Genomic DNA, 43,066 nt, shown 5'->3' with positions numbered 1-43,066 from the left:
TGCCCCGCGTTGGGCTGCGAAGCAGCCCCACTAAGATCACCGCGCTGTTTCAGATGGGCCGTGGCCTGAGGTTTTTGGGGCTGCTTCGCAGCCCAACGCGGGGCAAGCCCGCTCGCCACAGCAAGCCCGCTCATACATTAAGCCGTCTCACCACATCAAGCCGTCGCACCAAAGCACTACAGCGTTATTCCATGTCCTTGAGCCATTCGGAGCTCTTGAACCACTTGTCATGGATGCGATCGTAGGTGCCGTCGTTCTTGATCTGGTGCAGGAAGTTGTTGATGAAGTTGATGCTGTCGTAGTCGCCCTTCTTCAGACCGAACGCCAGCGGTTCGAAGGTGAAGGGTTCTTCCAGGAACACCAGCTTGCCGTTGCCGACTTTTTTCTCGGCAACGACGTTGTACGGGGCGTCATACACGAAGGCATCGGCCTTGCCATTGACGACGTCCAGCACACCTTCCTGCTCGTTGTCATAGCCGTGGTACTTGGCCTTGGAGATCAGCTTCTTGGCAACCATCTCGCCGGTGGTGCCGAGCTTGGAGGTCAGGCGGTATTTCTCGTCATTCAAGTCTTTGTAGGACTTGATGGTGCCTTCCAGCTCCTTGCGAATCAGCAGGGTCTGGCCCACCACGATGAAGGGTTCGCTGAAGTTCAGGCGCAGGTTGCGTTCCTGGGTCAGGGTCATGCCGCTGCCGATCATGTCGAACTTGCCGGTCAGGAACGCCGGGATGATGCCGTCGTAGCCGGTGGACACCAGCTCCAGCTTGACGCCCATGGACTTGGCCATGGCCTTGAGAATGTCGACTTCGAAACCAATGATTTCACCGCGCTTGTCGGTCATTTCGAACGGCATGTAGGTCGGGTCCATGCCGACTTTCAACGTGCCGCGCTTGACCGCATCATCGATCGCGCCGGCCTGGGCCGCATTGGCCGCGACCAGCGCGGTGACGCCGAGCAGCAGCATCGAAAGATACTTTTTCATCATCAAGTCCCCTGAACCATTCTTATGAGGTCGGCGCGCAAAAGGGCTGCACCATTTCGGGGTGCGATCCTAACCCACTCGATGCCTGTCACAAAGGTTTCACCGGGATTTGTTGTCGGGGTATGTCAGAAACGCCCTACAACGGTGCAGCAAAGCGCAGAGGCAGACACTTCGCCACCCGGCAATAGCCATTGATTGATGTGTAAGCAGTTATGACTTCAGTAGACTTCCGCCATCCAGGCGGTGTCCTTGAACCACTTGTCATACAGACGATCGTAGGTCCCGTCCTGGGCCACCTGGTTCAGGAAATGGTTGATCCAATTGAGGCTGTCGTAATCGCCTTTTTTCAGGCCGAACGCCAGTGGCTCATAGGTGAAAGGCTGCTCCAGGGCCAACAGCGAGCTGTTTTCGGGCTTGGCGATGGCGATCAGGTTGTAAGGCGCATCGTGGATAAAAGCGTCGGCCTTGCCCTCTACCACCTGACGCACGCCTTCTTCCGGCGTCGGGAACGTACGTAACCGCGCCGCTCCAAGGAATCGCCTGGCGGCCAACTCACCGGTCGTCCCCTCGATGGCGACGACTCGATAACCGGCATCATCCAGGTCTTCGATACTGCTGACCTTGCCGGCAAGGTCGGGATGCAGCAACACGGTCTGGCCGACAATGATGAAAGAGTCGCTGAAGTTCAATTTCAGGTTGCGCTGCTGGGTCACCGTCATGCCGCTGCCGATCAGGTCGTATTGCTTTTGCATCAGCCCCGGCAGCAGCTCGGTATAGGGCACCGGCACCATCTCCAGCTCGACATCCAGGGCCTTGCTCATGGCTTGGAGCAAGTCGATTTCGAAGCCGACGATCTGCCCACGCTTATCGGTCATTTCGAAGGGCACGTAGGTGGGCGTCGTGCCGACCCTCAATACCCCTCGTTGAACCGCGTCGTCGATGGCGCCAGCGTTGGCCGGAGCACCGTATAAGAACCCGATGACACCCAGCAACACAGCACACAAACACCTTTTGATCATGAGATACCCCCGTTCCATTGAGCACACGACAACCCGCTACAGCGCCAGTGCGCGTAAACCTGGGTGGTCGAGTCAGATTGGGGGGCGATGCTAACCCACTCGTCGCCGTGGCAATACGCCTTGGACAGGGGTCTTTTGTTTCGAAATAACAAGGGGTTGGAGCAACAGAGGGCGCTGTAGGAAGACGCCGTGAACGCCCTCAGGGTAACCCCCTGAGGGCTTCAGCATCAGGCCGGTTGAGCCTGGGACGCCACCGGTTGCAACGGTAGCAACGGGGCGTGCGGGTCGGCCTTGATCGAGTTACGCCAAGCGGCCAGCCACTCGGCGTGCCCATCGTTCCAGACCTGCTCGTGCAGGCGAGCCAGGGCAACCGGGTCGCTGAGCAGGGCCAGGCGTTCAGCGTTGTTGAGGCCGGCAGGGCCGACTTTCAACGCATGACGAACACGCTCGCCACGCAGGTACTCGATCGGCTCCGCCTCACGGTGACGCGAGGTCGCCAGGGCGCAGGCCAGGGCGTTCTGCTGCGGGTCGACCACCGAACGTATGAAGCCATCATTGAGGGCGTGCCAACGGTTTTCGTGGGTGTACTTCTCGGTCGACAGCAACGCCTGCGGCGGATTGTATTCCTCAGGGATCAGGAACAGGCTTTCGTCGCGGGACTTGAGGCCCAGATTGACCCGGCTGGAAATCACCGATACCGGGATCGACAGCATCAGCGACCCCACGATCGGCACCAGCCACCACAGGAAGCTTGGGTTCAACCACACCACCAGCAGTGCCCACAGGAAGCCGAGCAAGGTCTGGGTACCGTGGCGCTTGATCGCTTCGCCCCAGGGGGTGGAGTCGTCGTCACGCTGCGGCGAATTCCAGGTCGCGGCCCAACCGAGGAACGCGGCCAGTACGAAACGGGTGTGGAAGATCATGCGCACCGGTGCCAGCAGCATGGAGAACAGCATCTCCAGCAACATAGACAGGGTCACCTTGAACTTGCCGCCGAATTCTTTCGCGCCCTTGGCCCAGATCAGGATGATGCTCAGCAACTTTGGCAGGAACAGCAACACAATGGTGGTGGAGAACAGCGCCACCGCCTTGTCCGGATGCCATTGCGGCCACAGCGGGTACAACTGGCGCGGTGCCATGAAGTACTGTGGCTCCATCAGGGTGTTCACCGCCAGCAGGGCCGTCGACAGCACCAGGAAGAAGAACCACAACGGCGCCGACAGGTAGGACATCACACCGGTCAGGAACACGGCACGGTGTACCGGGTGCATGCCCTTGACCAGGAACAGGCGGAAGTTCATCAGGTTACCGTGGCACCAGCGACGGTCACGCTTGAGTTCGTCCAGCAGGTTCGGCGGCAGTTCTTCATAGCTGCCCGGCAGGTCGTAGGCAATCCACACACCCCAACCGGCACGACGCATCAGCGCGGCTTCGACGAAGTCGTGAGACAGGATCGCACCGGCGAACGCGCCTTTACCTGGCAACGGCGCCAGGGCGCAGTGTTCGATAAACGGCTTCATGCGGATGATTGCGTTGTGACCCCAGTAGTGGGATTCACCCAACTGCCAGAAGTGCAGGCCAGCCGTAAACAGCGGGCCATAGACGCGGGTGGCGAACTGCTGCATGCGCGCATACAGGGTGTCCATGCCCGACGCCCGTGGCGCGGTCTGGATAATCCCGGCATCCGGCGTGGCTTCCATCAGGCGCACCAGGCTGGTCAGGCATTCACCGCTCATCACGCTGTCGGCGTCGAGCACCACCATGTACTTGTATTCACCGCCCCAGCGACGACAGAAGTCGTCGAGGTTGCCGCTCTTGCGTTTGACGCGACGGCGACGGCGGCGATAGAAAATCTTGCCGAAGCCACCGGCTTCGCGGCACACGTCCAGCCAGGCTTGTTGCTCGGCGATACAGATGTCAGCGTCGTTACTGTCGCTGAGCACGAAGAAATCGAAGCGGTCCAAGTCACCCGTGGCCGCGACCGACTCGAACGTGGCGCGCAGGCCAGCGAATACCCGCGGCACGTCTTCGTTGCAGATCGGCATCACCAGCGCGGTGCGTGCATCCTTGGGAATCGGCTCGTTGCCGGCACTTTTACCGGAGATACGGTATTTATCGTGACCGGTGAGCAGTTCAAGGAAGCCCATCAACGCAGTCCAGAAACCGGCCGAAACCCAGCAGAACAGGATCCCGAACATGATCAGGATGCTGGTTTGCAGGGCGTAAGGCAGGACCTGGGTGGCGGTTTGCAACAGGGTCTGGTTGCGGATCTCGTCAAAGTCGACCAGCGACCAGCCCTGGTACGGCATGATGCCTTTCATGTACCAGCCGGCCACGATGGTCTGGCCGAGCATCAGTACCAGCAGGATGTAGCGACGGATCGACCCCACGGTGCGCCAGCGCGCCGCCGGCAGCACGCGCTCGTCTTTCGGCGGCTTCGGCGGGTTGGTTCGGCCAGTCAGGCGACGCCAGCCGCGCACCAGGATATTGGTGCGCCATGGCTCCGGTACGACCTTGGTGCGACGAATCGGCGGCGTGGCCTTGAGGCACACGCGGCCGCTGGCGTCGAGCACCAGCATTTCGGCGTCTTGCAGCTCTTCGGCCGTGCTGAGGGTCAACCGGCGGCCGACCGACGCCTGGGCGGCGTCGACGGGCGCATCGAAGGTCGAAGACGACAAACGCTCGTGCAGTTCGGTGAAGGATGTGCAGCCTGCCAGTTCGGCACGCTGCTCAGCGGTCATCGGGAGATGCGCCAGATACTCGGACAGAGTCTCTGGCTGGGCTTGAGAATTACTCATCGGCAGGCAACTGATAGCTCCAGGTTTCGGTCAGGACTTGCTCGGTCTTGATCGGCTCCGGTGTGGCTGGGGCAGCTTCTGGCTGCTTGGCGTCCTTGTCTTTCGCGTCTTTCTTGGCCTGTTTCTCGTGCTGCTTGGCCAGGACCTTGTCGGCCTTGAGCACTTGGGTCGAAACCTGCTCCGGCTCAGGCTGCACGATGTCCTGCACCAGGGACGCACGCATCTCGGTGGGCTTTCCGGGATCCTTGATCTTCATGCGCAGGGTCAGGCGCCAGCCTTTGGTGTGCTCGTTGTAGCGCACGCTGTTTTCAACCAGCTCAGCGTTGTCACCCACACTCACCTGGCTGCGCACCGGCGCGTCCGGCAGCAGTTTCTTCAGGGACGGGCCCTCGAAATCGATCAGGTACGCCACGCTGCCGTCGGGCTGACGGATCAGGTTGGATTGTTTCACATCACCGGTCGAACGCAGGGTCTGCTTGACCCAGGCGCTGTCCGGCGAATGGAACGCGGCGTCGTCCAGGGTCCAGTGCAGGCGGTAGGCAACATCCAGCGGCTTGCCGACTTCCGGCAGTTCGGCCGGGCTCCAGAACGCTACGATGTTGTCGTTGGTTTCATCGGCGGTCGGAATCTCGACCAGGTCGACGGAACCCTTGCCCCAGTCGCCTTCAGGCTCGATCCAGGCGCTTGGGCGCTTGTCGTAGTTGTCGTCCAGGTCTTCGTAGTGGCTGAAGTTGCGGCCGCGTTGCAGCAGGCCGAACCCACGCGGGTTCTCCACGGTGAAGTTGCTGACCGACAGGTGTTTAGGGTTGTTCAGCGGGCGCCAGATCCACTCGCCATTACCGGCATGGATCGACAGGCCGCTGGAATCGTGCAGTTCGCGACGGTAGTTCAGGACCTTGGATGGCTGGTTGGCGCCAAACAGGAACATGGAAGTCAACGGGGCAACCCCCAGCTTGCTGACTTTGTCGCGCAGGAACATCTGGGACTTGACGTCGACCACGGTGTCGGTGCCCGGGCGCAGGATCAGGCGGTAGGCGCCGGTGGCGCGTGGCGAATCCAGCAGGGCGAAGATCACCAGGTGCTTGTCACCCGGCTTTGGACGTTCGATCCAGAACTCGGTGAAACGCGGGAATTCTTCGCCGGACGGCAGCGCGGTATCGATCGCCATGCCACGGGCGGACAGGCCATACACCTGATCCTTGCCCACGACGCGGAAATAGCTGGCGCCGAGCATGGTCATGATTTCGTCTTGCTTGTCGCCCTTGTTGATCGGGAACAGCACACGGAAACCGGCATAACCGAGCTGTTCGGTGGCCTTGGGGTCAACCTTGACGTCGCCAAAATCGAAACGCGACGCGTCGTACTTGATTTCCTGGACGCTGTCGGCGGTGACTTCGTTGATTTTCACCGGTGTATCGAAGTGCATACCCTGGTGATAGAAGGACAGTTTGAACGGGGTGTTCTGATCGGCCCACTCGGCTTTTTCGTTGCGGAAACGAATCTTCTGGTAGTCCGCGAATTTCATTTCGCGGAATTCGTTCGGCAGATTGCTGCGCGGAGCTTCGTATTTCTGCCCGGCCAGCTCTTTTGCCTTGGCCGACACATCGTCCAGACTGAATGCCCACAGTTGACCCGCGCCGAACAGGCAAAACAGGGCGGAGCCCGTCACCAGTGCGTTTCGTAACCGTTTGGCAGACAATTTTGGTGCATTACAGGGACTAACAATCACGAGCAACCCTCGCCGAAAACAGATCAAAAAACCAACGGCCAGCTATCTATATGCCAGGTTGGCGAGCATTGTTCCGACTCCCCTGGGTCAAAATGATTCCCCTGAGGCTATCGGACAAGTCTCTACCTAAGTCAAAAATGGACCAATCAACGCTGATCCCCGTAGCGCGCGATTATCTAGTAGCCCGCGATACAACGCATCAGGGACAACGAAGTATTTGTAGCGAAACCCTGCGTTTTTAGGCATTAAAGTCGTTTTTAATACATTCATGTCTGTAGGAGGAAGGTCACAGGGCCATCATTGACCAAATGCACCTGCATATCCGCACCAAAACGCCCCGACGCCACCGTGCCATGCAATTGTTGCGCTTGTGACAACAAGTGCTCAAAAAGCGCCGCTCCCAAGGCGGGAGGCGCCGCCGTGGAGAAGCTTGGCCGCAGCCCGCTCCTGGTGTCGGCCGCCAGGGTGAACTGCGACACCAGCAGCAAACCGCCGCCGATATCCTTCAGCGAACGGTTCATCTTGCCCTCGTCGTCGCTGAATACCCGGTAGTTAAGCAGCTTGTGCAGGAGTTTGTCGGCACTCTCGCGTGTATCCGATGGCTCAACGGCCACCAGCACCAGCAAACCCTGGTCGATCGCCCCTACGATTTCGCCTGCGACTTCGACACGGGCGCCACGCACCCGCTGCAACAGGCCCTTCATGCTTCTTCTGGTGGCAGATCAAGCAGGCGTCGCGCCATTTCGCCGGTCGCGCGGACCAGAGCATCCGTAATACCGGGCTCGGACGCCGCATGGCCAGCCTCGCGGATCACCTGCAGTTCGCTGTTGGGCCACGCCTGATGCAGCTCCCAAGCGTTATCCAGAGGGCAGATCATATCGTAGCGCCCATGGATGATTACGCCAGGCAGATGGGCGATCTTATGCATGTCGCGAATCAGTTGGTTGGGCTCCAGGAAGGAATTATTGGTGAAGTAATGGCACTCGATACGCGCAATGGACAGTGCGCGTTGCGGCTCGGAGAAACGCTCCACATGCTGCGGACTCGGGCACAGGCCCAGCATGCGACCTTCCCAGCCGGACCAGGCCTTGGCGGCGTGCATCTGGGCGATCTGGTCGTTGCCGGTCAGGCGCTTGTGATAGGCCGCGATCATGTCGTGACGCTCATCGGCAGGAATCGGCGCGATGTAGTCCTGCCAGTAATCCGGGAACAGGCGGCTGGCGCCGGCCTGGTAGAACCACTCGATGTCCTGCGGGCGGGCGAGGAAAATGCCGCGCACGATCAGGCCATGCACGCGCTCGGGGTGGGTTTGCGCGTAGGCCAGGGCAAGGGTCGAGCCCCAGGAGCCGCCAAACAGCACCCATTTGTCGATGCCCAGGTGCTCGCGGATGCGCTCGAGGTCGGCGACCAGGTCCCAGGTGGTGTTGTTTTCCAGGCTGGCGCGGGGTGTTGAGCGGCCGCAGCCACGTTGGTCGAATGTGACGATGCGGTACAGGTTCGGATCGAAATAGCAGCGGCTCTGGGCGTCGCAACCTGAGCCTGGGCCACCGTGGATGAAGACCACAGGCAAGCCCTCGGGGGAGCCACTTTCATCGACATACAGCGTGTGAATGGCATCAACGGCCAGATCGTGCCGGGCGTAGGGTTTGATCTGCGGGTACCAAGTCTGCATTGCGCGCTCCATAAGGGGTCGGGTTCATCCCTGGTGGGACGTCTTTTATTTTGCCGTCTGGCACTATAAACCCGAATTGTGCAATGAGCATGTCCTTGAGTACTTAGACCGGTGTCAGCCGTTCGCCATGTAAGTACTGGAACAGACAGCGATACAACGGATCGACCTCTGCCGCCTGGCCCTGGGCCCGCAAACGAGCGTGGACCAGCCCTTTGCCGAGTACAGCACAGTGCCCACGCCCCCGAGAGCTCGCACTTCAATTACTTTGAATAACGCTGTTTCCCCCACGCTAGCAGCCCCTGCAGCAACTGCTTCAACACCACCCGCGTCGGTTCGGCCAGATCCGGGCGATAGCGGAACGGCTCGAACTCTTCCATATAGGTGCTCTGGCACAACTCCAGCTGCACGGCGTGGATATCCTGCGCCGGGTTGCCGTAATGGCGGGTGATATGGCCGCCCTTGAAGCGCCCGTTCAAGACGTGGGTGTACTGTGGATAAGTGGCACAGATGGCCTCGAGCTGGCTGGCCAGTTCCGGATCACAGGCGGCGCCGTTGAAGGTGCCCAGGTTGAAGTCCGGCAGCTTGCCGTCGAACAGGTGGGGGATTACCGAGCGGATCGAATGCGCATCGAACAGCAGCGCATAGCCGAACTCAGCCTTGAGGCGGGCCAGCTCCTCTTGCAGTGTGCGGTGGTACGGGCCCCAGACCTTTTGCAGGTAGTTGGCGCGTTCGGTCGCGCTCGGTTCCAGCCCTTCACGGAACAACGGCACGCCATCGAACAGCGTCGCCGGGTACAGGCCGGTGGTGGCGCCGGCGTACAGCGGCTTGTCGTCGGACGGCCGGTTGAGGTCGATGACAAATCGCGAGTACTGCGCCGCCAAGGTGCTGGCGCCCAGTTCCTCGGCAAAGTCATACAGGGTCGGAATGTGCCAGTCGGTGTCCGGCAGGCTTTGCGCCTCGGGGATCAAACCGGCTTCGACCGCGGGCGTGAGGCGCAACCCGGCGTGGGGCATGCTGATCAGCAGCGGCACGCGGCCTTGTTTGAAGCTCAGAACCTTATCCACAACGGTACTCCTTAAACATTGATATCGACGCCGTGGCGCACGACGCGTTTATCCAGCTCGCCGCCCAGCCAATAGGCCAGGTCGGCGGGGCGATCGATCTGCCAGGCCACAAAGTCGGCAACCTTGCCCACTTCCAGCGAGCCATGGGTATCGCCCATGCCCAGGGCGGTGGCCGCGTGTTGCGTGGCGCCGGCCAGGGCTTCTTCCGGGGTCATGCGGAACAGGGTGCAGGCCATGTTCAGCATCAACCGCACCGACAACGCCGGCGAGGTACCGGGGTTGAGGTCACTGGCGATGGCGATTTTCACGCCGTGCCTGCGCAAGGCATCCATGGGCGGCAACTGGGTTTCGCGCAGGAAGTAGAACGCCCCCGGCAGCAAGACTGCGACGGTACCGGACGCGGCCATGGCGATGGCGTCGTCTTCGGTCATGAACTCCAGGTGATCCGCCGACAGCGCCTGGTAACGCGCCGCCAGGCTCGAACCGTGCAGCGATGACAGTTGCTCGGCGTGCAGCTTGACCGGTAGGCCGAGTTGCCGGGCGACTTTAAACACGCGCTCGACTTGTTCGGGCGAAAACGCCAGGTATTCGCAGAAGGCATCCACCGCGTCCACCAGCCCTTCGGCGGCCAGCGCCGGCAGCATCTCGGTGCAGATGTGATCGATGTAGTCGTCGGCGCGGTCCTTGTACTCCGGTGGCAAGGCGTGGGCCGCCAGGCAGGTGGCGCGCACGCTGACCGGCAGCGCATCACCGAGGCGGCGAATCACCCTCAGCAACTTGCGTTCGCTGGCCAGGTCCAGGCCGTAGCCGGATTTGATCTCCACCGTGGTCACGCCATCGCGCAGCAAACTGCACAGGCGCTTGCGGCTGCTTTCGAACAATTCGTCTTCGCTGGCGGCGCGCGTGGCGCGCACGGTGCTGGCGATACCGCCGCCCTGGGCGGCGATCTCGGCATAGCTCACGCCTTCAAGGCGCTGCTCGAATTCGCCACTGCGGTTGCCGCCGAACACCGTGTGGGTGTGGCAGTCGATCAGCCCGGGAGTCACCCAGGCGCCTTGCAGGTCATGCACCTGGGCATAGTCCAGCGTGGGCACTTGGCTGCGCGGGCCGATCCACTCGATAAGCGAACCCACGGTGACCATCGCGGCATCCTCGATGATCGAGTATTTGCCTTGGGCCATGGTTGCAACGTGGCAGTGCTGCCAAAGGGTTTTCATCAACGGCTCCCGATGTGATCCCTGATCCCTGTAGGAGCGAGCTTGCTCGCGAAGGACGTCAGCGATAACGCGTGCATCCTGGATGAATGCGGTGTCCTTGAGTTTTTCGCGAGCAAGCTCGCTCCTACAGGGGTGTGTGGTGTGTTTAGAGGCTCGGCAGCAACTTGGCCGGCACCAGTTCATTCAGGCAGCGGCTGGCGAGCAGTTCGCTGGCGGCGATGATGTCCGGGGCGAAAAAGCGGTCCTTGTCGTAGAACGCCACCTTGGCGCGCAGGATGCCACGGGCCTTTTCCAGTTTCGGCGAGGTTTTCAGGCCTTCGCGCAGGTCCAGGCCCTGGCAGGCGGCCAGCCATTCAACCGCCAAGATACCGCGCACGTTCTCGGCCATTTCCCACAGGCGCTTGCCGGCCGCCGGCGCCATGGACACGTGGTCTTCCTGGTTGGCCGAGGTCGGCAGGCTGTCGACGCTATGGGGATGGGCCAGCGCCTTGTTCTCGCTGGCGAGTGCCGCGGCGGTCACCTGGGCAATCATGAAGCCGGAGTTCACCCCGCCATTGCCCACCAGGAACGGCGGCAGTTGCGACATGTGCTTGTCCATCATCAACGAGATACGGCGCTCGCTCAGGGAACCGATTTCAGCGATGGCCAGCGCCATGTTGTCAGCAGCCATGGCCACCGGTTCGGCGTGGAAGTTGCCGCCGGAGATCACGTCGCCTTCCGCGGCGAAGACCAGCGGGTTGTCTGACACGGCGTTGGCTTCGATCACCAGCACGTCGGCAGCCTGGCGGAACTGGGTCAGGCAGGCGCCCATGACCTGTGGCTGGCAGCGCAGGGAGTACGGGTCCTGCACCTTGTCGCAATTCTGGTGCGACTGCGACACCTGGCTGCTGTCGCCGAGCAGGTCGCGATAAGCCGCCGCCGAGTCGATCTGCCCACGCTGGCCACGGGCTGCGTGGATACGCGCATCGAACGGCGAACGCGAACCCAGCACCGCTTCCACGGTGAGGCCGCCACAGGCCAGGGCGCCGGCGAACAGATCTTCACCTTCGAACAGGCCGCGCAAGGCGTAGGCAGTGGACACCTGGGTGCCGTTGAGCAGCGCCAGCCCCTCCTTGGCGGCCAGGGTCAGCGGTGTGAGGCCGGCGACTTTCAGCGCGTCGGTCGCCTCCAGCCATTCGCCCTTGTGGCGCGCCTTGCCTTCGCCGAGCAGCACCAGGGACATATGGGCCAAGGGCGCCAAGTCGCCGGACGCACCGACCGAACCTTTCAGCGGAATATGCGGGTACACCTCGGCGTTGATCAGCGCGATCAGTGCGTCGATGACCTGGCGGCGAATCCCGGAAAAGCCACGGCTCAGGCTGTTGACCTTGAGCACCATGACCAGCCGCACCAGCGCATCGCTGATGGGCTCACCGACGCCTGCGGCATGGGACAGCACCAGGGAGCGCTGGAGGTTTTCCAGGTCTTCGCTGGCAATGCGGGTCGAGGCCAGCAGGCCGAAACCGGTGTTGATGCCGTAGGCAGTGCGGTTCTCGGCGAGAATCTGTTCCACGCAGGCGACACTGGCTTCAATCTGGGCCGAGGCACTGTCATCCAGGCTGAGGGTTACCGGCTGCTGGTAGATGGCCCGCAGTTGGGCGAGGCTCAGTTGGCCTGGAATCAGGTTTAGCGCAGTCACATTCGTGCTCCTTGTGAATTATTGTTCAGTGCAATTCGGGAAAAACCGGGTGCAGCAAAGCGGTGTTCTTGAGCAGCGCGGCGGCAGTCGCGATGTCCGGCGCCAGCCAGCGATCCTGCTCGTACGGTGGCACGTGTTCACGCAACAGGCGCCAGGCGCTGTCGGTGCCCGCGCCGAAGCGCTGGCCCTTGAGGAATTCGAATGCCTGGGCCGCCAGCAGGTACTCGATGGCGAGGATCTGAGTGACGTTGGCCAGCACCTGGTGCAGCTTGAGCGCGGCATTGGTGCCCATGCTCAAATGGTCTTCCTGCAGGCCCGACGTGACGAAGTTGTCGAGTACCGCCGGTTGCGCCAACTGACGGTTTTGCCCGCACAACGAAGCGGCGACGTACTGCACGATCATCATCCCGGAGTTGACCCCGGGGTTACTCACCAGAAACGCCGGCAGGCCGCTGACGTGGGGGTTGATCAGGCGGTCGAGACGGCGCTCGGCCACCGAGCCGATTTCGGCCATGGCGATGGCGAGCATATCGGCAGCCAGCGCCACGGACTGCCCGTGCGGGTTGGCCTGGGAGACTACGCGGTAGTTGTCCGGCGTACCGAGTACCAGTGGGTTGTCGGTGGCGCTGTTGAGTTCGGTCTCGATCTGGCGGGTCGCATGCTCCAACTGATCGCGCGCCGCCCCGTGGATCTGCGGGATCGAGCGGATGCTCAGGGCATCCTGGGTGCGGATGCCTTTGCTGCTGGCGATCACTTCACTGCCATCGAGCAACGCGCGCAGGTTGATACCGACCTGCTGCATGCCGGGGTGACGCTTGAGGGCAATGATTTCTTCGTCGAACGCATCGATCTGGCCACGCAGGGCCTCGAAACTCATGGCGCCGATCACATCGGCCCATTGCAGCAGGTGGTGAGCATCGGCCAGGGCCAGGCAACTCAGGCCGGTCATGCACGGCGTGCCGTTGACCAGGCACAGTCCGTCTTTGGCGCCGAGTACCACCGGCTGCAAACCTTCTTCGTCCAGGGCCTGTTGCGCCGGGACGATCTGACCGCGATAGCTCACATGACCGACACCCAGCAGCGCCACACCGACATGGGCCATATGGGTCAGATAACCCACCGAGCCCTGGGACGGTACTTGCGGCGTGATGCCGTGGTTGAGCAGCGCCAGCAGCGAATGCACCACCTGCGGATGCAGGCCGGACTTGCCGTGGCTGTAGTTGATGACGGCCGCACAGATGATCGCGCGGGTCTGCTCGTCGCTGAGTACCGGGCCGACGCCACAGGCGTGGCTCAACAGGGTATTGCGCGACAGCTGGCTCAGTTGCTCGCCTTCAAGCGACACGTTGCACAACGCGCCCAGCCCGGTGTTCACGCCGTAGGCGCGTTCGCCGCTGGTGACGATGCGCTGCACGATGGCCTGGGCATTGTCGATCCGCGCCCAGGCCTGGCCGGAGAGTTGGAGCACCGCGCCGTGACGGGCGACGGCGACCACGTCCTGCCAGCGCAGGGGGGTGTCGGCGATGATGATTTTTGCTGCCTGGGACATCTTCATACCTTCTTCAATTCTTGTGCAGCCTTACCGGCCCTATCGGGGGCAAGCCCCCTCCCAGCTTTGAAGGTGTTCACAATTCAAAATGTGGGAGGGGGCTTGCCCCCGATAGGGCCAGCAGCCTTCCCACACATCCAGGATCAGACCACCGCCGCCCGCCGCTGAACAAACCGATCCACATACTCATCCGCCGGCGAGTGCAGGATCTCCCGCGGCGTGCCGACCTGGATCAGCTTGCCGTCCTTGAGGATCGCGATGCGGTTACCGATACGCACGGCCTCGTCGAGGTCGTGGGTGATGAATACGATGGTCTTGTGCAGGGTCTTTTGCAGCTCGAGCAACTGGTCCTGCATCTCGGCGCGAATCAACGGGTCGAGGGCGCTGAAGGCTTCGTCCATCAGGATGATGTCGGTGTCGGCCGCCAGGGCGCGGGCCAGGCCCACACGTTGGCGCATACCGCCGGAGAGCTGGTGCGGGTATTTGTTTTCGTAGCCCTTGAGGCCCACGGTTTCGACCCAGTGCTGTGCGCGTTCGGTACAGACTTGCTTGGTTTCGCCGCGCACCTTGAGGCCATAGGCGACGTTGTCGAGCACGCTCTTGTGGGGCAACAGGCCGAAGCTCTGGAACACCATGCTGATCTTGTGCCGACGGAATTGGCGCAGGGCGTCCATGTCCAGTTGCAGAATGTCTTCACCGTCGACCAGGATCGCACCGCTGGTGGGGTCGATCAGGCGATTGAAGTGGCGCACCAGCGTGGATTTGCCCGAGCCCGACAGGCCCATGATCACGAAGATCTCACCGGTACCGATGCTCAGGGACAAATCGTTAACGCCGACCACGCAACCGGTCTCGGCCAGCACTTGATCCTTGGTCTTGCCCTGGCCGATCAACGACAGCGCCTCCTTGGAGCGGGCGCCGAAGATCTTGAAGACGTTTTTTACTTCGATTTTGCTGACAGTAGTCATTTGCTCGCCTCATGCCGTGGACGACCATAGGCCTGGGTAATGCGGTCGATGACCACTGCGAGAATCACGATCGCCAGCCCGGCTTCCAGGCCACGACCGACGTTGAGGGTCTGGATGCCGACGAGCACGTCTTCGCCCAGGCCACGGGCGCCGATCATCGAGGCGATCACCACCATCGACAACGCCATCATGGTGGTCTGGTTGATACCGGCCATGATGCTCGGCAGGGCCAGCGGCAGTTGCACGCCGAACAGTTGCTGCCAGCGGTTGGCACCAAAGGCGTTAATGGCTTCCATGACTTCGCCGTCGACCTGGCGAATCCCCAGGTCGGTCAGGCGAATCAGCGGCGGCGCGGCGTAGATCACCGTGGCGAAGATCGCCGGCACCTTGCCCAGGCCGAACAGCATCAGCACCGGGATCAGGTACACGAAGCTGGGCATGGTTTGCATGATATCGAGCAGCGGCATCAGCACCGAACGCAGGCGATTGCTGCGTGCCGACAAAATGCCCAGCGGAATGCCGATCAGCACCGAGATCACCGTGGCGACCATCATCAGCGCCAGGGTCTGCATCAGCTTGTCCCACAGGCCGACCGCGCCCACCAGGAACAGCAAGCCGACGATCACCGCCGTGGTCAGCACTTTGCGGGTGGCATGCCAGGCAACACCGCCGACGATGGCCAGCATCAGCCACCAGGGAGCTGCACGCAGCAACCCTTCCAGGTTGACGATGGCCCACAGCAGGGTGTCGGAGATGTGCCGGAACACATCGCCGTAATTGGTGACCAGTGAGTCCACCCAACCGTTGACCCAGTCGGCAATGGAAAACGTAAAACTCTCAGGAAACATAGCGTGCTCTCGATCCAGTGGGTTGTGGCCAGGCGCCCGGCTACCCCTCAGGGTAGCCGTGCACACTTGACCTACAAGGCCGCGTCGATTTTCTTGGCTGCGTCTTCACTCACCCAGGCGTGCCAGACTTCAGGATGTTCCTTGAGGAAAATTTTCGCCAGTTTCGGCGACTCAATTCGCTCCTTGGCCATGCGCCCCAGGTTCTGGTTCAGCAGGTCGATGGGCAGGTTGACTTTTTCCAGCACAGCCACCAGTTCCGGGGCTTGTTCGTGGAAGGTCTTGGACAGACCGACCTTGATGCTCACGCTTTTATCCACACCCGGTTTTTCTTCCAGTTTCACCAGGTCGACCTGGCCCATCAGTGGTGTCGGCGACCAGTAGTAGAACAGGATCGGTTCGCCGCGCTTGTAGCTCGACAGCACCGCGGCATCCAACGCCGGGCCGGTGCCTGGGCGGAAGTTGGTGTAGCTGCTTTCCAAACCGTAGCTCTTGAGCATTTCGCTGTTGTCCAGCTCGCAGGTCCAGCCGGCCGGGCAGTTGTAGAAACGGCCCTTGGAGGGTTCTTCCGGGTCTTTGAAGACAGAGGCGTACTTAGCCAGGTCGGCGATGTTTTTCAGGCCCGCAGCCTTGGGTTCCAGCTTGCGTTTGGCATCACCTTCGACCACATAGCGCGGCACGTACCAGCCTTCGATAGCGCCCACAATCGGCGCACCAACGCCGACGACTTTGCCGGCCTTCTCGGCCTTGTTCCAGACTTCGCTGCGGCCAACCCACTCTTCGGCAAACACTTGGATATCGTTGCTGCTCAGGGCGTTTTCCATGGTGATGGAGTTGCCGGGCAGGCTATCGGTTTTGCAGTCGTAGCCTTTTTCCAGAACGGTTTGCAGGATGTCGGTGAGCAACATGCCGCTTTCCCAGTTCAGGCCGGCGAACTTCACCGGTTTACCGGATTCACACCAACCGGCCGCCTGGGCGCCAGCAGTGGCCAGCAAGCCCGCGGAGAATACGGTGGCCAACAGGGTCTTGTGCATTTTCATTGTTGTGACGCTCCCAATCATGAAATGGATTACGGCAGTCATTAGGCATCCTGCCCTGTCCACGTCCCCTCAGGCCTGTGCAACCAGCCCGTTTGTCGTCGTTGGTACAGCGCCCTGCTCTAGCGGCAGGATCAGGTGTTCAGGCATCGATCTGGGCCATTTTTTTGCCGCCCAGTAGTACAGCGCGGCGGGAAGTACCAGGCCGATGATCCAGGAAATGTCCACATCCCCCAGGGCCGCCACCAGCGGGCCGGTGTAGAACTTGGTGGAGATGAATGGCAATTGCACCAGCACCCCGAATACGTAGACGCTGATACCGACCGGGTTCCAACGGCCGTAGCGACCGTTCGGATCGGCCAGCGCCGACACGTCATAGCGATCACGAGTGATGCAGTAGTAGTCGACCAGGTTGATCGCACTCCAAGGCGTAAAGAACGCCAGCAGGAACAGGATGAAAGACTTGAATGCACCGAGGAACGAGTGCTGGCCAAGCAAGGCGATCAGGGTCGCCGCGCCAACGATAGCCAGCACGAACACCAGACGCTGCAAGCGCGTGACCTCCAGGCGACCCCGAAAGCCGCTGATGATGGTCGCGATGCACATGAAGCTGCCGTAGGAGTTCAGCGTGGAGATGGTGACCTTGCCGAACGCGATGCTGAAGTACAGCAGCGCAGCCGAGGCCCCCGCACCACCCAGACCTACGATGTAGGCCACTTCATGACCGGCAAATTGCCCGTTGGACATGGCCGCGGCAAACACGCCGAGGATCATCGCCACCTGTGCGCCAACCACCGAACCGGCACCGGCCGCCAGAAAGGTTTTCACCGAGGACGTCGTGCTCGGCAGGTAGCGTGAATAGTCCGCCACGTAAGGGCCGAAGGCGATTTGCCAGGATGCCGCGAGCGACACCGCCAGCAGGAAGCTGCTCCAACTGAAGTGACGGATTTGCAGGAGCGCACCAACGTCGGCCTGGCTCATCAGACGGCTGAACAGGTAGACAAAGGCAATCACGCCAATGACGCTGGCAACGCGGCCGATAAAGTGGATCACCCGATAACCGAGCACCGTGACCAGCACGATGACACTGGCGAAGGCCAGGATCCCGACGCTGTCGCTGACACCGAACAATTGGCCCAGCGCCTGACCGGAAAGCACCGTGCCCGTCGCGGTGAAACCGAGGTACATCAAGCAGACCAGTACGATCGGGATCGCCGCGCCATACACACCGAATTGCACCCGGCTGGAGATCATCTGCGGCAGGCCCAGCTTGGGCCCTTGCGCCGCGTGCAACGCCATCACACCACCGCCCAGCAGTTGACCGATCAGCAGGCCGATCAACGACCAGAACACATCACCGCCCAGCACCACGGCCAGGGCCCCGGTGACGATCGCAGTGATCTGCAGGTTGGCACCCAGCCACAGGGTGAACTGGCTCAATAGACGACCGTGTCTTTCCGCTTCCGGGATGTAGTCGATCGAACGCCTTTCGATCAACGGGGTGGTGCTTGCACGCGCATCATTTGCAGCCATGGGTGTTCAACCTCTGATGGATTGTTTTGGGTTCGCCGCCGATCACATGTGGGTGGGGGCTTGCTGCCGATGGCAGTGGGTCAGTCGCCAGACCTATTGGCTGATACACCACCATCGGGAGCAAGCGCCCTCCCACATCGGTTACTTGATCATCGGCAGGTTCAGCCCCTGCTCTTTGGCGCAGTCGATCGCGATCTGGTAACCCGCATCGGCATGACGCATCACCCCGGTGGCCGGGTCGTTGTGCAGTACGCGAGCAATTCGCTCAGCGGCTTCGTCGGTGCCGTCACAGACGATTACCATCCCGGAGTGTTGGGAGAAGCCCATGCCCACGCCGCCGCCGTGGTGCAGCGAAACCCAGGTCGCGCCGCTGGCGGTGTTGAGCAAGGCGTTGAGCAGAGGCCAATCGGACACGGCGTCGGAACCGTCCTGCATGGCTTCGGTTTCGCGGTTGGGGCTGGCCACCGAGCCGGAGTCCAGGTGGTCACGGCCGATCACGACCGGTGCCGACAGCTCACCGCTGCGCACCATTTCGTTGAACGCCAGGCCCAGCTTGGCGCGCTGGCCCAGGCCAACCCAGCAGATACGCGCCGGCAGGCCCTGGAAGCTGATGCGCTCGCGCGCCATGTCCAGCCAGTTGTGCAGGTGGGCGTCGTCGGGGATCAGCTCCTTGACCTTGGCGTCGGTCTTGTAGATGTCCTGCGGGTCACCGGACAGCGCCGCCCAACGGAACGGGCCGATGCCACGGCAGAACAGCGGGCGGATGTACGCCGGTACGAAGCCTGGGAAGTCGAACGCATTTTCCACGCCCTCTTCCTGCGCCATCTGGCGGATGTTGTTGCCGTAGTCGAAGGTCGGGATGCCTTGCTTCTGGAATTCCAACATGGCTTTGACGTGCACGGCCATCGACTGCTTGGCGGCCTTGATCACGGCCGCCGGTTCGGTCTTGGCGCGGGCGCGGTATTCGTCCCAGGTCCAACCGGCCGGCAGGTAACCGTTGAGTGGGTCGTGGGCGCTGGTCTGGTCGGTGACCATGTCCGGGCGCACACCGCGCTTGACCAGTTCCGGCAGGATTTCGGCGGCGTTACCCAGCAGGGCGATGGAAATCGCCTTGCCCTCTTTGGTGTATTTGGCGATGCGAGCCAGGGCGTCGTCGAGGTCGGTGGCTTGTTCGTCGACGTAACGGCTGTTCAGGCGGAAATCGATGCTGACCTGCTGGCATTCAATGTTCAACGAGCAGGCGCCAGCCAGGGTTGCGGCCAGTGGTTGAGCGCCGCCCATGCCGCCGAGGCCGGCGGTCAGTACCCAACGGCCCTTAAGGTCGCTGTTGTAATGCTGGCGACCGGCTTCGACGAAGGTTTCGTACGTGCCTTGGACGATGCCCTGGCTACCGATGTAGATCCAGCTGCCGGCGGTCATCTGGCCGTACATGGCCAGGCCCTTGGCATCCAGTTCGTTGAAGTGTTCCCAGCTGGCCCAGTGCGGCACCAGGTTGGAGTTGGCGATCAGCACGCGCGGCGCATTGGTGTGGGTCTTGAACACGCCGACCGGTTTGCCGGATTGCACCAGCAGGGTTTCGTCGTCATTCAGGTGGGTGAGGCTTTCGACGATCTGGTCGTAGCACTCCCAGTTGCGCGCTGCACGGCCAATACCACCGTACACCACCAGTTCTTTCGGGTTCTCGGCCACTTGCGGGTCAAGGTTGTTCATCAGCATGCGCAGCGGCGCTTCGGTCAGCCAGCTTTTGGCGGTGAGCTTATTACCGCGGGCGGCACGGATTTCGACGTCACGGTATTTTGTAGGCCTTGCTTTCGAAAAATCGGTCACAGCTGGACTCCTCGGCATGATGCGCGAACATGGACGGTGCGAAGGAGAGTCTTACGCACACATCTTTACTTGTACATACAAGCATATGCAATCAGGCGGCCAACTTTCTGAGCGAGGTGTTTGGATTTTTTTGGAAAGCGCGTTCGAGCCTTGGAAATTAAGGCCTGGAGGGATGATGAAATTTCTTACGAAGGCGTTTTATAGCGAGGGAGGTTTGTCACGACAGCGCGGTTTTGCGCCACGCTGGGGCGTTCGGTAACAAAATGGTGCGGGAGTTGGAAACAGGTCGCAAGAACAGTGGGAAACAAATGTGGGAGGGGGCTTGCCCCCCGATAGCGGTGGATCAGTCAGCCCATCTGGTACTGACACACCTATATCGGGAGCAAGCCCCCTCCCACAGTTTTTAACCGCGTGCGGTCAGTTCGATGATGCAGCTGCGGCCAGCCACGCCTATGTCCAACAGGCCGGTGTTACCGTCGATTTGCAGGCAATCGTGATGACCCAGCGTGTGCCCCAGCACCTTCACTTCATCCGCCACGCTGAACACCAGCACGGTCTGCGCGGTACTGAAGAACTGCTGCACACCGTCCACCCATTGCAGCCTCGCGTGGTAACGCTGGGGCGAATAGATCAGGTTGAAATCGCGGATCGGCCCGGTGATCAAGCGGCATGACACCTGGCTATCACCCTTGAAGGCAAATGGTTGCAGGGGCAACAGGCCGCGCTGTTCTTCGCCATCCACGGTCAACACCATGCCGACGCCCTTGATCACCGTGATCACGCGCTGGTAACCGGCGAAGCTGGAAAAACCGCCCGACTCGCCGATGTCGGCAATCGACAAGCGCCAGCCAAACCCCTCCAGGCCCTCGCCAGCATCACGGGTGATTTCTTCGGTGCTGCCACCGCCGTTTTTCCACGGCATGCGCACGTAATCGGTGGCGCGCCAGACTTTCACTGCACTCATTTACTGAAACGTCCTTCCAGGCTATGACGGGAACCGGGGTGGATCAAACGCGCGGCGGTCACCGGCTGGCGACCCGACCACGTGCGGCGGCGAATCAACAGGCATGGCTCGCTCGGCTCGATCTGCAACAGTTTGCACTCGGTGGCATCGGCGAGGATCGCTTCAACCACGTGCTCGCCTTCGGTCAGCGGCGCCACCTGGTTCAGATAGGCGTAGGGCGTTTGCTGGGTGAAATCCTGTTGCAGGTATTCCGGGGCGACCAGCGCGTTGACGAAACGGTCTTCGATTTGCACGGGAATATCGTTTTCGTAATGCACGATCAACGAGTGGAACACCCGTCCGCCCTCACGCATTTCCAGGGCGACGGCGCGCTCGGAACCGGCGGCCTCTTCGCCCAAGGTGATGACCTGGCAGGTATGGCGATGTCCGCGGGAGGCGATCTCATCGGCAATGTTGTGCACTTCAAACAGCGCGGACTGGCTCTTGGGCTCGGCGACAAACGTACCGACGCCTTGCATGCGCACCAGCAAACCTTCGGCGGTGAGTTCGCGCAGGGCGCGGTTGATGGTCATGCGGCTGAAACCCAGCTGGCTGACCAGTTCGCTCTCCGACGGTACGCGGTAATGGGGCGGCCAGTTGCCGTTGAGGATCTGCTGGCTGATCATCTGTTTGACGCGGGCATACAAGGGCGCCGGACTTTCGTCCATGTGGGCAGCCAGCGAAGACTTGGCGGGCGGAGTCGGCACAGGGAATCCTTGCAGGTGGAAAAGATGCATAGATTGCCGGAGTTTACCGAGCAGGCAAACGTCTGTATATGTATATACAAATAAACACACGACCGGGGTGCTCTAATCATGTCCGCTTTCTTTGCCGAACGCGCGCTGCTGCCTAATGGATGGGCCAACGATGTACGTCTTGAAGTCGACGCCGCTGGCGTACTGACACGCGTCCAGGCCAATGCCAGTGCAGACGCCGCCGAACGGCTCAGAGGTCCGCTGCTGGCGGGCATGCCGAACCTGCATTCCCACGCGTTTCAACGCGCCATGGCGGGCCTGGCGGAAGTCGCCGGCAACCCGAATGACAGCTTCTGGACCTGGCGCGACTTGATGTACCGCATGGTCGGCAAGATCAACCCGGCGCAGTTGCGGGTCATCGCCCGACAGCTGTACATCGAGATGCTCAAGGCCGGTTACACCTCGGTGGCTGAATTTCACTATGTGCATCACGACGTCAGCGGCCAGCCCTATGCCGACCGCACGGAACTGTCGCGCCAGATCAGCCAGGCCGCCACGAGCAGCGGGATCGGCCTGACGCTGGTACCGGTGCTGTACAGCCACTCCGGGTTTGGCGGACAGGCACCGAATGAAGGGCAGCGCCGGTTTATCAACAGCACCGAAAACTACCTCGACCTGCAGGCACGCTTGCAACCGATCCTCGCGGCGCAGCCAGCGCAACAACTGGGCCTGTGTTTTCACTCCCTGCGTGCGGTCACGCCGGAGCAGATCCATGAGGTACTCGCAGCCAGCGACAAGACCTGCCCCGTGCACATCCACATCGCCGAACAGCAAAAAGAAGTCGACGACTGCCTGGCCTGGAGCGGCAAACGCCCACTGCAATGGCTGTACGACAATGTCGACGTCGACGAACGCTGGTGCCTGGTCCACGCCACCCACGCCAACCCGGAAGAGGTCACACGCATGGCCAGGAGCCGGGCGATTGCCGGTTTGTGCCTGACCACCGAAGCCAACCTGGGCGACGGGATCTTCCCGGCCGTGGATTTTCTCGCCCAGGGTGGGCGCATGGGAATTGGCTCCGACAGCCATGTGTCGCTGAGCGTGGTGGAGGAACTGCGCTGGTTGGAATACGGCCAGCGCCTGCGCGATCAGCGGCGCAACCGCCTGTATCGCAGTGATCAGCCGATGGTCGGCCGCACGCTGTTCGACGCCGCGCTCGACGGCGGCGCCCAAGCGCTGGGGCAGCCGATTGGGCAATTGGCAGTGGGCAAGCGTGCGGACTGGATCGTGCTGGACGGCAACGATCCGTACCTGGCGACGGCAACCGAAGACGGGATTCTCAATCGCTGGTTGTTTGCCGGTGGGGATCGACAGGTGCGCGATGTAATGGTCAACGGGAAGTGGGTAGTGCGCGATGGGCGGCATGCCGGCGAGGAAGAAAGCAGCCGGGCGTTTACGCAGGTCTTGAGGGATTTGTTGGGCTGACAGGCAATCCATAACAAATGTAGAGGCCCCCGCTAAATCTCCGATTTAGCGGGGGCCTCTGTGGCGAGCGGGCTTGTCCCGCGTTGGGGCGCGAAGCGGCCCCTGACAAAAGACACCTGCGCTGTGTCAGGTACGCCTCAGTAGCTGGTTTGGGGGCCGCTTCGCGCCCCAACGCGGGACAAGCCCGCTCGCCACAACGCCCCCCCTCCCACATTGTTTACTGCGAGGTCTTCGCCATCTGCTTGTCCGACGTACGCCAAATCAAACGCGTGGTGTCATACCCCTGCTGGCGCGCCCTGCTGAGCAGGTCTTCGCGGGTATCGGCGCTGACCGTCGGCGTACGTGACAGGATCCACATATAACGTCGGCTCGGGCTGCCAACGATGGCGGTCTTGTAGTCATCGCTGACGTACAACACCCAGTAATCGCCTTTGGCGACGCCCGGCAACAACGCGGTAAACCAGTTATTGAATTCCACCCAGAGCTTGTCGGTCTTGCCCGGCACCTGCGGCGTAGCCGTGCCCTTGGCTTCTTCCCACTTCCAGTCAGTCGTCAGGCAGCGGTTGAACACCGACATATCGCCATCGGGCAGCAATGTGTAGCGGGCTTCGGACTGTGCACAGTTGCGCTGGAAGTACATCGGCAATCGAGCCAACTCATACCAGGTACCCTGGTAACGCTTGAGATTGACGTTACTCGCTGTCTTGGGTTGCAGATCGTCGCCAGAATGGCTGGCACAGCCCGCCAAAAAAAGGCTGGCACAAAGGAACAAAACAAAACGCATCATTCTTCTTCTCCCGCAGGCTCTCGCCCCGGTTTACTTCAGGCCTTGCCCGGAAAACATCAGAACCTTGTCACCGGCATATTGAACGCTGATAAAGCTGTTTTTATCACCCCAGGTGCAACTGGACATGCCCAGTGCGCCGGAACAATCGGTCGGCTTACCCAGCAACGACTCCACCTCGGCCTTGGCCATGCCGGCCGACAACTTTGCGTAGTTTTCTTGGTTGACCTTGCTGCAAGCGGCCAACAGCACGCAAAAAGCCAGCAAAGCGAGACGGCGTAACGACATGGAATAACTCCTGGAGGGACGAAGCAGCTTGGGTATCTGCCAGAAGCTTAGAAGGGAAAAGAGGTGTCTGGTTCCCGACGAACGAAAACAAAAAAGCCCCGAAAACGCTGAAACGTTTCGGGGCTTATTTAAGGGTGAACCGGCTCACAACAACGCCGATCACTTATCGCGAAAAGTTACTTCTTGTGGTAACCGGTTACGCGCTCAACCTCTTCCTTCGAACCCAGGAACACCGCCACGCGCTGGTGCAGGCCTTCGGGCTGGATGTCGAGGATACGCTGATGGCCGTCGGTCGACGCACCGCCTGCCTGTTCAACCAGGAACGACATCGGGTTGGCTTCGTACATCAGGCGCAGCTTGCCCGGCTTGGACGGCTCGCGGCTGTCGCGTGGGTACATGAACAGGCCACCGCGGGTCAGGATACGGTGCACGTCAGCCACCATCGCCGCAACCCAGCGCATGTTGAAGTTCTTCTTCAACGGGCCTTCTTCGCCTTCCATCAATTCATTGACGTAGCGCTTGACCGGTTCTTCCCAGTGGCGCTGGTTGGACATGTTGATCGCGAATTCCTGCGTGGCAGCAGGAATGGTGATGTCTTCGTGGGTGAGTACGAAGCTGCCCATTTCACGGTCCAGGGTGAAGCCCTTGACGCCATCGCCCAGGGTCAGCACCAGCATGGTCTGCGGGCCGTAGATCGCGTAGCCGGCCGCAACCTGCTCGGTGCCTGGCTGCAGGAAGGCCTTTTCGTTGAGGGCTTCGTTCTGGCTCAGGTATTCGTTCGGGCAACGCAATACCGAGAAGATGGTACCGACAGGGGCGTTGATGTCGATGTTGGACGAACCGTCCAGTGGGTCGAACACCAGCAGGTAGGCGCCTTTCGGGTACTTGCCCGGGATCTGGTAGGCATTGTCCATTTCTTCGGACGCCATGCCGGCCAGGTGACCGCCCCATTCGTTGGCTTCGAGCAGGATCTCGTTGGAGAGTACGTCGAGTTTCTTCTGCACTTCGCCTTGGACGTTTTCAGTGCCCATGCTGCCCAGGACACCGCCCAGTGCGCCTTTGGACACGGCGTGGCTGATCTCCTTGCAAGCACGCGCCACCACTTCGATAAGGAAGCGCAGATCGGCAGGCGTGTTGTTGCTGCGGGTCTGCTCGATCAAATAGCGACTCAGGGTAACGCGGGACATGGAAGGCTCCGATGTATGGGGGGGCTTAAAAACCCGCGCAGTTTAACGCGAGTCGGGGCGTATTTCCTCCTATCAGAGGATTTAAACCCAATAGAGTTCATGGACTTTATTTAACGTACCGCCGCAGGCTTGCGCAGCAAACTGTAGGCCATGGCCCCCAACGCCGCGACGCCGAGCAGTAACACGGCCCAGAGCCCGAACTTTTTCCAGTTCGGCCCGGTGTCGACAGCGGCTGCGGCCGCAGGCGACGTGACGGTCACGCCCCCGGCTACCTGGGCCTGCCCCAACGTATTGAAACGCTCGGCGTTGTAGCCAGGGATCAGGGTCGACAGCGGCAGGTTCGCCGCCTTGGCCGACGCATTACCCAGCGCCAAGGTAAATGGCGGCTCGCCGCGCGCCAGGAACACCAGTTGCGTGGCACGCACGGCAACGCGCAGTGCCGGGGCTTCGACGCCCAGGCCACCGCCGCGCTCATCCACCTGCAACTTGAGCTCAGTAACCGTTTGGCCCGGCAACGGTAATTCATCCTGCACCACGTCCTGGCCATTCTGGGTCAGGCGGTACAGCACACCGTTGCTCAGCGGCTGCCAGGCCTGCTGGCTGTCTCGCCGCCCCGCCAGGGTCACGGGCGCCAGCGTGTTGGGCTGCTTCAATTCGACGCGCAGGCGCTCGACATTCAGCCCCGTCGGCAACTGCCAGCTGTACTCCCCCGCCTTGAGCCGCGAACCGGCGAGCGGCTGCGACCACACCAAGGGCATCGGTAAACTGCTGCGGGTGGCGCTTGTCAGCTTGGCCGAGGTCAGCAGCGGCGCCGCCTGGCCTTGCCACAACAAGCGCAGGTAGCGCGCCGGTTGCCCCGGCAGGCTGACGTCATGCTGTTCGACCCGCTCGTCGGCAAACGACAAGCGCGCCACTTGCCCATCACCCCAGGCTTCCCAGTGCTGCAAGTCATCGCTGGCTTCAATGCTGAAACGCTGGAAGCCCTCCTGCTCGTGGCTCCAGTCAAGGCTCAGTTGTTGCAACGGTGCCTTGATCGCGCTGGCGTCCAGTACCCAGCCGCGCAGCACCTGCTTGCCGGGCTTGGCGGCGGTGGAGGGGCGTACCTCGAGCAAGGTGCCTTCGGCGCTGGACTTCACCACCACATCGGGCAAGGTTTCGTGGGTGTCGGCCGCGTACAGCGGGAACCACTTCACCTCGGTGACGTTGCGGTTTTCGGTGTGTTGGGGCGATTGTCGCGACAGTGCATAGGCCTGGGGTTCACCGGCCGCGTTAAAGACGCGTACATCACTGAGATCGGCCTGGCGTGCGCCCAGTTGCACAGCCAAAGGCAATTCAAGGCGATACCAGGGGCCGTTGCCACTGACGCTCAGCGGCACCTGGGTGGTGAAATCGGCAGGCGTTTCCTGGGCCCACACCGACCACGTTGCGCACAACCCCACTACCGCCACGCTCAACTTACCGATCAAGAGGATGCTCCTTCAGTTTCCAGCACAGGTTCGGCACGCTTGGGCGGCAGTGGCGCGAAGTAGCCCACCACCAGCAACAACCCGCCCACGCCAATAAACGACACGATCCGCGCCAGGCCGCCACGGTTGCTCAGCTCGACAAAGAACAGCTTGGCCACCACCACGGCAATCAACGCTGCGCCGATCAGCCACACTTCGCGGCGATGGCGCAGGTGGCCACCGATCATCAGGCCGAGGGCGACCAGGGTCCAGACGATCGACAGGCTGGCTTGTACCAGCATCGATTCGAGCAACGCATCCACCTGGAACGGCACGCCGCCCCAGTGGTGGGCGGCGCGCATCACCAGCGCGGTGAAGAATGCAAACAGCGAGAGACCTGCCACGCCTTCGGCGATCAACTCGACTCGAGCCCCACGTTGCGGCGCAACGCTGCGCGACCACAGATACACACCGAACAGGGCAAACAGCAGCCCCAGGTCCAGCGGGCTGATCAGCGGCACATACGGCAACGGCCTGGCCGTGCCGTCACTGAAGCTATTGGCCAGCCAGAACCAACCGAGCATCAACACCGCCAGCGGCAGCGCCGCCAGCACCCGGTACTCTTTCGGGTAAGCCGACACCGGCCACGGCCAACGACGCGGCGTGGCTGCCAGCACCAGATACAGGCTTGGCAGAATCGCCCAGCCCAGCCAGCGCCAGGCGTTGTATTCGGCCGACAGCCGCAACAAGCCGTAACGCAGCTCCAGGGCCAGCACGCCGATCAGCATCCAGCAGCCAAGCACATGGGCGACACTCAGCGCCTTGCCCGGCGCCACTGCCGCCAGCCGCCGCAACGACACGAAGTGCACCGCAAATACTGTCAGCCAGGCCAGCCAGCCGTACTGGGCCGCCGGGTGGTAATAGTCATGCGCGGACACCAGCAACACCACCCCCGCCGCCGGCATCAACACGGTGCAAAGCATGCCCAGCGACGCCCAGCGCAATCTCGCCGCCAGCAACGCCCAGAGTGCCACGCTGAGCGCCGCGCAGCCCAACAGGAAAGCCCCCTGCAGTTCCCGCGGGATAAACCGCAACACTTCACTGATCAGCGCCACGGCCCACCAGACCGCGCCCCACACCAGCAACAGGTCGGACAGGCGTTGCAGCTTGAGTACGGCAAACATCGGCGCATGGGGTTCACGCTGCAAGCGCCACGCGCCAACCAGGGCGGCCAGGCCCAGGACCATCGGCGTCCAGAAACCGCTGTGCCCCAAGGGGCGCACACCTTCAGGGGTCAACGGTCCGAGCAGCTCCGGTACCGACAGCAGGAACGCAGCACCGCCGATCACCTGCAGCAGCAAACCAAATACAAAACTGACGCGCTGTTGCAGGTACAGGCTCAACCAGATGATCAGCAAGCCACTGGCCGCCCATACACCGCTGGCACTTTCCCATGGCAGCACAAACAGCACCGCAAGGTTGATCAATACCAGACCCGCGAGCAGCACCACCGACAGGCCACGCAACAGCCGCACATCGCCACGCACCTGGTCGTCGCGCACCGCCAGGAGCATGCCGCCAATCAAGGCCAGGCCGATCAGCGACGCCGTCAGCAGGCCGCTCCAGCCCGCGCTGAATACCGCCGCCCCTTCACCGCCTTGCAAACGCAGCAGAAACAGCGCGCCGCCCAGCAGTTGCACGGCGAACGCGCTAAACAGGAACGTACGCGAGCCGATGCGCAGGCCGATCCACAGGGTGGCCAGGCCGGCGACCGCCCAACTGATGGCGGTGCCTTGGGTCAGCAACAACAGCGGCGCGAGCAGGTACAAAAAGGTCAGGCCCAGGCTGGCCAGCACTGGCAGCCCCTTGCGCTCCCATCCCGCCGCCTGCTCCGGCGACGCCTTGCGTAGTTGGTCGAAACTGAACAGCAGCGCCGCGCCCAGCAGCAGCGCGCCCAATGGCGCACCGTCGAGCAACGTATGGTCGCCAACGCGCAGTTCGCTGAGAAAGGCCAGCGCCGAGCCCAATTGCAATAACACGCCGAAGGCTCGCGCCAACGGCCGTTGCTGACGCAAGCCGAGCCAGAAGATCCCGGCGCCTTCCACGGCCCAGGCCGCCGCCGTCCAGCGTGCGTCGAGGCCCAGGGGAATCGCCAGGCTGGCGAAGATCACCCCCAGGGCCAGGCAGGTTTCCGCCAGCAGCAAGGCACGCCCGCCACTGAGCAATCGCGCCAGGCCCATATAGATAACGCCCAGGCCAAGGGCGCTGAACGCAGCGGCAAACTCCAAATGCTGCACCAGTGCGAACTGCAAGCCAAAGCCCACCAACGGCGGACCGAACAGCAGGCTACCGTCGACGTAATCGCCCTTGGCCGCCGACCAGCGCAGCAGCGCCCCCCGGCTGCCATCTTCGGGCGCGTCGTTCATCTCCAGCAATTTGCGGCGGGTGAACAACAGGCCGATGACCAGGTACATCAGGAAAAACAGGATCAGGAACGGCTCGGTGCTCCACAGCAGTTCCGGAGTATACGAACGCAAACCCCAGGCGAAGCCAATGCCAAAGGTGCCGACAAAGCCGATCAGGTTGAGCAGGCGCCAGGCCTTGAACCAGGCGATGGCGAGGATGCCGGCATTGAGCAGGGCGAAATAACTGAACAGCGCCACATGGTTGCCGGCGCCGGTGGACGTGAGGATCGGTGCTGCAAACCCGCCGAGTGCCGCCGCGCAGGCCAGGCCCAGGGCATCCTGGGTAATCGCCAGGATCGCCGAGAACACGGTGATCGCTACCAGCAGGCCCAGTGCCGCGCTCGGATCGATCAACGGGTGCAGGCGCATCGCGGCAAATACCGTCAGGTACAACACCGCGATCCCGGTGCCTTGCAGCATCAATCCGTAGTTGCTGTTGCGCAGTCGTAACCACCAGCCCAGGCCCAGCAGGCCCACGGCGGCCGCAGCCACCCCGGCGTAGCGCAACTCGATCGGCACCACCATGCCTTCGGTGGCGTAGCGCAACAGGAACGCCAGGCCGAGGAACAACAGCACCACGCCGACACGCAGCACGGTGTTGCCACCCAACAGCCAATTGCGTGCGCCGCTGATGGCGCGTTCGATCAGGTTGGGGCCACGGGGAGCGACAGGTTCTTGAGGCGCACGCGGCGTCGGAGCGGGCGTCCAGACGTCATCCGGCAGTGGTTGGCTCGGTTCGGCGACCATCGCCACAGGCGCCAACTCAACCGGCAGTTCCCACACCAGTTCAGGCGCCTTGGCGACAGGTGTCGGCTCAGGGACAGGCGTTTCGACGATGCCATTGCTCGTTGGCGCGGGCACTTCCAGTTGCCGCAGGCGCTCGCCCAGGGCGATCAACGCCTTCTGCGTGGTTTCCAACTGAGCAGCCTGCTGCTGCGCCTGGGTCGCCAGCCTAGACAGGCGAATCGCCTGGCCAATGCCCAACCCCAACAGCGCACCGATGCCCGCGTCACTGAACGACTCATCGAGCGTCCAGCCGAGCACCAGGCCAATCAGCATGAAAATCCATTGCATGGTCGATATTCCCTAAGCAAACCGGCGCTCAGTATATCGACGCGGACCTAATGTGGGAGGGGGCTTGCCCCCGATAGCGGTGTACCAGTCGACATATTTGTCAACTGACGGTCCGCCATCGGGGACAAGCCCCTCCCACATCGTTGTATTGCAGTGTTTAGTCGAGCGCTTTCCAGATCTCGGTAGCGTACTCGCGGATCGTCCGGTCCGAAGAGAACCACCCCATCCGCGCGGTATTGAGTACCGCCGAGCGCCACCATTCCTTGGAGTCATGCCAATGCGCTTCGACCCGCGCTTGTGCATCCCAATAGGCGTCGAAGTCGGCACACACCAAGAAGCGGTCATAGTCGATCAGCCCATCGATCAAGCCCACATATCGGCCTGGATCGTCCGGCGAGAACACCCCGCCTCGAATCGCCTGCAGCACATCGTTCAAACGATGGGAGGCCGCGATGTCCGGCCCGGCATGGAACTCGCCAGCCTGCTTGCGCGCCTCGACCTGTTGGGCGCTGAGACCGAAGATAAACATGTGCTCGGCCCCCACGCGCTCGTGCATCTCGACGTTGGCGCCGTCCATGGTGCCGATGGTCAGCGCGCCGTTGAGGCCGAACTTCATATTGCTGGTGCCCGACGCCTCAAAGCCGGCAGTGGAGATTTGCTCCGACAAGTCGGCCGCCGGAATGATGCTTTCCGCCAGGCTGACGTTGTAGTTGGGCAGGAACACCACCTTGAGCAGACCGCGCACGGTCGGGTCGTTGTTCACGGTGCGCGCAATGTCGTTGGTCAGCTTGATGATCAACTTGGCCTGGTGATAACTGGCCGCCGCCTTGCCCGCGAAAATCTTCACCCGCGGTACCCAGTCGGTGCCCGGCTCGGCACGGATCGCCTGGTACAGCGCCACTGTGTGCAGCAGGTTGAGCAACTGGCGCTTGTACTCGTGGATACGCTTGACCTGTACGTCGAACATTGCCGCCGGGTTGACCGCAATGCCCAGGCGCTCATGGATGATATCGGCCAGCGCGCGCTTGCTGTGCAGGCGCTGTTCGGCAAACGCCTTGCGGAATGCTTGCTTCTCGGCAAAGGTTTCCAGCTCGACCAGGCGGGTTTCCACGGTGTCGAGAATGTCGGGGCCCAGTGCATCCACCAGCATCGAGGTGAGCTTGGGGTTGGCCTGGTACAGCCAGCGGCGGAAGGTAATGCCGTTGGTTTTGTTGTTGATGCGCTCCGGGTACAGCTTGTGCAGTTCGGAGAACACCGTGCTGCGCATCAACTGGGTGTGCAGGCCGGAGACCCCGTTGACACTGTGGGAGCCGAGGAATGCCAGGTTGCCCATGCGCACACGGCGGCCGTTGTCTTCTTCGATCAGCGACACGGCGCGCAGCACGTCAAAATCATGGGTGCCCTTGGCCCGCAACGAGTCGATGTGCTGGGCGTTGATCAGGTAGATGATCTGCATGTGCCGGGGCAGCATGCGTTCCATCAGGCCGACCGGCCAGGTTTCCAGGGCTTCGGGCAACAGGGTGTGGTTGGTGTACGACAGGGTTTCGACGGTGACATCCCACGCGGCGTCCCATGGAATGTCGTGCAGGTCGACCAGTTGACGCATCAACTCGGCCACGGCGATCGACGGGTGCGTGTCGTTGAGCTGGATCGCCGCATGCTCGCCCAGGCTGAGTACCGAGCCGTGCATGTTCTTGTGGCGACGCAGCAGGTCTTGCAGCGAGGCCGAGACGAAGAAGTATTCCTGGCGCAGGCGCAGTTCCTGCCCCGCTTCCGTGCTGTCAGCCGGGTAAAGCACTCGGGAGATGCTTTCCGCACGGGCCACTTCGGCGACCGCACCCAAGTGGTCACCGGCGTTGAAGCGCTCCAGATGCAGGTCTTCCACCGCCCGCGCACGCCACAGGCGCAGGGTGTTGACGCTGGCGCCGCGCCAGCCGACCACCGGGGTGTCATAGGCGACGGCACGCACCGTTTCGTTGGGCGTCCACACTTGGATCATCTTGCCAGCAGGGTCCGGCAGGGTTTCGACACTGCCGCCAAAGCCGATCGGGTAAATCACCTCGGCCCGTTCGAATTCCCACGGGTTGCCGAAATCCAGCCAGCGCTCGGTCTGTTCCTGCTGCCAGCCATCGACAATCGCCTGGCGGAACAAGCCGTGCTCATAACGAATGCCATAACCATGGCCGGCAATGCCCAGGGTCGACATGCTTTCCATAAAGCACGCCGCCAGGCGGCCCAGGCCACCGTTGCCAAGCGCCGCGTCGGGCTCCAGCAGGCGGATGCGCTCCAGGTCGACACCCAGTTCGCTCAGGGCTTCGCGAGCGATCTCCAGCACACCGAGGTTGCTCAGGCTGTCATAGAGCAAGCGGCCGATGAGGAATTCGAGGGAGAGGTAATACACCCGCTTCTGGCCTTTACGGTAGATACGCCGGGTGTGGTCCATCCAGTGGTCGACCATCTGGTCGCGGGCGGCCAGGGCAATGGCTTCGAACCAGTCGTGGTCGAAGGCGTGATCCGGGTCTTTGCCCACCGCGTAGGTGAGTTTGGTCAAGACAGCATCGCGAAACGCGGCTACCTCTGCTTCTCGTGCAAGCGGTTCCTGAGACATCGGTGCGACCTCGGGCGAGATTGAAGGAGTTGCTAGAGCCTAGTCGGTCTGACAGACGGTGAAGGCTCTGGTTCGGCAGTTTTTTAACTCATTCACCTTTGCGCGAATTTAATGCAGGGGTCGTGCCCGATCTGCACTCGAACGGCCTTCGAGCTGAAAACCAGAAAATATTGTTCAAAAAACCATCAATCCCGGTATGATCGCGCGCCCGGATACCGCCCCACCTTGGAACCCTGATGAAGCCTCAACTGATCGCCGCCGCGGAACTCGACCGTCTCGAGACTTGGCAGAAATACTCCGCCCACATGTGCGGTGGCTGCGTGTCCAGCTGCTGCACGCTGCCGGTTGAGGTGAAGATCAAGGACCTGATCCGCATTGGCATCGTCGATGAATTCGAGCGCGGCGACCCGCCGAAAAACATCGCCAAGCGTTTGCAGAAGGAAGGCATTGTCGAACGCTACAACAACAAATCCGAGATTTTTACCCTGCAGCGCATGAGCAACAACGACTGCTTGTACCTGGATCGTAAGACGCGCTTCTGCACTATTTATGACAAGCGTCCGGATACCTGCCGCAACCACCCGAAAATCGGGCCGCGCCCGGGGTATTGCGCATATAAGCCGAAGGAAGTGGTGCGCGAAACCAAGTTCAAGACCCTCGATAAGTTCTGATCCAGGTTTTGCAGGGGGCTCAAGGGCCCCATCGGGGGCAAGCCCCCTCCCACACTGACCGCATTCCAAATGACTGTACTCGGTCAAATGTGGGAGGGGGCTTGCCCCCGATGAGGCCGGTACAGCCACCACACAACCTGCAGACATAAAAAAACGCCCCCGGCCTTTCGACCGGGGGCGTTTTTCATTCAGCCTGAGTTAACTCAGTTCTTGGCTTTCTTGGCAGCGCGGGTACGCTCGCCTTCGTCCAGGATCTTCTTACGCAGGCGGATCGACTTAGGCGTGACTTCGCACAGCTCGTCGTCCTGGATGAATTCCAGGGCCTGTTCCAGGGTGAAGCGAACAGGTGGAACCAGGGCGATGGTTTCGTCTTTACCCGAAGCACGCATGTTGTCGAGCTTCTTGCCTTTGGTTGGGTTGACGCCCATGTCGTTGTCACGGCTGTTCAGGCCAACGATCTGACCGTTGTAGATCTCTTGACCGTGTTCAACGAACAGCTTGCCACGCGCCTGGAGGGTTTCCAGGGAGTAGGTCAGCGCCTTGCCGGTTTCTACCGATACCAGAACACCGTTCTGACGGCCGGACATGTCGCCGGACTTCATGGTGTCGTAGCGATCGAAGATCGAGGTCAGGATGCCAGCACCGTTGGTCAGGGTCAGGAACTGGTTACGGAAACCGATCAGACCACGAGCAGGGATGTTGTATTCCAGACGCACACGGCCTTTGCCATCCGGCACCATGTTGGTCAGGTCGCCCTTACGCAGGCCCATCTCTTCCATGACCTTGCCCTGGGATTCTTCAGGGGTGTCGATGGTGACGTTTTCGAACGGTTCCTGCTTCACGCCGTCAACAGTACGGATGATCACTTCAGGACGACCAACGCCCATTTCGAAGCCTTCGCGACGCATGGTTTCGATCAGTACCGAGAGGTGCAGCTCACCACGGCCGGAAACCTTGAACTTGTCAGCCGAGTCGCCTTCTTCAACGCGCAGTGCAACGTTGTACAGCAGCTCTTTGTCCAGACGTTCCTTGATGTTACGGGAAGTCACGAACTTGCCTTCTTTACCGCAGAAAGGCGAGTCGTTTACCTGGAAGGTCATGGAAACGGTTGGCTCGTCAACGGTCAGAGGCTTCATCGCCTCGACAGTGTCCGGCTGGCACAGGGTGTCGGAGATGAACAGCGAGTCCATGCCGCTGACGCACACGATGTCGCCGGCGAAGGCTTCTTCAACGTCGATACGGTGCAGGCCGTGGTGGCCCATCAGCTTCAGGATACGGCCGTTACGCTTCTTGCCGTCGGCGCCGATAGCCACAACCGGGGTGTTCGGCTTGACGCTACCACGGGCGATACGGCCAACGCCGATAACACCCAGGAAGCTGTTGTAGTCCAGTGCCGAGATTTGCATCTGGAACGGACCGTCACGGTCAACCTTCGGTGGTGGAACGTGGTCAACGATCGCCTGGTACAGCGGGGTCATGTCTTCCGCCATGGCGGTGTGTTCCAGACCGGCAATACCGTTCAGGGCCGATGCGTAGATCACTTGGAAATCAAGTTGCTCTTCGGTAGCGCCCAGGTTGTCGAACAGGTCGAAGATCTGGTCCAGAACCCAGTCCGGACGCGCGCCTGGACGGTCAACCTTGTTGATGCACACGATCGGACGCAGGCCGGCTTCGAAAGCCTTCTTGGTCACGAAACGGGTTTGCGGCATAGGACCGTCTTGAGCGTCAACCAGCAGCAGAACGGAGTCAACCATCGACATTACGCGTTCTACTTCGCCGCCGAAGTCGGCGTGGCCCGGGGTATCCACGATGTTGATGTGGTAGCCGTTCCAGTTGATAGCGGTGTTTTTAGCCAGGATGGTAATACCGCGCTCTTTTTCCTGGTCGTTGGAGTCCATCACGCGCTCGTCGTTGAGCTCGTTGCGCTCCAGGGTGCCGGATTGACGCAAGAGTTTGTCTACCAGGGTGGTTTTACCATGGTCAACGTGAGCAATGATGGCGATGTTACGTAGATTTTCGATCACTTGTGTATCTCGATCAGAGGATTCGGTGTGCTGACAGGTCGTGGCAGCGATTAACAGTAGAGTCAGGCCTTGCCGTTACAGCTTGACGGCAGAGTCGGGGGGCCGGTGACGCAGGCCACAGGCAAACAGCCCCGGGCTCTTAGCTCGGTCGATAAACGCGCACATTGGCATGCCCCTCACTGAGCAAATGGTGGGCATGCAGGCGACTCATCACGCCTTTGTCGCAATACAGCAGGTACTGACGGCTGTTATCCAGTTCCTTGAAACGCGCGTTCAATGCATAGAACGGCAGCGTTTGTACGTCGATGCCAGCGATTTCCAGCGGCTCATCCTCCGCGGCATCCGGGTGACGGATGTCGATGACGATCTGGCCGGCCAGGGCTTCGCTGACTTCTTCGATCTGCACATCCTGGCCCAGTTCATCGATGACTCGATCGATCGGGACCAGCTTGGCGTTCTCGAGCGCACGCTCCAGAATCGCCATGTCAAACTGTTGTTCTTCGTACTCCACGCGGTTGCGCTTGGCGTGGGTCTTGGGGTTCACCGAGATGACCCCGCAATATTCAGGCATATGCTTGGCGAAATCAGCGGTGCCGATTTTTTCCGCCAGGTCGATGATGTCCTGCTTGTGGCTGGCGATCAGCGGGCGCAACACCAGCTTTTCGGTCACACAGTCGATCAGCGACAGGTTCGGCAGCGTCTGGCTGGAGACCTGGGAGATCGCTTCGCCGGTCACCAGCGCGTCGATCTGCAACTGATCGGCGATTCGGGACGCAGCGCGCAACATCATACGCTTCAATACTACGCCCATATGACTGTTATCGACTTTGCCGAGAATTTCCCCGAGCACTTCCTCGAACGGCACGCTCACAAATAGCACACGCTGGGAGCTGCCGTACTTCTTCCAGATGTAATGCGCGACTTCCATCACGCCCAATTCGTGTGCACGCCCGCCCAGGTTAAAGAAGCAGAAATGGCTCATCAGCCCGCGGCGCATGATCTGGTAGGCCGCCACCGTGGAATCGAAACCGCCGGACATGAGTACCAGGGTCTGTTCCAGGGCACCCAGCGGGTAGCCGCCGATGCTGTCGTGCTGGCTATGGATCACGAACAACCGTTGGTCGCGAATTTCCATGCGCACTTCAATTTGTGGCGCTTTCAAGGAAATTCCGGCGGCGCCGCACTCGCGACGCAGCTTGCTGCCGACGTATTTCTCGACGTCCATGGAGCTGAACGGGTGCTTGCCGGCACGCTTGCAGCGCACCGAAAAAATCTTCCCTTCCAGCTCATCACCGAAGTGCTGCTTGCACTTTTCGGTGATGTCGTCGAAGTCGCCCAGTGGATACTCGTCCACCTGCAGGAAATGCGCGATACCCGGCATGCAGCTCAGCCGTTCGGTCATGTCCTTCAAGGCTTTGGGGTCGGTCACGCGGGTTTCCAGCTCGAGGTTGTCCCACACGCCGTTCACCACCACAGCCGGGTCCAGATCGCGGAGCACGGCACGGATGTTCTTGGCCAACTGACGGATGAAACGCATCCGTACCGGTCGGCTCTTGATGGTGATCTCTGGGAAGACTTTAACGATTAATTTCATGGAAACAGCGCGCGCAGGGCCTGCCGAAAAAGGGGGGCGCGGATTATAGCGGAAATCGCTCAAGGTTTAACCAGTTAATATGCATTGAAGGTGATGCGCACCAAAACGGGTCATTTATGCAAATCAGCGCTACATTGCAGTGCGTTAATTATTCCATTTCGGCCGATTGCACCGTTATAGGGGCGATTTTGAGGCAGAAAGGCCATGTTGGCGCACTGGCATGCAATTTGCTCTCTTGTGAGGCAGGTTGCCATGGCGGAGTATCCGCGCCGGCATCACCCACATTCTAAGGGCTAACTCCACTACCCAGCCCGAAGCCACCCGGAGGACACCATGTCGAAGTCGGTTCAACTCATCAAAGATCATGACGTTAAATGGATTGATCTGCGCTTCACGGACACAAAAGGCACTCAGCACCACGTGACCATGCCGGCTCGCGACGCGCTGGATGACGCTTTCTTCGAAGAAGGCAAAATGTTCGACGGTTCCTCCATTGCCGGTTGGAAAGGCATCGAAGCTTCCGACATGATCCTGATGCCGGACGACAGCACTGCCGTGCTGGACCCGTTCACCGAAGACCCAACCCTGATCATCGTCTGCGACGTGATCGAGCCTTCGACCATGCAAGGCTACGACCGCGACCCACGTGCGATCGCCAAGCGTGCCGAGGAATACCTGAAGTCGACCGGTATCGGCGACACCGTATTCGTAGGCCCTGAGCCAGAATTCTTCATCTTTGATTCGGTCAAGTTCAAGTCCGACATCTCCGGCTCCATGTTCAAGATCTTCTCCGAACAAGGTTCGTGGATGTCCGACCAGGACGTGGAAGGCGGCAACAAAGGCCACCGTCCAGGCATCAAAGGTGGCTACTTCCCAGTTCCGCCATTCGACCACGACCACGAAATCCGTACCTCCATGTGCAATGCCATGGAAGAAATGGGCCTGGTCATCGAAGTGCACCACCACGAAGTGGCCACTGCCGGCCAGAACGAAATCGGTGTGAAATTCAACACCCTGGTCGCCAAGGCTGACGAAGTCCAGACCCTGAAGTACTGCGTACACAACGTGGCTGATGCCTACGGCCGTACCGCGACCTTCATGCCTAAGCCTCTGTACGGCGATAACGGCTCGGGTATGCACGTTCACCTGTCCATCGCTAAAGAAGGCAAGAACACCTTCGCTGGCGAAGGTTATGCCGGCCTGTCCGACACCGCCCTATACTTCATCGGCGGTATCATCAAGCACGGTAAGGCCCTGAACGGCTTCACCAACCCGTCGACCAACTCCTACAAGCGTCTGGTTCCAGGCTTCGAAGCGCCGGTCATGCTGGCCTACTCGGCACGCAACCGTTCCGCCTCGATCCGTATTCCTTACGTGTCCAGCCCGCGCGCTCGCCGTATCGAAGCCCGCTTCCCGGATCCAGCAGCCAACCCATACCTGGCCTTCGCTGCCCTGGTCATGGCTGGCCTGGACGGTATCCAGAACAAGATCCACCCTGGCGACGCCGCCGACAAAAACTTGTACGACCTGCCGCCTGAAGAGGCCAAAGAGATCCCACAAGTGTGCGGCAGCCTGAAAGAAGCCCTGGAAGAGCTGGACAAGGGCCGTGCGTTCCTGACCAAAGGCGGCGTATTCAGCGACGACTTCATCGATGCCTACATCGAGCTGAAAAGCGAAGAAGAAATCAAAGTACGCACCTTCGTACACCCACTGGAATACGAGCTGTACTACAGCTGCTGATCCGGTAGCGCTGCTTGACGCAGCGTGATGAAAGAGGCCTCCTTCGGGAGGTCTTTTTTTGCCCGAATTTTATTAAACATGTGGGAGAGGGCTCGCCCCCTCCCACAAGGAGATCAGCCTTGAAACGTCGACTTGTATTTGCCCTGCTGTTCGTCACTACCAGTGCGAGCGCCGCGCCAGCCAGCCTTGAGCCATTGCTCAACAGCATCGCCGAACGCCTGGCCATCGCCGACCAGGTCGCCCTGAGCAAATGGGACAGCAAAAAGCCCGTAGAGGACAAGAAGCGCGAACAGGAGGTCATCGCCAGCGTCATCGCCCAGGCACCCAACTACAAACTGGCGCCCGCCGCCGCCGAGCAATTTTTCTCAGCGCAGATAGAGGCGAACAAACTGGTGCAGTACACCCACCTGTCCGACTGGCAGTTCCAGGGCAAGGCACCCGATGACCCGCGCCCCGACTTGGTGAAGCAGATTCGCCCGCAGCTGGATCAATTGCAAAAACGCCTGCTGCAAGAACTGGCGGACTTCACCCCGCAACGCACCGACCCAAAGTGCCCGCAGTGGCTGGCCGAGGCGGTGCATGAGCCGTTGAACGAGCCGTTGCAGCAACTGGCGATGATTCGCGCCACTGCCGAGCTGTGTATCCACACAGGCGAATAACAGATGACACCCACATCATTTTAGGCCCCTTCCGGCATCCGTCCCCCGGACAGCGATCGTAGCCTGACCGGCCACTCAGCGAACGGATGAAACCGACCATGGAAGCCCTCAAATGCTTGATCGCAACAGCGGCGTGTTTGGCTGCGCTAGGCTGCAGCAGCCAGCCCAAAGACGCCGTACAGATCGAAAAGGAAACCCTGCTGCAGAGCAGCGCATCATGGGACGGAACACCTTACGAGGCTTACCCCTCCGGCCCGCCGGAACTTACGCTGTTGCGACTCAAGATCCCGGCGAATACGCAGTTGCCCTGGCACAGCCACCCCATGCCGAACGCAGCGTATATCCTCTCGGGCGAGTTGATCGTTGAAACCCGTAAAGGTGGGCGGGCTCTCACCCTGACTCAAGGGCAAACCCTGGCCGAGATGGTGGGCACAGTCCATCGCGGCAGAACTGGAAGCACCCCAGTGGAGCTGCTGGTGTTTTACGCCGGCACCATGGGCATGCCGCTGTCCCAGCCGCATTGATAAAGTCCTGCCACCGAGATCGCTCTCGACATCGGCCGAGAACGATCTCTCATCACTTCCTGAACAACCTTCATAAAACCGCACTATATTGGTGCGACAACTTGCACCCTACCCACCTGCCCAGCCCATTTTGGTTCGAAACTTCCCGTTGAAGCTGGCAGAACGCCACAGTTTCGAGCCTTAAATCCTTATTTCAGGGGTTTAACGCTTCTTTTCGGAGCCTTGGTTTGGTTTTTGCATTTTCCTTGTATCAGCGTGTGCCTCAAGCCCGCGCCTTGCTCCAAAAGAGGTCCTGATGACCATCAGCGATGCACTGCACCGTTTGTTACTCGACAACCTGACGACCGCGACCATCCTGCTCAACGACGACTTGCGTCTTGAGTACATGAACCCGGCGGCGGAGATGCTCCTGGCCATCAGCGGCCAGCGCAGCCATGGGCAGTTCATCAGCGAATTGTTCACCGAGTCGGCCGAAGCCTTGAGTTCATTGCGCCAGGCGGTGGAGCAGGCACACCCATTCACCAAGCGTGAGGCGATGCTCACGGCCCTGACCGGCCAAACCCTGACCGTCGACTACGCCGTGACCCCGATCCTGAGCAACGGCGCCACCCTGCTGCTGCTTGAAGTGCATCCCCGCGACCGCCTGCTGCGCATCACCAAAGAAGAAGCCCAGCTGTCCAAGCAGGAAACCAGCAAGATGCTGGTCCGCGGCCTGGCCCATGAGATCAAGAACCCGTTGGGCGGGATTCGCGGTGCCGCGCAGTTGCTGGCCCGCGAGCTGCCGGACGAGCACCTCAAGGACTACACCAACGTCATCATTGAAGAGGCCGACCGCCTGCGCAACCTGGTGGACCGCATGCTCGGCTCCAACAAACTGCCGTCGCTGGCGATGACCAACGTGCACGAGGTGCTCGAACGCGTCTGTCAGCTGGTCGAAGCCGAAAGCCAGGGCTGCATCACCCTGGTGCGCGACTACGACCCGAGCATTCCCGACGTATTGATCGACCGCGAACAGATGATCCAGGCCGTGCTCAATATCGTGCGCAACGCCATGCAAGCCATCAGCAGCCAGAACGAGCTGCGCCTGGGCCGCATCAGCCTGCGCACCCGCGCCCTGCGCCAGTTCACCATCGGCCACGTGCGCCATCGCCTGGTAACCAAGGTCGAGATCATCGACAACGGTCCGGGCATTCCTGCGGAACTGCAGGAAACCATCTTCTTTCCAATGGTCAGCGGTCGCCCGGACGGTACCGGGCTGGGCCTGGCCATTACCCAGAACATCATCAGCCAGCACCAGGGTCTGATCGAATGTGAGAGCCATCCCGGCCACACCACGTTCTCGATCTTTCTGCCTCTGGAACAAGGAGCCCCATCGACATGAGCCGTAGTGAAACTGTGTGGATCGTCGATGACGACCGTTCTATCCGCTGGGTCCTCGAGAAAGCCTTGCAACAGGAAGGCATGACCACCCAGAGCTTCGACAGCGCTGACGGGGTGATGAGCCGCCTGGCGCGCCAGCAGCCCGACGTGATCATCTCCGACATCCGCATGCCCGGCGCCAGTGGCCTGGACCTGCTGGCGCGGATTCGCGAACAGCACCCGCGCCTGCCGGTAATCATCATGACGGCGCACTCGGACCTGGACAGCGCTGTCGCGTCCTACCAGGGCGGTGCGTTTGAATACCTGCCCAAGCCGTTCGACGTGGACGAGGCGGTGGCGCTGGTCAAGCGCGCCAACCAGCACGCCCAGGAACAACAGAACCAGGAAGCGCCGCCGGCGCTGACCCGCACCCCGGAAATCATCGGCGAAGCGCCGGCGATGCAGGAAGTGTTTCGCGCCATCGGGCGCTTGAGCCACTCCAACATCACCGTGCTGATCAATGGCGAGTCGGGTACCGGTAAAGAATTGGTGGCCCACGCCCTGCACCGTCACAGCCCAAGGTCGGCCTCGCCGTTTATCGCACTGAACATGGCGGCGATTCCGAAGGACTTGATGGAGTCCGAGCTGTTCGGCCATGAGAAAGGCGCGTTCACTGGCGCGGCCAACCTGCGTCGCGGCCGCTTTGAGCAAGCCGATGGCGGTACGCTGTTCCTCGATGAGATCGGCGATATGCCGGCCGATACCCAGACCCGCCTGCTGCGGGTACTGGCGGACGGCGAATTCTATCGCGTGGGCGGGCATACGCCGGTCAAGGTCGATGTGCGCATCATCGCCGCGACTCACCAGAACCTGGAAACCCTGGTGCATGCGGGCAAGTTCCGCGAGGACTTGTTCCACCGCTTGAACGTGATCCGTATCCACATTCCCCGGATGTCGGACCGTCGCGAAGATATCCCGACCCTCGCTCGCCACTTCCTCAGCCGCGCCGCCCAGGAGCTGGCCGTGGAGCCGAAGCTGCTGAAAACCGAGACCGAGGAATACCTGAAGAACCTGCCGTGGCCAGGCAACGTGCGCCAGTTGGAGAACACCTGCCGCTGGATCACGGTGATGGCATCCGGGCGCGAGGTGCATATCAGCGACCTGCCGCCGGAGCTGTTGAGCCTGCCGCAGGACTCGGCCCCAGTGACAAACTGGGAACAAGCCCTGCGCCAATGGGCCGACCAGGCCCTGGCACGCGGCCAGTCAAACCTGCTGGACAGCGCCGTACCGGCGTTCGAGCGGATCATGATCGAAACGGCCCTCAAGCACACCGCTGGTCGCCGCCGCGATGCCGCCGTGCTGTTGGGCTGGGGCCGCAATACCCTGACTCGCAAGATCAAGGAACTGGGGATGAAGGTGGATGGTGGTGACGACGACGACGGCGATGAGGGCTGAGTCTCAGATCCACTGAAAATCCAATGTGGGAGGGGGCTTGCCCCCGATAGCGTAGTGTCAGTCGACATCTATGTGACTGATCCACCGC

Annotated in this window: 31 protein-coding genes and 1 pseudogene; 7 read left to right on the top strand and 25 right to left on the bottom strand. The window is 61.1% G+C overall.

Annotated features, from left to right (window positions below):
* Nucleotides 1-184: 184 nt before the first annotated feature.
* The 17 genes and pseudogenes from ACODSV_RS25775 to hutC form a co-directional block, all read right to left on the bottom strand.
* Entirely contained in the window at nt 185-982 is a 798-nt protein-coding gene (locus ACODSV_RS25775) for a transporter substrate-binding domain-containing protein (RefSeq protein WP_041160821.1), read from the bottom strand.
* Nucleotides 983-1,200: 218 nt separating this feature from the next.
* Nucleotides 1,201-2,001 carry a transporter substrate-binding domain-containing protein gene (locus ACODSV_RS25770; protein WP_150054212.1) on the bottom strand — a complete coding sequence of 267 codons (801 nt, stop codon included), beginning with the start codon at nt 1,999-2,001 and terminating at the stop codon, nt 1,201-1,203.
* Nucleotides 2,002-2,226: 225 nt separating this feature from the next.
* A pseudogene (gene mdoH, locus ACODSV_RS25765) lies at nt 2,227-4,799 on the bottom strand (glucans biosynthesis glucosyltransferase MdoH); the annotation flags it as partial.
* The gene (locus tag ACODSV_RS25760; RefSeq protein WP_150054210.1) at nt 4,792-6,528 is read right to left on the bottom strand and encodes a glucan biosynthesis protein G; all 1,737 of its coding nucleotides are present in this window, start codon (nt 6,526-6,528) and stop codon (nt 4,792-4,794) included. The gene ACODSV_RS25760 and the pseudogene mdoH, both read right to left, overlap by 8 nt.
* Before the next feature lie 266 nt (nt 6,529-6,794).
* Complete coding sequence (dtd, locus tag ACODSV_RS25755) at nt 6,795-7,232, bottom strand: D-aminoacyl-tRNA deacylase (protein WP_024072920.1); 438 nt, start codon at nt 7,230-7,232, stop codon at nt 6,795-6,797.
* Entirely contained in the window at nt 7,229-8,200 is a 972-nt protein-coding gene (gene pip, locus ACODSV_RS25750) for a prolyl aminopeptidase (protein ID WP_024072919.1), read from the bottom strand. Before pip ends, dtd begins: the two co-directional genes overlap by 4 nt.
* A gap of 260 nt (nt 8,201-8,460) precedes the next feature.
* Nucleotides 8,461-9,264: an N-formylglutamate deformylase gene (gene hutG, locus ACODSV_RS25745; protein ID WP_069075078.1), complete on the bottom strand. Its 804-nt coding sequence runs from the start codon at nt 9,262-9,264 to the stop codon at nt 8,461-8,463.
* A gap of 11 nt (nt 9,265-9,275) precedes the next feature.
* Nucleotides 9,276-10,481, bottom strand: a complete 1,206-nt coding sequence (gene hutI, locus ACODSV_RS25740; RefSeq protein WP_069075079.1) for an imidazolonepropionase — start codon at nt 10,479-10,481, stop codon at nt 9,276-9,278.
* 145 nt (nt 10,482-10,626) lie between these two features.
* Nucleotides 10,627-12,159 carry a histidine ammonia-lyase gene (gene hutH, locus ACODSV_RS25735; RefSeq protein WP_024072916.1) on the bottom strand — a complete coding sequence of 511 codons (1,533 nt, stop codon included), beginning with the start codon at nt 12,157-12,159 and terminating at the stop codon, nt 10,627-10,629.
* Nucleotides 12,160-12,184: 25 nt separating this feature from the next.
* Nucleotides 12,185-13,708: a histidine ammonia-lyase gene (gene hutH, locus ACODSV_RS25730; RefSeq protein WP_150054070.1), complete on the bottom strand. Its 1,524-nt coding sequence runs from the start codon at nt 13,706-13,708 to the stop codon at nt 12,185-12,187.
* A 143-nt stretch (nt 13,709-13,851) separates the two neighbouring features.
* Nucleotides 13,852-14,676, bottom strand: a complete 825-nt coding sequence (locus ACODSV_RS25725; protein ID WP_024072914.1) for a quaternary amine ABC transporter ATP-binding protein — start codon at nt 14,674-14,676, stop codon at nt 13,852-13,854.
* On the bottom strand, nt 14,673-15,524 hold the full coding sequence (locus ACODSV_RS25720; RefSeq protein ID WP_017738813.1) for an ABC transporter permease: 852 nt from the start codon (nt 15,522-15,524) through the stop codon (nt 14,673-14,675). Before ACODSV_RS25720 ends, ACODSV_RS25725 begins: the two co-directional genes overlap by 4 nt.
* A gap of 71 nt (nt 15,525-15,595) precedes the next feature.
* The gene (locus tag ACODSV_RS25715; protein ID WP_024072913.1) at nt 15,596-16,561 is read right to left on the bottom strand and encodes an ABC transporter substrate-binding protein; all 966 of its coding nucleotides are present in this window, start codon (nt 16,559-16,561) and stop codon (nt 15,596-15,598) included.
* A 69-nt stretch (nt 16,562-16,630) separates the two neighbouring features.
* Nucleotides 16,631-18,091 (bottom strand): purine-cytosine permease family protein, encoded by a 1,461-nt coding sequence (locus ACODSV_RS25710; RefSeq protein ID WP_024072912.1) that lies wholly within the window; start codon nt 18,089-18,091, stop codon nt 16,631-16,633.
* A gap of 141 nt (nt 18,092-18,232) precedes the next feature.
* Nucleotides 18,233-19,936 carry a urocanate hydratase gene (hutU, locus tag ACODSV_RS25705; protein ID WP_051448859.1) on the bottom strand — a complete coding sequence of 568 codons (1,704 nt, stop codon included), beginning with the start codon at nt 19,934-19,936 and terminating at the stop codon, nt 18,233-18,235.
* A gap of 385 nt (nt 19,937-20,321) precedes the next feature.
* A complete protein-coding gene (locus ACODSV_RS25700) occupies nt 20,322-20,882 on the bottom strand; it encodes a HutD/Ves family protein (RefSeq protein WP_150055755.1) in 561 nt (186 codons plus the stop codon).
* Complete coding sequence (gene hutC, locus ACODSV_RS25695) at nt 20,879-21,589, bottom strand: histidine utilization transcriptional repressor HutC (RefSeq protein ID WP_223817892.1); 711 nt, start codon at nt 21,587-21,589, stop codon at nt 20,879-20,881. The genes ACODSV_RS25700 and hutC overlap by 4 nt, the downstream gene beginning before the upstream one ends.
* A gap of 147 nt (nt 21,590-21,736) precedes the next feature.
* On the opposite strand from hutC, the gene ACODSV_RS25690 reads away from it, so the two are divergent.
* Entirely contained in the window at nt 21,737-23,101 is a 1,365-nt protein-coding gene (locus ACODSV_RS25690) for a formimidoylglutamate deiminase (protein ID WP_150055756.1), read from the top strand.
* 217 nt (nt 23,102-23,318) lie between these two features.
* Here the strand turns inward: ACODSV_RS25690 and ACODSV_RS25685 are convergent, their stop codons facing one another.
* The 6 genes from ACODSV_RS25685 to ACODSV_RS25660 all read right to left on the bottom strand — a co-directional run bounded on the left by ACODSV_RS25685 (nt 23,319) and on the right by ACODSV_RS25660 (nt 32,952).
* Nucleotides 23,319-23,888 carry a lipocalin family protein gene (locus ACODSV_RS25685; RefSeq protein ID WP_024072907.1) on the bottom strand — a complete coding sequence of 190 codons (570 nt, stop codon included), beginning with the start codon at nt 23,886-23,888 and terminating at the stop codon, nt 23,319-23,321.
* A 30-nt stretch (nt 23,889-23,918) separates the two neighbouring features.
* Nucleotides 23,919-24,173, bottom strand: coding sequence for a hypothetical protein (locus tag ACODSV_RS25680; RefSeq protein WP_017849914.1), 255 nt, complete (start codon nt 24,171-24,173; stop codon nt 23,919-23,921).
* Between the two features lie 176 nt (nt 24,174-24,349).
* The gene (locus ACODSV_RS25675) at nt 24,350-25,360 is read right to left on the bottom strand and encodes a class 1 fructose-bisphosphatase (protein ID WP_024072906.1); all 1,011 of its coding nucleotides are present in this window, start codon (nt 25,358-25,360) and stop codon (nt 24,350-24,352) included.
* 110 nt (nt 25,361-25,470) lie between these two features.
* Nucleotides 25,471-26,823 carry a DUF3999 domain-containing protein gene (locus ACODSV_RS25670; protein ID WP_150055428.1) on the bottom strand — a complete coding sequence of 451 codons (1,353 nt, stop codon included), beginning with the start codon at nt 26,821-26,823 and terminating at the stop codon, nt 25,471-25,473.
* Nucleotides 26,823-30,344 carry a DUF2339 domain-containing protein gene (locus tag ACODSV_RS25665; RefSeq protein ID WP_150055427.1) on the bottom strand — a complete coding sequence of 1,174 codons (3,522 nt, stop codon included), beginning with the start codon at nt 30,342-30,344 and terminating at the stop codon, nt 26,823-26,825. Before ACODSV_RS25665 ends, ACODSV_RS25670 begins: the two co-directional genes overlap by 1 nt.
* Nucleotides 30,345-30,501: 157 nt before the next feature.
* The gene (locus ACODSV_RS25660; RefSeq protein WP_024072903.1) at nt 30,502-32,952 is read right to left on the bottom strand and encodes a glycogen/starch/alpha-glucan phosphorylase; all 2,451 of its coding nucleotides are present in this window, start codon (nt 32,950-32,952) and stop codon (nt 30,502-30,504) included.
* A gap of 236 nt (nt 32,953-33,188) precedes the next feature.
* On the opposite strand from ACODSV_RS25660, the gene ACODSV_RS25655 reads away from it, so the two are divergent.
* On the top strand, nt 33,189-33,623 hold the full coding sequence (locus ACODSV_RS25655; RefSeq protein ID WP_024072902.1) for a YkgJ family cysteine cluster protein: 435 nt from the start codon (nt 33,189-33,191) through the stop codon (nt 33,621-33,623).
* A gap of 203 nt (nt 33,624-33,826) precedes the next feature.
* On the opposite strand, the gene typA is transcribed toward ACODSV_RS25655, so the two are convergent.
* A complete protein-coding gene (gene typA, locus ACODSV_RS25650) occupies nt 33,827-35,647 on the bottom strand; it encodes a translational GTPase TypA (protein ID WP_024072901.1) in 1,821 nt (606 codons plus the stop codon).
* A gap of 139 nt (nt 35,648-35,786) precedes the next feature.
* Nucleotides 35,787-37,241, bottom strand: coding sequence for a tRNA uracil 4-sulfurtransferase ThiI (gene thiI / locus ACODSV_RS25645; protein WP_024072900.1), 1,455 nt, complete (start codon nt 37,239-37,241; stop codon nt 35,787-35,789).
* Between the two features lie 333 nt (nt 37,242-37,574).
* Between thiI and glnA the strand changes: the two genes are divergently transcribed.
* The 5 genes from glnA to ntrC all read left to right on the top strand — a co-directional run bounded on the left by glnA (nt 37,575) and on the right by ntrC (nt 42,978).
* Nucleotides 37,575-38,981 (top strand): glutamate--ammonia ligase, encoded by a 1,407-nt coding sequence (glnA, locus tag ACODSV_RS25640; RefSeq protein WP_024072899.1) that lies wholly within the window; start codon nt 37,575-37,577, stop codon nt 38,979-38,981.
* 119 nt (nt 38,982-39,100) lie between these two features.
* Complete coding sequence (locus ACODSV_RS25635) at nt 39,101-39,640, top strand: chorismate mutase (protein ID WP_150054324.1); 540 nt, start codon at nt 39,101-39,103, stop codon at nt 39,638-39,640.
* Nucleotides 39,641-39,738: 98 nt separating this feature from the next.
* Nucleotides 39,739-40,164 (top strand): cupin domain-containing protein, encoded by a 426-nt coding sequence (locus ACODSV_RS25630; RefSeq protein WP_069075086.1) that lies wholly within the window; start codon nt 39,739-39,741, stop codon nt 40,162-40,164.
* 295 nt (nt 40,165-40,459) lie between these two features.
* Nucleotides 40,460-41,545: a nitrogen regulation protein NR(II) gene (gene glnL / locus ACODSV_RS25625; RefSeq protein WP_024072896.1), complete on the top strand. Its 1,086-nt coding sequence runs from the start codon at nt 40,460-40,462 to the stop codon at nt 41,543-41,545.
* Nucleotides 41,542-42,978 (top strand): nitrogen regulation protein NR(I), encoded by a 1,437-nt coding sequence (ntrC, locus tag ACODSV_RS25620; RefSeq protein WP_024072895.1) that lies wholly within the window; start codon nt 41,542-41,544, stop codon nt 42,976-42,978. Before glnL ends, ntrC begins: the two co-directional genes overlap by 4 nt.
* The last annotated feature ends 88 nt before the right edge of the window (nt 42,979-43,066 follow it).

This window comes from Pseudomonas sp. FG86 (genome assembly GCF_057808775.1).
This window is presented reverse-complemented; position numbering and strand designations above follow the sequence as displayed.

Bases quoted from the DNA above. Each gene is read 5' to 3' on its own strand.
- ACODSV_RS25685 (WP_024072907.1), bottom strand. From the start codon at position 23,888: ATGATGCGTTTTGTTTTGTTCCTTTGTGCCAGCCTTTTTTTGGCGGGC.
- thiI (WP_024072900.1), bottom strand. From the start codon at position 37,241: ATGAAATTAATCGTTAAAGTCTTCCCAGAGATCACCATCAAGAGCCGA.
- ACODSV_RS25665 (WP_150055427.1), bottom strand. From the start codon at position 30,344: ATGCAATGGATTTTCATGCTGATTGGCCTGGTGCTCGGCTGGACGCTC.
- ACODSV_RS25770 (WP_150054212.1), bottom strand. From the start codon at position 2,001: ATGATCAAAAGGTGTTTGTGTGCTGTGTTGCTGGGTGTCATCGGGTTC.
- ACODSV_RS25660 (WP_024072903.1), bottom strand. From the start codon at position 32,952: ATGTCTCAGGAACCGCTTGCACGAGAAGCAGAGGTAGCCGCGTTTCGC.
- hutI (WP_069075079.1), bottom strand. From the start codon at position 10,481: ATGAAAACCCTTTGGCAGCACTGCCACGTTGCAACCATGGCCCAAGGC.
- ACODSV_RS25720 (WP_017738813.1), bottom strand. From the start codon at position 15,524: ATGTTTCCTGAGAGTTTTACGTTTTCCATTGCCGACTGGGTCAACGGT.
- ntrC (WP_024072895.1), top strand. From the start codon at position 41,542: ATGAGCCGTAGTGAAACTGTGTGGATCGTCGATGACGACCGTTCTATC.
- ACODSV_RS25690 (WP_150055756.1), top strand. From the start codon at position 21,737: ATGTCCGCTTTCTTTGCCGAACGCGCGCTGCTGCCTAATGGATGGGCC.
- ACODSV_RS25725 (WP_024072914.1), bottom strand. From the start codon at position 14,676: ATGACTACTGTCAGCAAAATCGAAGTAAAAAACGTCTTCAAGATCTTC.
- ACODSV_RS25655 (WP_024072902.1), top strand. From the start codon at position 33,189: ATGAAGCCTCAACTGATCGCCGCCGCGGAACTCGACCGTCTCGAGACT.
- hutH (WP_150054070.1), bottom strand. From the start codon at position 13,708: ATGTCCCAGGCAGCAAAAATCATCATCGCCGACACCCCCCTGCGCTGG.
- ACODSV_RS25675 (WP_024072906.1), bottom strand. From the start codon at position 25,360: ATGTCCCGCGTTACCCTGAGTCGCTATTTGATCGAGCAGACCCGCAGC.
- ACODSV_RS25715 (WP_024072913.1), bottom strand. From the start codon at position 16,561: ATGAAAATGCACAAGACCCTGTTGGCCACCGTATTCTCCGCGGGCTTG.
- dtd (WP_024072920.1), bottom strand. From the start codon at position 7,232: ATGAAGGGCCTGTTGCAGCGGGTGCGTGGCGCCCGTGTCGAAGTCGCA.
- ACODSV_RS25680 (WP_017849914.1), bottom strand. From the start codon at position 24,173: ATGTCGTTACGCCGTCTCGCTTTGCTGGCTTTTTGCGTGCTGTTGGCC.
- ACODSV_RS25710 (WP_024072912.1), bottom strand. From the start codon at position 18,091: ATGGCTGCAAATGATGCGCGTGCAAGCACCACCCCGTTGATCGAAAGG.
- ACODSV_RS25775 (WP_041160821.1), bottom strand. From the start codon at position 982: ATGAAAAAGTATCTTTCGATGCTGCTGCTCGGCGTCACCGCGCTGGTC.
- pip (WP_024072919.1), bottom strand. From the start codon at position 8,200: ATGCAGACTTGGTACCCGCAGATCAAACCCTACGCCCGGCACGATCTG.
- glnA (WP_024072899.1), top strand. From the start codon at position 37,575: ATGTCGAAGTCGGTTCAACTCATCAAAGATCATGACGTTAAATGGATT.
- ACODSV_RS25630 (WP_069075086.1), top strand. From the start codon at position 39,739: ATGGAAGCCCTCAAATGCTTGATCGCAACAGCGGCGTGTTTGGCTGCG.
- hutU (WP_051448859.1), bottom strand. From the start codon at position 19,936: ATGCCGAGGAGTCCAGCTGTGACCGATTTTTCGAAAGCAAGGCCTACA.
- hutC (WP_223817892.1), bottom strand. From the start codon at position 21,589: ATGGACGAAAGTCCGGCGCCCTTGTATGCCCGCGTCAAACAGATGATC.
- glnL (WP_024072896.1), top strand. From the start codon at position 40,460: ATGACCATCAGCGATGCACTGCACCGTTTGTTACTCGACAACCTGACG.
- ACODSV_RS25700 (WP_150055755.1), bottom strand. From the start codon at position 20,882: ATGAGTGCAGTGAAAGTCTGGCGCGCCACCGATTACGTGCGCATGCCG.